Raw genomic sequence first — 44444 nt, 5'->3', positions numbered from 1 at the left:
CTACGCCAATACTGTCGTGCAACGGGGCACGCCCTGGATCGAAAAAGCCGCCTAGCCTTTAATGGTTGCTACGGCACTGTCACTCCATCACCAACGCCACGCGCCCGATCGCCTTGCGGTCGATCAGCAACCGCATCGCCTTCGCAACCTCCTCCAGCGGCAGGCGGTGCGAGACGTTGGGCCGCAGCTTGCCCTCCTCGGCCCATTGGAGCAGCGCCTTCAGCCTGACCTCACCGAGCGCGGGATTTTTGCGTACCGCTTCGCCCGCTCGCACGCCGAGCACGCTGGCGCCTTTGATCAGCAAGAGATTGGTTTTCGCCGAGCCGATGCCGCCGGTGAAGCCGATCACCAGCAGCCGTGCGCCCCAAGCGATGCAACGCATCGAATTCTCGAACACTTCGCCGCCGACGGGATCGAACACGACGTCGGCACCTCGACCGTCGGTGATACGTTTGACGGCATCACGAAACGGCTCGCGGTCGTAGCGCACGAGATGATCGGCGCCCCGCGCCTTGGCGATCGCAAGCTTTTCGTCGCTGGAGGCCGTCGCAATCACGGTCGCGCCCAGCATCTTGCCGATCTCGACGGCAGCAAGGCCCACGCCCCCGCCGGCGCCGTGCACCAGCAGCACCTCGCCCGGCGCAACCCGGCCGCGGTCGATCAGCGCGTGATAGGCGGTGCCGTGCCCGGCGAGATAGGTCGCGGCTTCCGCATAGTCGAACGTCGATGGCATCGGCGTGAGCTGCGACGGCATCACCACTGCTTCATCGGCGAAGGCGCCGTGCCGCATCTTGACGATGACCTTGTCGCCGACGGCGACGCCGCTCGCCTCTGCGCCGACCTCGGTCACGTCGCCGGCCGCCTCCATTCCCGGCGTAAACGGCAGCTCCGGCTTGAGCTGGTACTCGCCGGCCGCCATCAGCACGTCTGGAAAATTCAACCCAGCCGCACGGATCGCGACGCGCACTTCGCCCGGCTTCAGGGCGCGCGACGGAAACTCTTCAAGCTGCAATTTTTCGGGCGCGCCGAGCGCGCGGCAAACGACAGCCCGCACCATCAGGCCGCGCTCGCCTTGCCGCGCAGCAGTGCCTCGCGGATCAACGGCAGGCGGTCGTTGCCGAAATACATGTCGGTCTTGCCGACGAAGATCGTCGGCGAGCCAAAGCCGCCGCGGGCGACGACTTCTTCGGTGTTGGCCTTGAGCTGATCCTTGATTCCCTGCCCGGAAATGCCCGCGAAGAATTTCTGCTCATCGACGCCGACCTTCCTGCAGATCTCGGCGAGCACTGCGTCCTGCGAGATGTCCTTGTCCTCGCCCCAATAGGCCTCGAACACGGCCGTCGCAAACGGCACCATGTCTTTGCCGAGCCAGATGCAGCCGCGCATCGCTTTGACGCTGTTCACCGGGAATACCGTCGGCGGCATCTTGATCGCCAGGCCGGCCGAGCGCGACCAGTCCGCAAGGTCCTTTTTCATGTAGCGCGCCTTCAGCGGCACCGGTGTCTCACGTTGCGCATAGACACTTGGGTTGACCGTATTGAAGATGCCGCCCACCAGGATCGGCCGCCAGATGATCTCCGCGCCAACCTCCCTGGCCAGCGGCTGGATGTTGTGGAAGGCGAGATAGGTCCAGGGGCTGGAACAGTCGAAGAAGAATTCGATCATGGCGTTTCCGGTCCGACGCCGCCGGTTTCAAGGCGACTTTTGTTGTTCTGTACCTCGACGTTAAGACATGGCAGGAAGGGGCGCAATCACAACTCGCCGAGAGGGCCGCCATGCTGTTTCCAACCACGATCGCCGGCTCCTTGCCGAAGCCGGAATGGCTCGCCGAACCCAACATGCTCTGGGCGCCCTGGAAGTCGCAAGGCGACGAGCTCGTCCGCGCCAAGCGCGATGCGACGATGCTTGCCGTCAAGGTCCAGGAGGATGCCGGGATCGACATCGTCACCGAGGGCGAGCAGGCCCGGCAACATTTCGTCCACGGTTTCCTGGAGAAGATCGAGGGCATCGATTTCGCCCACAAGGTCGAGATGGGCATCCGCAAGGATCGCTACAAGGCGATGGTGCCGCAGGTCGTCGCCCCGCTCCGGCTGAAGAGCCGCGTCCACGCCGACGAGGCGCGCGTCGCCCGCGCGCACACGAGGAAGAAGCTCAAGTTCACCCTGCCCGGCCCGATGACCATCATCGACACCATTGCCGATCGCTACTATGGCGACCGCGTCAAGATGGCCTTTGCGTTCGCCGAGCTCCTGAACGAGGAAGCCAAGGCGCTGCAGGCCGATGGCGTCGATCTCGTGCAGTTCGACGAGCCCGCGTTCAACGTCTACATGGACGAGGTCAACGACTGGGGCATCAAGGCGCTGGAGCGCGCCGCGCAGGGCCTGACCTGCGCCACCGCCGTTCACATCTGCTACGGCTACGGCATCAAGGCCAACACCGACTGGAAGGAAACGCTCGGCGCGCAATGGCGGCAGTACGAGCAGATCTTTCCCGCGATCGACGCCAGCCCGATCCAGCAGGTCGCGATCGAGTGCCGCAACTCGAAAGTGCCGCTCGACCTGCTTGCCCTGCTCAAGACCAAGATCGTGCAGGCCGGCGTGATCGACGTCGCCAGCGACACGGTGGAGACGGCCGATGACGTCGTGCAGGTGATCGACGCGGTGTCGAAATTCGTGCCCAAGAGCAACATCATCGCCACCACCAATTGCGGCATGGCGCCGATGCGGCGCGAGATCGCCGAAGCCAAGCTGATGGCGCTTGGGGCCGGTGCTGCGCTGGCACGCGAGAAGCTGGGTTAAGGCGGTGGTCCGATCCGCTTTCGTTGTTGCGACGCTTGCGGCGATCGCACTGCCGGCGCGCGGTGAGGATCGCTCGGTGCTCCTCACCTGCAAGGCGATGGTGGAGCGAGCATCGAGGGAGGCGAACGCCGCCAACGAAGTCGAACTGATCCGGTGCCGTCAAGTGATCCGCGAATGGGCGCTGCGCGATGCGCGCACGACAGTGGATGAAGACGGCAATCCGCTGCGCTAGCGGCGCGCGGTCGGATGCAGCACAGGCTGATATCCGGAGTTGATCGCGCGGAGTGTGGAAGGCGGCGTCAACAGCATCGGATGATCGAGGGCGCTCGGATACGCGGCGTAGCCCGCGAATGACCACAGCAGCGCTTTGCCCTGCGCGACGAGGAAGCAGTCATCCCCCTGCTGCACCATCGCGCCGTCCGGTAATTCCGCGAGCGGCCTCGGCAGCGCATGCAGCCGTTTCTTGCCGCGCTCGAGTCGTTCCCGATGCAGTACGGCATCCATCGCCTTGGCGCTGATGCCGCTTGCATCATTCCCTGCTTCCCATGCATTGCGAAAGCGCTTCGCATCGTCACGGCGGCAGAAGAAGCAGGGACGGTGGCCTGCGGCAAAGGCGGTGGCCTCGTCCAGGAAGAACAGTTCGGTCCAACTCCGCCGCGCCATCACCGGCCGCCGCCAGCCGCGGAATTCACATAGGCAGGTGATCCAGGCCGGCGACGACCAGCGCTTTTTCAGCAGCGTCTTGGTCGCGGGATCATGGATGATGCCGCGGTTACCGGTGAATAGGCCGCGATGTGGCGTGGCAATGATCTCGCCGGTCGGCGTGACGCGGTTTTGCAGGGGCATGGTCGCTTCTGCCCGTCATTGCGAGGAGCGAAGCGACGAAGCAATCCAGACTATTTCCGCGGACACATTTCTGGATTGCTTCGCTGCGCTCGCAATGACGGTGATACTCACGCCGCCCCGTCGCGAAGCGGCGGGTGGTAGGACAGCGCGGTGTCCCAGGGGAAGAATATCCAGGTGTCCTGCGAGACTTCGGTGATGAAGGTATCGACCAGCGGACGCCCCTTCGGCTTGGCGTAGACGGTGGCGAAATGCGCATCGGGCAGCATCGCGCGCACCAGCTTGCCGGTCTTGCCGGTATCGACGAGGTCGTCGACGATCAGGAGCCCCTTGCCGGTGCCGCCGCCGAGCTTCATCACGTCTTCGGAGATGCCCTTCAGCACTTTGAGGTCGCCCTGTTTGTCGTGGTCGTAGCTGGCGATGCAGACCGTATCGATCACGCGCACGCCGAGCTCGCGGGCCACGATCGCAGCTGGCACAAGCCCGCCCCGGGTGATCGCGATCACCGCATGAAACGGACCAACCTCGTTGAGCCGCCAGGTCAGCGCCCGGCAATCCCGGTGGAACTGGTCCCACGAGACCGGAAAGGGGCGGCCCGCCCGTTCTTGCGGACTTAGTTCCGGTGCTTCACCAGCCATTGTCGTCTCCTTCGTCTGCCGGCAGCTTGGTTGTTAGCGGGTGATATTCAATCCCGCCAGCATTGCCTTCACCGCGGCCATCGCCGCCGCCAACTTGTCCGCATCGCGCGAGCGCACCACCAGATTGGTGTTGGGCTTCTGCTCTTCATCCGTGAAGGGATAGCTGCCGATGATGGTGTCGGGATGTTCGGCGGCAATCGCCCGCAGCGGGCCGCCGATGTCGCCTTCCCGCGCATTGGCGCGGACCGATTCGGAGAGCATGCGCACGCCCGATTTCAGCTTGGGCGAGACAATGTCCATCATCGCCTGCATGATCGAGGGCACGCCCGCCATCACGATGACATTGCCGATCTTGAAGCCGGGGGCGAGGATGGTCGCGCTCTGGATCAACTCGGCACCATCAGGAATCCGGGCCATGCGCAGGCGGGCCTCGTTGAGGTCCTGCTCGCTCCAGCGCTCGCGGAAACGGGCGACCACCTCCGGGTGATGGTCGATGCCGACGCCGAACGCCTTGGCGACGCTGTCGGCGGTGATGTCGTCATGGGTCGGCCCGATGCCACCTGTGGTGAAGACATAGGTGTAGCGATGCCGCAATGCATCCAACGCCGCAATGATGTCGGGCTCGTCGTCGGAGACGACCCGGACCTCCTTCAGGTCGATGCCGATATTGGTCAGGTATTCGGCGATGAAGCCGATGTTCTTGTCCTTAGTCCGGCCGGACAGGATTTCGTCCCCAATGACCAGAATACCCGCCGTGACGATCTCGCTCATACCTCAAGTCCCTCACCTATCGGCGCGACTTTGCCGAGGTAACGCGTTGAAGTCACGCGGTTTTGCTGCCGAAATAAGCAGTCCTCAGCCATTTTTTCAGGCAAGCCGCCGGCCATCCCCGGCAAATGTCCTCTCCCGATGCTTATCGCGCTGGCCCGGCCCTTGCTACCGCATGAAAGTCATGCACTCTAGCCGCATGGCCAGGACGTTGCGGTCTTCACCAAGGCCTGGCGGCCTGTCGAATGGCGCAACGCCTTGCGGAGACAAGTCGGGATCTATGGCAGTCGCGTTTGATGAAATGAACATTCCCGGTGGGGACCTTCGCCCCGCCTATCAGGAGCTGGCGCGCTGGCTCAAGGAGACGCCTCCCGAGGCGCTCGAATATCGGCGCCAGGAGGCCGAGCTCCTCTTCCGCCGCATCGGCATTACCTTCGCGGTCTACGGGGACTCCGAATCCACGGAGCGCCTGATCCCCTTCGACGTGATCCCGCGGATCATGTCCGGCAAGGAATGGTCGCTGCTGGAGAAGGGCCTGAAGCAGCGCGTGCGCGCGCTCAACATGTTCCTGCGCGACATCTATCACGGCCGCGATATCCTGCGCGCCGAGATCGTGCCCGCCGATCTGATCTTCCAGAACCCGGTGTTCCGTCCCGAGATGAATGGCCAGCAGGTGCCGCACGACGTCTACGTGCACATCGCCGGCATCGATATCATCAGGGTCGATGCCGAGGACTTCATCGTGCTGGAGGACAATGCGCGCACGCCTTCGGGCGTGTCCTACATGCTGGAAAACCGCGAGATCATGATGCGGCTGTTTCCGGATCTGTTCGCCCGTCACAGGGTGGCGCCGGTCGAACGCTATCCGGACGAGCTGCTGTCCGCCTTGCGCTCGGTGGCGCCGCAAAGCGCCTCCGGCGAGCCGACCGTCGCGCTCCTCACGCCAGGCGTCTACAACTCGGCCTATTACGAGCACTCCTTCCTCGCCGACAAGCTCGGCATCGAACTCGTCGAGGGCCGCGACCTCATCGTCAAGAACAACGAAGTGTTCATGCGCACGACGGAAGGGGTGAAGCGTGTTGACGTGATCTACCGCCGCGTCGACGACGACTACCTCGACCCCCTCACATTCCGCCCCGACTCGGCGCTCGGCGTGCCCGGGCTGATGTCGGCCTACGCGGCCGGCAACATCACGCTCGCCAACGCCGTCGGCACCGGCATCGCCGACGACAAGGCGATCTACTCCTACATGCCGGAGATCGTGAAATTCTATCTCGGCGAGGAGCCGATTCTGAAGAACGTGCAGACCTGGCGCTGCCGCGAGCCGAAGGATCTCGCCTATGTGCTGGACAATTTGAACGAACTCGTCGTGAAGGAGGTGCACGGCTCCGGCGGCTACGGCATGCTGATCGGACCTGCCGCGACCAAGGCGACGATTGAAGCCTTCCGCGAAAAGCTCAAGCGCGAGCCCGAAGGCTTCATCGCGCAGCCGACGCTGGCGCTCTCGACCTGCCCGACCTGCACGGCATCCGGCCTTGCGCCGCGCCACGTGGACCTGCGACCGTTCGTGCTCACCGGCAGCAAGAGCACCACGATCGTGCCCGGCGGGTTGACACGCGTTGCCCTGAAGGAAGGCTCCCTGGTGGTGAATTCGAGCCAGGGCGGCGGCACCAAAGATACCTGGATCCTGGACGAGTAGAGAGATGCTGTCGCGTACCGCCGAAAACCTCTATTGGCTCGCCCGTTACGTCGAACGGGCCGAGTATCTCGCGCGCACCATCGATGCGACGCTGCGCGTCACCGCGCTTCCCGCCGCCTATATCGGCAAGACCAACGAATGGGACTCGGCGCTTTTGACCGCCGGCGTCGCCGCGAGCTTCTATCAGCAGTATGAAGAAGCCAACGAGCACAACGTCGTCGACTATCTCTCGTTCTCCGCGGACAATCCGTCCTCGATCAGGAACTGCATCGAGGCGGCGCGGCTGAATTCGCGCTCGGTTCGCACAGCGCTGACGAGCGAGATGTGGGACACCATCAACTCGGCCTGGATCGAACTGCAGGAGGTCTGGAGCAGAGGGACCTCCACGCGCGAGGATCTCGCAAAGTTCCTGCGCTTCGTGCAGGAGACCTCGCTGCGTTTCGACGGCTCGGCCTACCGGACCATGTTGCGCAACGACGCGTACTGGTTTTCGCGGATGGGCCTGCATCTCGAACGCGCCGACAACACCGCGCGTATTCTCGACGTGAAATACCATGTGCTGCTGCCCGAGGAGGAGCATGTCGGCGGCCCTCTCGATTTCTACCAGTGGACCTCGATCCTGCGCTCGGTTTCGGCGCTGACGGCCTACCACTGGGTCTATCGCGAGACGCTGAAACCCTGGCTGATCGCGGACCTCCTGATCCTCAACGACACGCTGCCGCGTTCACTGGCGAGCTGCTACGGCAACCTCGTGCGCAATCTCGATCAGATCGGGGTCGCCTATGGCCGCCAGGGCCCGGCCCAGCGCCATGCCCGCGGCATCCGCAACCGGCTGGAACACAGCAATATGAACGACATTTTCCAGCATGGCGTGCATGAATTCATTCAGGAATTCATCTCGGACAATTCCAGGCTGGGCGAAATCATCACGAAGCAGTATTTGATCTGACCTTCTGTCATTCCGGGATGGTCCGTAGGACCAGACCCGGAATCTCGAGATTCCGGGTTCGATGCTGACGCATCGCCCCGGAATGACCATTTAGAAATCACGGTCCACCATGCGCCTGCGAATCCTGCACACCACGACCTATCGCTACGAGCCGCAGGCTACGAGCGTGATCCAGATCCTGCGCATGACGCCGGGCAGCCATGACGGGCAATATGTGGCGGAGTGGCAGATCGACGTGTCGACCGACACCAAGCTCGACACCCACGAGGACGCGTTCGGCAACGTCACCCATGTGCTGTCCTGCGGACCCGTCGGCGACATCAAGATCACCGCCGAGGGCCTGATCGAGACCCACGACACCGGCGGCGTTCTTCGCGGCGCCGACGAGCGCTTTCCGGCCGGCATGTTCTTGCGCGCCACCGACCTCACCGCGGTCAATCCGGCGATGAATGCGGTCGCGCGCCAGCTGCGCAGCGAGGCCGAGAGCGACACGCTCGGCTTCCTGCACACGCTGATGACGCAAATCAGCGATCACATGACGTTCGACGAGGACCCCACCAACAGCGGCACGTCGGCGGCGGAAGCGTTCACGCTCAAGCGCGGCGTCTGCCAGGACTACGCGCACATCTTCATCGCCTGCGCGCGCAGCGGGGGCGTGCCGGCGCGCTTCGTCTCCGGCCACTTCCTGCGCTCCGACGGCACGGTGCATCAGGACGCGGGCCATGCCTGGGCGGAGGCCTATGTCGACGGTCTCGGCTGGGTCGGCTTCGACCCCGCCAACAGCATCTGCGCCACCGACGCCCATGTCCGCGTCGCGATCGGGCTGGATTATCTCGGCGCAGCGCCCGTGCGCGGCACCCGCTATGGCGGCGGCGCGGAGACGCTGTCGGTGGCGGTCAAGGTCGAGCAGGCCGGCCGCGGCGGCCAGTCGCAATCGCAGTCCCAGCGGCAGAGCTGAGCCGCGCCGCGCGCGCCCCTCACCCACAGTCGGTTTCCACCCTGCCGCCCCGCGGCAATCGGGGGTTGGAGCGGCCCTTGAAATTGGCTAGTAATTCCGCGCAAACGCGTTCGGGGACTGGAAATGACCTATTGTTGCGGAATTCTGGTTCGGGACGGTCTGGTGATGATCGCCGACACCCGCACCAATGCGGGCCTCGACAACGTCTCGACCTTCCGCAAGCTCCACATCTTCTCCAAGCCCGGCGACCGCATCATGGCGATCGCCAGCGCCGGCAACCTCGCCGTCAGCCAGTCGGTGCTCTCGACGCTGACCGAGGGCCTCGAAGACCCCAACACGGGTGAGATCGAGACCCTGATGAACGCGCCGACCATGTTCCAGGCCGCCCAGCGCATTGGCCGGGCGATCCGGGCCGTGCACGCGACCGAGGGGCCGGCGCTGAGATCCGAGGACGTGTCGTTCGACGTCTCCTTCCTGTTCGGCGGCCAGATTAGCGGCGCGCGCATGCGCCTGTTCATGGTCTACACCGCCGGCAATTTCATCGAATGCACCACCGACACACCCTATCTGCAGATCGGCGAGCACAAATACGGCAAGCCGGTGCTCGACCGCGCCATGCATTACGACGTCGAGCTCTACGAGGCACTGAAGACCGGGCTGATCTCGATGGATTCGACCATGCGCTCGAATCTCGGCGTCGGCCTGCCGATCGACGTACTGGTCGTGCGCGCCGACGCCTGCGAGGCCGATCTCAACCACCGCATCGAGGCGGGGGAGCCCTATTTCCACGATTTGCGCTCGCGCTGGTCGGCGGCCTTGCGCGCCGCACATCAGAACATTCCGCGGCCGCCCTACAAGAACGAAAAAGAATCCAAAACCTGACAGATCAAGAGAAAAGGCAGGAAACGATGAGTGAAGCGAAAAAGATCGCGGTGGTGACGGGCGCCGGCACTGGAGTCGGGCGCGCGGCGTCACTGGCGCTGATGAACACCGGCTTCACCGTGGTGCTGGTCGGGCGCCGGCCCGACATGCTCGAGGAGACGGCCAAGCTCGGTCCTGCGGGAAAAAGCCTCTGCGTCACCGCCGACATGACCAAGCCGGACTCGATCGCCGCGCTGTTCGACAAGGTGAAGGCCACCTATGGCCGGCTCGACGTGCTCTTCAACAATGCCGGCATGGGCGCACCGCCGGTGAATTTCGAGGATCTCAGCCTCGAGCAGTGGCAGGCGGTAGTGAACACCAACCTCACAGGCCCGTTCCTGTGCACCCAGCACGCCTTCCGCATCATGAAGGACCAGAGCCCGCGCGGCGGCCGCATCATCAACAACGGCTCGATCTCGGCGCATGCGCCGCGGCCGTTCTCGGCGGCCTATACCTCGACCAAGCACGCCATCACCGGCCTCACCAAGGCGTCCAACCTCGACGGCCGCATGTACGACATCGCAGTCGGCCAGGTTGACATCGGCAATGCCGCGACTCCCATGACCGATCGCATGGTCAACGGTCCCGGCGTGCTGCAGCCCGACGGCACGTCGAAGCAGGAGCCGCGCATGGACGCGAAAGCGGTCGGCGATGCCGTCGCCTACATGGCCGGCCTGCCGCTCGATGCCAACGTGCTGACCATGACCGTCATGGCAACCAAGATGCCGTTCGTCGGGCGGGGTTGAACGCCGCTCTCGTGCCCCAGACGCAGCGCGGCATGCAATGACGCGCTGCTGAACCGGGGCCCACGCATCCGCGACCTCGTTCTTGGCGTTCTGGGTCCCGGCTCTGCGGCGCGTCACTTCGTGCCGCACCGCGTCCGGGACACGAGGCCTTCCCCTACTCCAAACTCTCCACCTGCCGCAGGCTCGGAAACAGCTTCATCCACAACAGCGCCACCGCGACCGTGCAGACGCCGCCCAGCACGGCAGCTGGCATGGCGCCGAACAGTGCGGCGGCAACCCCGCTCTCGAACTGGCCGAGCTGGTTCGAGGCGTTGATGAAGAGGAAGTTCACCGCACCGACCCGGCCGCGCATCTCGTCGGGGGTCGCGAGCTGCACAAGCGAGAAGCGGATCACGACGCTGATCGTATCGGCCGCGCCGAGAACGGCGAGCGCGAGCACCGACAGCCACATCCAGGACGACAGTGCGAACACGATCGTTGCGACGCCGAACACGATCACGGCCTGAAACATGCGCAGGCCCACATGCCGCGAAATGGCGTGTCGGGCCAGCACCATGGTCATCAGCAGCGCGCCGACCGCGGGCGCGGCGCGCAGGATCCCGAGCCCCATCGGACCGGTCTGGAGGATATCTCGGGCATAGATCGGCAACAGCGCGGTGACGCCGCCGAACAGCACCGCGAACAGATCGAGCGAGATGGTGCCGAGGATCGCCGGATTGCTGCGGATGAAGCGGACGCCGGCGAAGATATCGTCGGCTCCCGCCATATCCTTGGCGATCGCCTGCGGGCGCGGCCGGATGAAGCCGGTCAGGATCATCCCGAAGATCCAGAACAGCACCATCACCGCGTAGGCGAGATGCGGCGCAACCGCGTAGGCAAAACCGCCGAGCGCCGGCCCTGTAATGGTCGCGACCTGCGCCGCACCGCTGGAGACGGCGGTGGCGCGCTGGAGCGAGCCCTGCGGCGCGATCGCCGGCAGCAGCGCGGCAGTGGTCGGACTTTCGAAGGCTCCGGCAATGCCGAGCACGCAGGTTGCCACGAAAATCTGAAGTTCGCTGACCAAGCCGAGATAGGTGATGACGCCGAGATAGAGCGCGGTCGCGGCTTCCACGAGCTGGCAGAGCTGGACCACGCGCTTGCGCTCGTAGCGGTCGGCGGCATGGCCGGCGACGAACACCAGCAGCGCGGTGGGCAGGAATTGCACGAGGCCGATCATGCCGAGATCGAAGGCCGAGCCCGTGAGATCGTAAATCTGCCAGCCGATCGCGACCGCCGCGATCTGGCTGGAGAAACGCGACAAGCTGCGCGAGAGCAGAAAGAACAGGAAGGCGCGATGGGAGAGGAGCGCGCGGGCGCTGACCGGCGGGTTTCCCGATATTGGCTGGCTTGGCATCGCCTCTTCGGTCACGTTCGGACTATCCGGCTCCTGATGGCGACGTGCTCCGGGTGGCTGACGCGGACCTGCTTGTCAACAGCGGGACGCTCCGACAGTTTCCCGGCATTGCGTTTGCAACGCAGGGGTGACCATAATCATCGGGGGTTTGGGGACATCATGCTGCGGCTGCAATCGGCACTCGGCATTTTCGCATTGCTGTTGATCGCCTTGGTCCTGAGCGAGAATCGCCGCGCGGCCTCGCTGCGCCAGGCGGCGATCGGCCTCGTCGCCACCTTCGTCACCGCGATCGTTCTCCTGAAGGTGCCCGTCGTCGCGCGCGCCTTCGGTACCATCAACGACGCCGTGGGCGCGATCTCGGCGGCCTCGCGCGCCGGCTCCTCCTTCGTGTTCGGCTATGTCGGCGGCGGTCCCCTGCCCTTTGACCTGAAAGCACCGGGGGCCGATTTCGTCCTGGCATTCCAGGCGCTGCCAATCGTGCTGGTCATGAGCGTGCTGACGACGCTCTTGTTCTATTGGCGCGTGCTGCCGCCGGTGGTGCGCGGCATGGCCTGGCTGCTCGAGCGGACGCTCGGCGTCGGCGGCGCGGTCGGGCTCTCGACCGCCGCCAACATCTTTCTCGGCATGGTCGAGGCGCCGCTGTTCGTGCGACCTTATCTCGCGCAGATGACCCGCAGCGAGTTATTCCTTGTAATGACCGGCGGCATGGCCGGCATCGCCGGCACGGTGCTGGTGCTGTATGCGACGCTCCTTGCTCCCCTCATTCCCGATGCAGCCGCGCATTTCGTCATCGCCTCGGTGCTGGGTGCGCCGGCCGCGATCCTGGTCAGCCTGATCATGGTGCCCGAGACATCCGACAAGCGCACCGGCGGCGCACTGGAAGATCCCGACATGGAAGTCTCCGGCACGATGGATGCGATCGTGAAAGGGACCGGCGCGGGGATCGAGCTGCTGATCAACATCGTCGCCATGCTGCTGGTGCTGGTGGCGCTGGTCTACCTCGTCAATGCGATCCTCGGCCTGCTGCCGGATATCGGCGGCGCCGCGATCTCGTTGCAGCGCCTGCTCGGCCTCGTGATGGCGCCGGTGTGCTGGCTGATGGGATTGCCGTGGGACCAGGCGATCACCGCCGGCAGCCTGATGGGCACGAAAACCGTGCTGAACGAGCTGATCGCCTATGTCGACTTCTCGAAGCTGCCGCCCGGCACGCTCGATCCGCGCTCGCGCCTGATCATGCTGTATGCGATGTGCGGCTTCGCCAATTTCGCCAGCCTCGGCATCATGATCGGCGGTCTCGGCGTGATGGCGCCGGAACGGCGCGAGGAAATCAACGCGCTCGGGCTGAAGTCGATCGTGTCGGGGACGCTGACGACGTGTCTGATGGGGGCGGTGGTGGGCGTGCTGACGTAGTAACGATCTCGTAGTCCGGATGGAGCGCAGCGCAATCCGGGAAAGCCTATCGGTCGCAAGCAGCGGCCCCGGATTTCGCTTCGCTCCATCCGGGCTACAAGAGATATCCGATTCACATCGGCATGCTCTAAACCAAAGCCGCAGCCACGGTGCGAAATGCCATCACCGCGCGATCAATATCCGCATCATCGATATGGCGATGGGTCACACAACGCAAGCGATGCTTGCCCCAAGGCCTCGCCCTCAGGCCCGCCCTTTCGAGAGCCCCCGACCAGACGGCGCTGTCGCGTCCGGAGAGAGAGACATCAACCTGCACGATATTCGTCTGCGGGATTGTCGCGCTGATCTTTGGATGCATCCCGTTCAACGCATCACTCAGGGTTCGCGCACGCCGGTGATCCTCCGCCAGACGTGCCCCCATGACTTCAACCGCCTCCAGGCCGGCCGCGGCCAGGACGCCGATCTGGCGCTGCGTGCCTCCCAGCATGCGGCGAAACCTGCGACTGCTGTCGATCACCGCGCGCGGCCCGGCGAGCACGGCACCGGCGGGTGCGCTCAGGCCCTTCGACAGACACAGAGACACCGTGTCGCAATGTCTCGCAATTTCGGCCGGCGCCGTTTCAAGGGCGACGGCGGCGTTGAACAGCCGCGCGCCGTCGAGATGCACCGGCACACCGCGGGCCGAGGCCATGGCGTGCACGGCCTGCATATGATCCAGCGGCAATACGGCGCCGCTCGCGTTGTTGTGCGAGGTTTCCATTGCGACAAGAGCGGTCCCGAGCTTGAGCCCTTCGCCGTGCAGGGCGTCCTCCAGCAAATTCAAGTCCATTGCGCCGGCGGTGCCGGCAATTGCGAGATAGAACTGCCCGGTAAATGTCGCCGCCCCTCGTTCCGAGGTGTACATATGGGCGTTCGATTCCAGCACGATCTGTTCGCTGCGCTGCGACTGCGCCAGCGTCGCCAGCAGATTGGCCATGGTGCAGCTCGGCACAAACAGCCCGGCGTCCTTGCCCAACGCCGCAGCTGTGACGGCCTCCAGCTCTTGCACCGTGGGGTCACCGTCCAGCCCGTCATCGCCGAGCGGCGCCGAGGCCATGCGGGCATACATCGCCTCGGTCGGCTTAGTGACGGTATCGCTGCGCAGGTCGATGGGTGGCAACCCGGCGCCCGCCGGACTCGTGTCGTGTTGATGTGCCATTGCGAGACCTCTAGAGCGCTTGTCGCGTCATTCGTAGACTGCCGGGTCGCCGGAATCGGTCGGGTTCGCCAGCGCCCGCTTGAGGGCGGCGCTCATCGGAAATTTCAGGTTGAGGCCATGCGGCGGGATCGGTGAATTGAAATATTTGTCGTAGAGCGCCGCAACCTGTCCGCTCTTCATCAGGTCGATCACGGCATCGTCGACCATCTTCTTGAAAGCAGGATCATCCTTGGGTTGGACGATACCATAGGGCGCCGTCTCGAGACTCTTGCTACCGATCAGGAATTCATCGGGCGTTCTGGACGAGGCCACCGTGGCAAAGGCAAGACCGTCATCGTTGGCGGTGCCGGCCACCCGGCCCGTCGACACCAACAAGAAGGTCTCGGCGGTGTCCTTGGCCGGCACCACCGTGATGCCGAGATTGTCCTTGGCATTGATCAGCGTAATCACCTTGAAAGTCTGGCCGCCGGCTTGGGCGGCAATGGCCTTGCCGCGAAACGAAGCGGGGTCGTTGACATCGACGCCGCCATCCTTGCGCGCGACGAGGACGACCTGCGCAACGAAGGTGGTGGGAGCAAAGGCAACGAGTTTATGCCGCTCGACATTGTTGGTCGTGTTGCCGCATTCGAGATCGATCGTGCCATTGGCGAGCAGCTGAATACGTGTCGCCGAGGTTATGGGGTTATAGCGAATCTCGAGCTTGGGGAGCTTGAGGGCCGTCTTGATCGCCTGCACCACCTGTTCACAGATTTCCACGGTGTAACCGATCGGCTTCTGGTTACCGTCGAGATAGGCGAAGGGCACCGAGGTCTCGGGGTACCCCAATGTGATCGAGCCGCTCTCACGGATCTTGTCGAGCCTGCTCGCACCCTGGGCCATGGACTCGCTGGAAAGAAGAACACCAGCGACGGTCGCCGCGGCCAGTGCCTTGATCATTGTCGCTTTCATATGTCCCCTCTTGTCGCGAATGTCCGTGACGCCGTCCACGGCGGGTGAGCAACCACAGGACAGCTCCGTGCGAACGGCTTCATGCTCTGGACTATCGTCGAAAAGCCCGATCTGATGAAATTCCAGTTTCATACTCTCCTATACGGATCTGATATGGCCACCAGACGCATGGGCCTGAAGCATGTGGAGGCTTTTCGGGCGGTCTTCGTGACGGGATCGATGACGCAGGCGGCTCAGCGCATGCATACCTCGCAACCCCAGATCAGCCGCCTGATCGGACAGCTGGAAGCGATCACACAATTCCCGCTGTTCGACCGCAGTGGCGGCCGCCTCCGCCCGACGGTGGACGGATCGCGCTTTTTCCAGGAGGTCGAGAAGACTTTCATCGGCCTGGCGGGACTGGAGGCCAGCGCAGCCAGCATCCGCTCGTTCGGTATGGGTCGGTTAAGCGTTGCGGCGATGCCGCGCCTGGCCGGCGGCCTGCTGACGCGCATCGCGGCACGCTTCAAGGTGGACTATCCGCATGTGATGATCTCGATCCGATCCGGCACCGCGAGCGCCGTGCACGACTGGGTCAGTTCCGGGCTTTGCGACACCGGGCTCGCAATGCTCTACGGCGAGGTTGCGGGGGTGCATGTCGAGCCGGTGCTCAAGACCCGTTGCGTCGCGATCATGCCGAAGGCGCATCGTCTTGCGCAGAAGAAGACGTTGCGTCCTGCCGATTTCGCCGACGAGGCGTTCATTTCCTTCGCCACGGGGAGCCCACTCTACGATCGCATCGATACGATCTTCGCGCAGGCGGGCGTCGCGCGCCGCATTGTTGCGGAGACCGATCTGGGCGCATCGGTCTGTGCCCTGGTCGCGGCGGGCCTCGGCATCAGCATTATCAACCCGATTGCCGCGCATGACGAAAGCTCTGGCGCGGCTCTGGTCACGCGCCCCTTCAACCCGGCTGTCCCCGTTACGATCGCATTGCTCTATCCGCCTTATGCCGCGCGCGCCCGGTTGATTGATGCCTTCAGCGAATACGCTCGCAAGCTCATGAGCGCGGAATTGGGCTATCTCGAGCGGTAGTGGGTCGATCCGGCGTGAAGCTTGTGTGAGGCTGGTGCCGTCGCAGCTCCGATAGAGCGCAGCGCAATCCGGACAATCCTTCCATGTTAATCTCTTCAGGAGATTCGGGTGGAATTGATTCATGAGCAACAGCGCAGGCCAGCGGGCATTTCAAAATGCCCGGCTTCAGAAACGGCAAAAAGCCGAGGTGACGCCGTTGCTCGCGCGCGCCCTCCAGCTGCACAAAGCGGGACTTCTCCGCGAGGCCAAGGCGGCCTATCGCGAACTCCTGGAGCTCGCGCCCAACCAATTCATCGCGCTTCATTTGCTGGGCGTCTTGGAGACTGAAGCCAAAAACTATCAGCAAGCGCAAGCTCTGCTGAGCCGAGCGGTTGCCGTGGATCCGCGATCTGCCGAAGCTCATATGAGCCTGGGCGTCGCGCTCAACGGGCTAAAACGTCACAATGAGGCCCGCGAGAGCTATCGAAAGGCCCTCGCCTTGCGACCCAACTACGCCTTAGCCCTGTCCAATCTCGGTAACGCGAGCGCTGCCCTTGAACTTTACCAGGAAGCGCTCGAGAGCTACGACGAGGCGCTCGCAATCGACGGAAAACTTTCCGAAGCCCATAACGGTCGCGGTTGGGCGCTCTGCCGTCTGCGCGCCTATGACGAGGCTATCGCAAGCTTAAACCGCGCGCTATCGATCAAGCCTGACTATGCCTCGGCGCTGTCGACCCGCGCCGTCGCATTGCGGGAACTTCAGCGATTTGACGAAGCCATGGCGGATTGCAATCGAGCCATCGCCCTGGCACCCGACGATGCGAATGGGTGGCTCCGGCGGGCCAGTATCTTGCTCCTGACCCGGCAAGTTGCCGAAGCGTTGTCCGATTGCGAGAAGGCTCTCGCGACCGATCCCGGCTTCTCTCAGGCCCACAGCCTGCTCGGCCAATGTCTCGCGGCACTTGGCCGGGTCGACGAAGCTCTCGCCAGTTTCGACAGAGCTCTCGACATCGAGCCTGATCAGAGCACGATCTCCAGCAAGATATTCACCCTCGATTTTGTGGCCGACGCCAGCGTTGCGCAGCATCAGCAAGCGCGACATGTATGGTGGGAGCAGATCGGTGCGAAGATCGCCTCAGCAGCGGCGGGACCGCATGATAACAGCCGCGATCCGGATCGCCGTCTGGTGCTGGGTTATGTCTCGTCGGATTTTCACGCACATTCGGCGGCGTTCGTTTTCAAGCCGGTCTTGCAGCACCATGATCGGGCACAGTTCGAGATCGTGTGCTACGCGTGTTCAGCGAAAGCGGATGCGACGACCCGCGAATTTCAGGGGATCGCCGATCGCTGGCGCGACGCCTCGCAATGGTCCGACGATCGTCTCGCCGCTCAGATCCGCGCCGATGGCGTCGATATCCTGATCGATCTGTCCGGCCATACCAGCGGAAACCGCCTCGGTGTGTTTGCGCGCAAGCCCGCACCTGTTCAGGCGCATGGCTGGGGCCACGGTACCGGCACCGGGCTGCCGACGATCGATTATCTATTCTCAGACCCGGTCGCGATTCCTGTCGCGGTTCGGCATCTGTTTGCGGAGACCATCGTTGACCTGCCGTGCTTTGTGACGTTAGCGCCGCTGCCGGCGGGGATTGCGCGGGCGCCGACGCCGGCGATTGCGAACGGCTTCGTCACGTTCGGTGTCTTCAACCGCATCAGCAAGATTTCGAACGAGGCAGTGGAAGTCTGGTCCAGGATTCTCGAGCGGGTGCCGGGTTCGCGACTGCTGATCAAGGATACCGCGCTGGACGCTCAGCTGGTCCGCGACAACCTGCTGGCGCGGTTTGCCGCTTGCCGATTGCCGGCCGAACGCGTCGATCTGCTCGGAGCCACGCCGCGCGACGAACATCTGGCAACGTTCAATCGGGTCGATATTGGTCTCGACCCATTCCCGCAGAATGGCGGCGTCAGCACTTGGGAAGCCTTGCAGATGGGCGTGCCGGTGGTGGCGAAGCTCGGTCATAGCCTGCCGAGCCGTGCTGCCGCCTCCATCCTTGCCGCGCTGGGCCTGCCGGACTGGGCCGCGGATAGCGATGAGGCGTATGTCGAAATCGCAGCGAGCCGTGGGTCGCAGATCAGCGAGCTCGATAAGTTGCGCGGCGAACTGCCCGGACAAATCAAGGCTGCCGCCGCCGGCAACCCCGTCTCATACGCGCAAGCGGTGGACGATGCCTATCGCGCGATGTGGAAACGCTATTGCAACGACGGCGGCTGATCTGCGCGTCGCCTACGCCTTCAACTCCACCGTCCTGAACTCCGCCGGCAGGATCACCTCCAGCAGTTCGACGTCGTCCGAATAGTCGAGGATCATGTGCTTGATCTTCGGCGGCTGGGTCCAGGCGCTGCCTTCTTTCATCAGCGTCTCGCCCTCTCCGTCCATATAGGTCTTCACCCAGCCCTTGAGCACGTAGACCATCTGGAATTCGACGTCGTGGAAGTGCAGCTTCGACACCTCGTCCGGATTGCAGGGGCCTTGCAGGCGGATCACGTGCGCTTGCGCGAGGCCGTGGCTCGCGGCGGCGATGCCGAGATCGCGATACTTCGCGTAGGTGCGCAGACCGTCGGCCTTGAAGTCTTCCTCGCGGTGATGGCTGATCGCGATGCGCTGCTTGGGCCGCGCGGTTTTCTTGACGGATGACTTGGCCGTTGTCGTGGGGGCTTTTGCCTTCACCGCCTTGCGCGCCGTGGATCGTGCTGCGGGTTTGGCCCCGCTTTGCTTCTTCACCGCCGCCTGCGATGCGCTACGCGATTTTGCTTTCTTGGCCATGAGCGGCCTCCCCTGTTGTTATGGGGAGAGGCTAGCACAGAATGCGAAATCGTAGGGTGGGTTAGCGTCAGCGTAACCCACCACTTCGTTCCGCAACCGTTGAAGCATGGTGGGTTACGCTGACGCTAACCCACCCTACAGCTCCGACTTCAATGCAGCCGGAACACGCCGTCCACCGCGCGCAGCTCGGCCGGCTTGATCAGCTTGGAATGCGCTACCGTGACCGAGAATAGCGGCCCGTCGAGCTTCTTCTGCCAGAACGCCAGGAAATCCGTCAGCGCGGGAAATTTCGGAAACATGTCGTAGTTCTGCCAGACATAGGTCTGGAGCAGCGAGCGATGATCCGGCATCCGGTAGAGAATTTCGGCCGTCGTCAGCCCGTAACCCAGCACCTGTTTCCGGAAGTCGTCGGAAACAACCCCAACTCGCGAGACCATGCCAACCTCCTTTGCAGGAGCGCATATTCAAGGGATGGCTTTCCGGTACGCGCCCTACGAGCCACCCGGCGGAGATGCGCTCACATGAGTGAAATGTGACGCAAACTGACAATCCATCTCAAGCCCAAAAGTTTAACAAGCTGTTGAAATTCAATGCGTTAGCAGCAGATGTGGCTCCGTGCTAATACGGGCGCCGAGCACGATTAACGATGGAAAGAGATTTTGGCAGGCGGCGCTTCCGAGTGCTATTTTTCTGCTACAAGCCCTTGCTCCCGCCAAAATCCTGCCTTATCTCAGCTGTGCCTGTGCTAGCACTCGCGGGCGCAGACTGCTAACAACCCAAAATTCCCAACTCGTGCAAAAGCTTAGGAGAACTGCATGAAATTCCGTCCGCTTCACGACCGCGTCGTGGTCAAGCGCATCGACGCAGAAGAGAAGACCGCTGGCGGCATCATCATTCCCGACACGGCCAAGGAAAAGCCCTCGCAGGGCGAGATCGTCGCCGTGGGCCCGGGTGGCCGCGACGAAGCAGGCAAGCTGATCCCGATCGACCTGAAGGTCGGCGACCGCGTGCTGTTCGGCAAGTGGTCCGGCACTGAGGTCAAGATCGACAACATCGATCTGCTGATCATGAAGGAAAGCGACATCATGGGCGTCCTCGACGTCCCCGCTTCCAAGAAGAAGGCGGCCTAAGAGCCCCTCTCTTATCCAGCTAAACACCTAAGGAAAAAATCCAGATGGCAGCAAAAGAAGTTAAATTCTCCGTTGATGCGCGCGACAAGATGCTCCGCGGCGTCGACATTCTCGCCAATGCGGTGAAGGTCACGCTCGGTCCGAAGGGCCGCAACGTCGTGCTCGACAAGTCGTTCGGCGCTCCCCGCATCACCAAGGACGGCGTCACCGTCGCCAAGGAGATCGAGCTCGAGGACAAGTTCGAGAACATGGGCGCGCAGATGGTGCGCGAAGTCGCTTCGAAGTCCGCTGACGCGGCCGGCGACGGCACCACCACCGCCACTGTGCTGGCCCAGGCGATCGTGCGCGAAGGCGCCAAGTCGGTTGCCGCCGGCATGAACCCGATGGACCTGAAGCGCGGTATCGACCTCGCGGTCGAAGCCGTCGTTGCGGACCTCGTCAAGAACTCCAAGAAGGTTACCTCGAACGACGAGATCGCCCAGGTCGGCACCATCTCGGCCAACGGTGACGCGGAGATCGGCAAGTTCCTCGCCGACGCCATGAAGAAGGTCGGCAACGAGGGTGTCATCACCGTCGAGGAAGCCAAGTCGCTCGAGACCGAGCTCGACGTCGTCGAGGGCATGCAGTTCGACCGCGGCTACATCTCGCCCTACTTCGTCACCAACGCCGACAAGATGCGCGTTGAGATGGACGACGCCTACATCCTCATCAACGAGAAGAAGCTCTCCTCGCTGAACGAGCTGCTGCCGCTGCTCGAGGCCGTGGTGCAGACCGGCAAGCCGCTGGTCATCGTCGCCGAGGACGTCGAAGGCGAAGCGCTTGCGACCCTGGTCGTGAACCGTCTCCGTGGCGGCCTCAAGGTTGCGGCCGTCAAGGCTCCGGGCTTCGGCGATCGCCGCAAGGCCATGCTGCAGGACATCGCGATCCTGACCGGCGGCCAGGCGATCTCGGAAGATCTCGGCATCAAGCTCGAGAACGTCACGCTCAACATGCTCGGTCGCGCCAAGAAGGTGATGATCGACAAGGAGAACACCACGATCGTCAACGGCGCCGGCAAGAAGGCCGACATCGAAGCGCGCGTGGCTCAGATCAAGGCGCAGATCGAGGAAACCACCTCGGACTACGACCGTGAGAAGCTCCAGGAGCGTCTTGCCAAGCTCGCTGGCGGCGTCGCAGTGATCCGCGTCGGCGGCGCGACCGAGGTCGAGGTGAAGGAGCGCAAGGATCGCGTTGATGACGCGATGCATGCGACCCGCGCCGCGGTCGAGGAAGGCATCGTCCCGGGCGGCGGCGTCGCCCTGCTCCGTGCCTCCGAGCAGCTCAAGGGCCTGCGCACCAAGAACGACGACCAGAAGACCGGCGTCGAGATCGTGCGCAAGGCGCTCTCCGCGCCCGCTCGCCAGATCGCGATCAATGCCGGTGAAGACGGCTCCGTGATCGTCGGCAAGGTCCTCGAGAACAAGTCGTACGCCTACGGCTTCGACTCCCAGACCGGCGAATATGTCGACCTCGTCAAGAAGGGCATCATCGACCCGACCAAGGTGGTCCGTACCGCGATCCAGAACGCAGCCTCGGTTGCGGCTCTCTTGATCACCACGGAAGCCATGGTCGCCGAGCTGCCCAAGAAGGGCGGCGCCGGTCCGGCGATGCCCCCGGGCGGCGGCATGGGCGGCATGGATTTCTGATCCAGCCATTCCGGCAAACGACAAAATGCGAACCCCGGCAGCGATGCCGGGGTTTTGTTTTTGGAGGATCGCTTCACGCGCCCCGCGATCATAGTCCCTAGCCTGGAGGGAGCGGAGCGCAATCCGGGGCACCGTATCCGGCGCGAGCAGTCTCCTGGATTACGCTGCGCTCCATCCAGGCTACGAACTCAATTCATGCAGGCGCCGCGCACTGCCCCGGGAATGGCGGAGCGGCCTCACCACACCTTCCCCAGTCGCTCCATGTGCGGCTCGCCCTCTTGGTCGAGCGACCAGAATATCCGCGTCACCTTGCCGACCAGATTGTCCATCGGCACGAATCCGATCGACGACATCACGCGGCTGTCGCTCGAGTTGTCGCGATTGTCGCCGAGCACGAAAAAATGGCCTGGCGGCACGGTGTAGACGTCGGTGTTGTCGTAGTAGCCGTTGTCGACGCAGTCCTGCGTGACGTAGGAGGCGCCGTTCGGCAGCGTCTCGCGCCAGCGCTTGGCCTTCGCAGCGGCGTCCACGCCGCAGCTGGAGCCGGCGAATACCTGCTTCAGAGCGACGCGCTTCACCGGGCGGTCGTTGAGGACGAGCTGGCCCTGCCGCATCTGGATGCGATCACCGGGCAGCCCGACCACGCGCTTGACATAGTCGACCGAGGTGTCCTTTGGCGTCCGGAACACGACGACGTCGCCATACTCGGGCTCGGTGGCCCGAAAACGCCCGGAGATCCATGACGGCGCGAAGGGAAACGAATAACGGCCATAGCCATAGGCATATTTCGCAGCAAAGACGTAGTCGCCGACGACCAGCGTCGGCGTCATCGAGCCGGACGGGATGTTGAATGGCTGGAACAGGAAGATGCGAAACAGGAACGGCGGCGACCACAGCACCGGGATCAGGAGGATCAGGATGACGATCGCCTTCCATTCCCGCACTTTGGCCTGCGGGTGGATGGTTTCCTGAAGAGTGGTCATGCGCCTGCCCTGATCAAGCCCGTGCTCGTTGCGAGACTACGCAACCTTTGCGCGCGCGCAATCCCATAACTTGGTCGCGCCGCCCGCGGATCGCGTTCACGCCCGCAATCAGCCGCGCGCGAGATCGCTGAAGCAGCGGCGGATCCATTCGATGGTGAGCCGCGTCGCCGGATCGCGCTTGAGATGGTTCTGCACCAGCAGCCAGACGTCGCGGCGCCCCGGCAGCAGTGTGGCGCGCAAACGGCGGTCACCGAGCAAGTCCGCGCAGACATGCTCGGGCAACACGCCGGCGGCCTGATGCGCGCGGATCAGGTTACGGATGACCCGAACATTGTCGGTGACGCAGCGCGCGCGGGCTTTCTTCGCGCGCAGGAATTGCATCTCGGGAATGGCACCGAGTTCGTCCGGATAGGCGCACAGCATCGGCTCGCCCTCCGTCGTAACAGGCTCGAAATAATAGAGCTTGACGTCACCGAGCCTGGAGATCGCGAAGTCGCCCTTGTCGGGCTTGCGCAGCCGGATGGCGAGATCGGCTTCCCAGCGCGAGAACTTGACGTTCTCGCTCGAGGTGAGGAATTGCAACGTCAGGCCGGGATTGGTGCGCAGGAAGTCGCTCGCGCGCGGCGATAGAACCTCCTCGGCGACCGTGTTGGTGGAGGCGATACGCAGGCGTCCCACCGGGCCTGCCAGACTCTCGCCGACGCGACCGATCTCGGCGGCATGTGCGGCCATCGCCTCGACATGCGCCAGAACCGCCTCGCAACTCCGCGTCGGCCGGCGCTGGCCGTCCACCGCATCGAACAGCGGTACCCCGAGATCGCGCTGGATGCGTGCGAGTCTGCGGCCGACGGTGGTCTCGTCGATGCGCAGCCGTGCGCTGGCGCCGGCATAGGTGCCCTCGTCCCTGACGGCGGCGATGATGCGCAGATCGTCCCAGTTCATGGCGATGAGCCTAGCAGGCACGGTCGGCTCCTGCAAATTTGCAGCCATATGCTGCAATAGTCCTGCACATTAGCAGGCCGCCACCGCGCTAGTGTCGCACCATCCGATATTCCTTAGGAAGGCCCGACCCGCATGACCGCCCCCAAAACTCTGCTTGAATTGTCCGGCGCCGATCTCACTCCGCCCGGGCTCGGCGATTTCTGCCTCGTGCTGATCGACATCCAGAACGAATATTGCGCCGGCCCGCTTGCCTTGCCGGATGCGGAGCCCGCGATCGCCGCCGCCGCGCGCCTGCTCGCCCGCGCGAGGGCGAGCGGCGCTGCGATCTTCCATATCGCGCACAAGGGACGTGCCGGCAGCCTGTTCGACCGCGAGGCCGCGCGCGGTGCGATCGTCAGGCACCTGGCGCCGCTCGCCAGCGAAGCTGTAATCGAAAAGGCGCTGCCGAACGCTTTTGCCGGCACCGACCTGCAGGTCCGGCTGGCCGCAACCGGACGCACGAACATCGTGCTGGCCGGTTTCATGACCCATATGTGCATCAGCTCGACCGCCCGCGCCGCGCTCGACCTCGGCCTGCGCACGACGATCGCAGCCGATGCCTGTGCGACACGCGATCTTCCCGACGGCCGCGGCGGAGCGCTCTCCGCGAAGACCATTCACGAGGTCGCCCTGGCCGAATTGTCGGACCGGTTTGCGATCATCGCGCAAACCGAGACGTTGACCTGAAGGAGTGTGGGCGATGCTGCAACTCTACTTCTCCCCCATGGCCTGCTCGCTTGCGAGCCGCATCGCGCTGATGGAAGCGGGCCTCGAGGCCCGCTATCATCCGGTCCATCTCCAGACCAAGCAGGTCGTGGACGACGGCAGCGACTTCCTCGGCGTTTCCCCAAAGGGCGCGGTGCCGGTCCTGGTGCTGGAGAATGGCGAGCGGCTGACCGAAAGCGCGGCGGTGCTGCAATACATCGCCGATCTGAAGCCGCAGGTGGGCCTTGCACCCGCGTTCGGCGATCCCGACCGCTATCGGCTCCAGGAATGGCTGAGCTTCATCGGGGCCGAGATCCACAAGGCGTTCCTGTTTCCGACCTTCTGGTACAAGGACGACGCCTCGCTTGCCAAGCCGCGTACAAGGATAGCGCAGAGCTTATCGATCCCTGCCACGCATCTGGCGGACCGCGAATTCCTCGTCGGCAACAGCTTCACCGTGGCAGATGCCCACCTCACCTGGGCTTTGCTGCTGCTCCGTCCCGCAGGCGTCGACATCGCGCAATGGCCATCGTTATCGGCCTATCTCGCGCGCATGCAGGCCCGGCCCACCGTGCGGGATGCGATTGCGACCGAAATGGCGGTGCGCAAGACGATGGCGGCGAGCCCGGCGTGACAGGATGTCACGGCCGCGAAACCTGAGCGTTGTCTCCGGCAGGGCATTGATGTCGGCGCGGCATGCGCTAATCTGGAGGGATATTTTTCGACATTTCCTTGGAAGGCATTCATGCGTGCTCTTTCCAGTTTTTGCCTCGCCAAACTTTGCGTCGCCCTCTTCGCCTGGTGGCTATGCCCCGAGCCTGCATCGGCGGAAACGCGGGTCGCGCTGGTGATCGGCAACGGCGCCTATGCCAGTACGGCGCAGCTTCCCAATCCGGCTCACGATGCCGAAGACGTCGCCGCTTCGCTCAAGCGCAGCGGCTTCGAGGTGCTCCAGGGCATCGACCTGCGCCAGGCCGACATGCAGGACCTCACCATCCGCTTCGCGCGCGCCGCGAGCAAAGCCGACGTCGCCATGTTCTATTACAGCGGCCATGCGATGCAGTACAACGGCGTGAACTATCTGATGCCTGTCGACGCCGTGCTGAGCGACGAAGCCGACCTGAAGCGCTTCGTGCGGGTCGACGATATCGTGAACGACCTGCAGCAGGCCAAGAACCTGCGCATCCTCATCCTGGATTCCTGCCGCGACAATCCGCTGGCCGAAAGCTTGAAACGCTCCGCCGGCCTGACGCGCGGCGCCTCGATCGGTCGAGGCCTGTCGAAAGTCGAAGCACCGCGCGGCACGATCGTGTCGTTCTCAACCCAGTCCGGGCAGACCGCGGCCGATGGCAGCGGCCGCAACAGCCCCTACACGACGGCGTTCCTGAAGCACATCGAGGAGCCGCAGGAGATCGGCGAAGTCTTTCGCGACATCAGCAGCGACGTCTACGATTCCAGTGGCAGGACCCAGCTCCCGGAGCTGTCGCTGTCGATCATCGGCAAGTTCTATCTGAACGGGCCGGTGTCGGTCACGGTGGCCCCGGCCGCGCCGCAAGCCGCACCTCGGCCTGATCCTTGCGCCGCCGCAGAAGCGCACTGGAAGGCCGCGGACGGCATCGGCACGCTCGGTGCTTTCGAGGATCACCTCGCGAGATTTCCGAATTGCATCTTCGCCACGCTCGCCAAAGCTCGGATCGAGGGCCTGAAGCAGAAGGTGGCGCTCGCGCCGGCAACCGGCAACGCCCGTACCGCGAAGGACTTCGACGGCAATTGGGACGTGACGTTGAACTGCCCGCCTACCGGCAAGGCGCAGGGCTTCACCCGGGCTCTGTCTGCCACGGTTGCGAACGGCGTGTTTCACGCTGACGCTCAGAGCCAGGGCGCCGTCAATCGCCTGGAGATCGATGGCCAGATCCCCGCGGACGGCAAGACCACTTTGAGCGCGCGCGGAACGACGGGGGCGAGCACCTATACCCTCAACAATCTCGCGCCCGGCTCGCCCTACGCCTTTACGGTCGATGCGCAGTTCGATCGCACCCGAGGCACCGGCAAGCGCAACGAGGCGCGCGCCTGCGGCCTGGTCTTCGTCAAGCGCTGATCGTGCAAAAAGCGGTGAGGCGCATTGCGCCTCACTCCACCCGCGCCAGCACCGCGAGTTTGCGGATGCCCTTGTTGCGGTAGGCGTCTAGGAACGCGTAATAATCCTTGAAGGACACGCAGCCGTTGGAATCGCCATTCGGCCCGAGCATGAAGGTGTGCGCGAGCAGGCCGTCGCGGCCGTAGATCGCGCTCTCACCGCCAATCGGGGTCAGGCGCAGCGCCGGAACGCCGTGGAACAGCGCTTCGCGCGGCTTCAGGTCGTAGATGTGCGGCGGCGTCACGCCACGCATGCGGATGCGCGAGGAACGGGGATCGTCGAGATTGGAGCCGAGGCCGGAATGTGCCTCGAGCTTGGTGCCGTCAGGCAGATACACCGTCTTCGCGCTGATGTCGTAAACCGCGGTGGAGCGGTCGTAGGGCGCCGAACCGCCGAGCATGGGATTCTGCTCCTTCGGCGCGATGGAAGCGGTCACGCTGGCGTCGGCCGAGGCATAGGCGAGCAGTCCGCCGGAGGGCTCACGCTTGCCCCAGAGCTTTTCCACCATCGACTGACGCGGCCCGGTGATCGACATCACTGCAGCCTTGGCGCGATCGGCGATCGATTTTGGCTTCGCCTCAGGCGCCGGCACGATCTCGGCCGGATCTGCCGAGGCAAGCTGCACCGGCGCGTCGGCGCCGCGCTTGGACTTCGCAGCGTCAGCGATCTTGGCGGGACTTGGCTTCAGGACCTCCGCGACCCTCGCGATCACGCTCGGCTTCGGCGCGTCCTTGGCTTCCGCGATCTTGGCTGCGGGCGCGGCGCTCGCCGCATTCGATGTCACGCCTTGGGTCGCAGCCGCGGCAAAGCGATCGTTGAACATCTCGCGTGAGATCGGCGCTGCCACCTGCAACCGGTCGGGCAAGAGCGCAAAGGCTTCCTTGACGGCCTCACCGGCCTCGCGCAGCGCGACCCTGGGCGCGCGCTTGATCACGGGCTCGTCGTAGCCGCTGCTGCCGACCGTCGGATAGACGCTGGCGGCAAAGATGTTGCTGTAGATGGTCCAGCCGGCGCCAAGCACGACGCAGCCGATCGCGGCGGCGCCAAGCACGTTTTGCGTGGTCATTTTCCGGGAAGGCTTCCGATAAGAAGTGCTCGAGAATCCTTTGGACTTTCGTGCCGCGATGCCTTGCGCAGCGATACTCGTACTCATTCGCCTTGCGTCCAGAACGGTGTCACTCAGTCCCCCTTCGAAGCGCCGCTGGTCACGATCCGGGAACAGCATCTCGCAGAGGGTCGGAGCGTCATTAAGGCCACTTTTAGTTAAATGCGGATTAAGTTCGGGCGGATGTGGGGCAACCCGTTCGGGTCGTCCCATTTTGGGAAAAAGCCCGCAGGACTACGGACTTAGGCGCGTCTGTTAACTATAATTCTTGGCCGGATCGCTGCGGTCGGCGAACGTCTTTGGCCGCCTCTCTAGACGCACCAACCAAGTCGTTTTCGTGGTCTTCAATACCCGGACGTTAGCGGGGAATCATTGCGCGAGGCTGGTGTGCAATAGCCCGCTTCCACCTCTCGTGGCACGCCGCTTACGCATCGCACAGGGCCCTCGCACGGCACGGCGCCCTGACCGAAAGTTGATCGAGCCGGTCTGGCAAAGCCGGTGCCGAGAAAATAGCTGCGATGTCGGCACTTTTCAGCAGCCTCTGCGTGTGATACGGTACCGTATCAACATCGCTTTGAACTGTGCCTGGCACGCAAACGGAGGCTGGCATGAGAGAGTTCGCGCGCGCGGGGTTTTTCGCTCTGGCGGGGTCGCTTCTGTTGACCGGACATGCGATTGCCCAGCCCGCTGCCAATGTTGGCTGCACGGCATCGCCATCCGCTGCCGGTACGCAGACCTGGCGCTGCGATAACGGCATCACCATCGTTGCGGAAAACGGCGCCAGATTTGAACTTAAGGACGCCAACCGCGACGGACATATAGACTCGGTGGAGTTGAGCAGCAAAGCGCTGCTGGTCGAGGTGCCCAGGAAGCCCGGCGGCAATCCCTTCAAGGTGCTGACGCCGCAAGCGATCGCCGCGGTGCGCGGCACGAAATGGGCGGTCGATGTCGCAGAGGCCAAGACCTCCGTCTTCGTGGCTGACGGTCGTGTCGGCGTGAGCCGCAGGAGCGGCGGGCGCGGCGTGGTACTAGGCCGCGGCGAAGGCGTCGACGTGGAAGCGACAGGCCCGTTGACGGTGAAGACATGGGGTCAGCCGCGCGTCGACGCGTTGATGACAAGACTAGGTCAATAGACTAGGCCGATAAGTTCGGGTCACCGTGGCTCGGCCAACAGCATTTGGACGATAGAGAGAATTGCAACACGACCACATGAGTAGCCGACGCGTTCAGATCCTCGTGGCACTCGTCCTCACCGCGCTGTGGGGCGCGAGCATCTATGCCGGCCATGCCAACGGTCATCTGCGCTTTCTCGATCGCCTCGAGGCGACGCTGACGGATTGGCGGACGCAGGTCCGCGGCGTGCGGGTTCCGCCCGATCTCGTCACCATCGTCGCGATCGACGACACCGTCGTGAAGCGCGGCGGCAGCTATCCGCTGCCGCGCGCCGATCTCGCCCGCGTCGTGGACACCATCGTGCAGTTCAAGCCGAAGGTCGTCGCGATCGACCTGCTGCTGGTCGACCGCAGCGCTGCGATCGGCGACGCTACGCTGGCAAATACGCTGGCTACGGGTCCCATCGTCCTTGCCGCCGCAGCGATTTTCCCGTCCGCCAGCGAGACCGTGGAGACCAGCGGCCAAGGCCCCCTCGCCGCCCTGCCGCAGGCCGAGCGCTTCCTGCTGCCTCTGCCGGCGTTCGCCGATCATGCCGAGGTCGGCGTCGTCAACGTTGCGACCGGACAATCGGGCTCGCCGCTCTCGGTGCCGATGCTGTTCCGGACGAGCGACAAGGTCGAGCTGTCCTTTCCGTTGCGGGTCGCGGCGCGCGCGCTCGACAGGTCTCTGACGATCGCGCCGGACCATCTGATGCTCGGCGACCGCGCGGTGCCGACCGATACCGATTTCGCGCTGCCGATCACCTATTACGGCCCGCGCCGGACCATCCGCACCGTCAGCGCACAGAGCATCTTCGACGGCACGTTAAGTCGCGCGGCGATCGAGAACCGGATCGTCGTGATCGGGGCCTCGGTCGCCGGCGGCGGTGATTTCTACCCAACGCCGTTCGATTCCCTGATGCCCGGCGTCGAAGTGGTCTCCACCGCGATCACCCATCTCGTCGCCGGCGACAGCATCGTGCGCGACCGCAAGGTCCACATCGCCGACGCGCTCATCGCGATCCTGTTGCCGATGCTGCTGGTAGGCCTGCTCGCCTGGCGGCGCAGCGCGCTTGGCATCGTCACCGCGGCCGCGGTGATGATCGCCTGGGCCGGCTTCAATCTGTTCGCGTTCACGCACGGCGCCTGGCTGAACGCCGCGACCACGCTCGCCGCAGCAGTGCCGCCGGTTGCGGTCTTTGCCGGCGTGCAATTGTGGGCGGGAGGCCGCCGCACGCAATATTTCGCAGCCAAGAGCCGGTCGCTCGCGCAATTCCAGGCGCCGGCCGTGCAGGAGTGGTTGGCGCGCGATCCGAATTTCCTGTCGACACCCGTCCGGCAGGACGCAGCAATGGTCTTCATCGATCTCTCCAGCTTCACGGCGTTGAGCGAGCGGATTGATCCAAGCGAGCTCCAGGACATTCTAAAGGCGTTTCACGCGCTGATCGAGAAGACCGCGATCGATTGCGGCGGCATGATCAGCGGCTTTCTCGGCGACGGCGCCATGATCCTGTTCGGCCTGCCCGGCGCAATGCCCGACGACGCCGCACGCGCGCTGAAATGCGCGATCGACCTGCACCGCGGCGTTGAACGCTGGATCGCATCGTTGCCGCCCGCGATCAGGAATCAGCTCGGCTTCAAGATCGGCGCGCATTTCGGCCCGATCGTCGCCTCCCGCCTCGGCGAAAGTCATCAGCACATCACGGCGACAGGCGACACCGTCAACGTGGCGAGCCGGTTGATGGAGGTCGCCGCCCAGAACGGCGCGCGGCTCGCGCTCAGCGATACGCTGCTGGATGCGGCCGACTTTCAGGGCGGTCCCGACGGCGTTCTGTCGGGCCCCCTGCTCACGCAGGTCCGCGGCCGCTCCGGCGTCGTGACCGTCTGGTTCTGGCGCGACCAGGACAGGCCGAACCAGGCCGCGACCAAGGCCGAGATGATCGACTGAACCTTCGTCGTCGTTCCGAGGAAGAGCTACCGCGCTTCCGGCGGTGGCGAGCGGTCCAGGACGTCGCCCTTGGCGCCTTCGAGCAGATCCATGCTGTAAGTCTCGATCACGAGCGGGCCGCGCTTGCGCTGCAATTGCGCGACCTGCGTCACCTTCCCAAAGAGGTCGTGGACGGCGGGATGGCCGTCAGAGCGCAGCTCGTCGACATAGATCAGCTTGCCCGCAAGCAGCTTTGGATCCGGCTCGGGCATGTTGGCCCAGCGGATGCGCTGGTTCTGCTGCGCCACGCAGCTGCCGCGCGGCAGATAGAAGGCGAGCCAGCCTGTCGTGCCGTAGTCCGGCGCAAGCACGCAGGTCGCGCCATTGCGGACGCGCACCGCTTCGATTTCGGCAGCGAGCTCGCGCCAGCCGACGCCGACGCTGCGCACGGTCGCATCGCGGCGATAGCCGGACAGCCAGCCAGTATTGGCCTGCACGATCAGCGCGGCAAACATCACGATGCCGGTGGGTGCGGCCCAGCGCAGGCAGAAATCCGCGAGGCGCCGCTGGCGCGGCTTCCACTGCACGAGATTGGCGGCGGCGGCCGCGGCGACGACGAAAGGCGGATAGACCGGCGCGAACCAGTTGGCCTCGACGCGGGCATGCAGCGAATGCCAGACGAAATAGGCGACGATGGTCCAGAACATCGTCTCGATCAGCACGCGCGAGGCCAGCGCGCCGGCCCGGCGCCAGGTCAGCGCGTGCAGCCCCATCGCGCCGAGGATGAACACCAGCGGGGTTGCGAACGCGATCTGGGTCGGGATCAGTTCGGCAATGAAGACCGGACGAAAATCCTCGATCCTGGCGCGCCCGAGCTGCTTGGCGAACGAGACCCATTGATGATCGGCATTCCAGAGGATCACCGGCGAGAACAGCGCGAGCGCAACGAAACCGCCGAGATACGGCCAGGGCGAGAGAAACCAGTGCCGCAGTTTCGGCACGGCCGCGATCCAGATCAGGATCGCCAGCCCGAAGAACATAGCGGTGTATTTCGACAGGAGCGCCGCGCCGACGGCTGCGCCGACCGCGAGCCACCAGACGCCGCGGCCGCTCTCCAGCACCTTGGCGAGAAAGAACAGCACGAAGCTGGAGGCAACCAGAAGCGGCGCATCGGGCGTGACGATCAGCGTGCCGACCGAGGCCAGCAGCGTCACGTTGAGCAGGATGGCGCTGGTCGCCGCTACCCGCGCACCGCCGAACAGGATCGCAGCGGAGCGATAGATCGCGTAACTCATCGGCAGCGCGAGCAGGATCGAGACCAGGCGGACGCCGAGTTCGGTGTCGCCGGCGATGAGGGTGCCGGCGCGGATGACGTAGGCAACCATCGGCGGGTGGTCGTAATATCCCCCGGCGAGGTTCTGCGACCACATCCAGTAATAGGCTTCGTCGAAGGTGATCGGCGTGACGGCGGCCGCGACGAGCCGCAAGCCGACCAGCGCAATGATTACCAACGCCGTATTGCGGACGATCCGCGCGTCAGTCCCGCCCATCGTGAGCTATTTCTTGCGCCAGACGAACAGTCCGGACATCGCGTAGTTCCACACCACGCCCATCAGCGCCCCGGCCGCACCGGCAAGCCACCAGATCGGCTCCTGGTCGTAGACCGAAAAGGCGACGCCGACATTGGCGAGCAGGCCGACGCTGCACACGATGTAGAACGCGATCAGCCCGCGCAGCAGTGCAAAGCCCTTCAGCCGCTGGTCGCGATAGGTGAGGAAGTTGTTGAGAACGAAATTGCTGGTCATCGCGACGATGGCGCCGGAGGCCTGCGCTTCCGCGAACGGCTCCTTGAACAGCTCGAGCGATATGAACAGGGTGGTGAGATGCACCACGAGGCCGATCCCGCCGACCATCGCGAACAGCAGGAAACGTAACGAGACAGCATCGTTGGTGAACTTCGCCAGCACCAGGCCGAGAAAATCCAGCGCGACCATCGAATCGAGCTTGCTTTCGCCGTGCTGGCGCTCGCCGAACGTGTAGGGAATTTCGATGGCGCGCAAGGTGCCGTTGGCGCTGGCGACGAGGTCGAGCAGGATCTTGAAGCCGTGCACGGAAAGTTTCGGCGCCAGCTGCTCGAAGCGGTCGCGGCGAACCATGAAGAAGCCGCTCATGGGATCGGCGATCTCGACCCGCAGCGCTTTCCTGGCGAGTTCCGTTGCCAGCGCGCTGGCGCCGGCGCGCTGCTTGTTGAAGCCTTCGCTCTTGTAGCCCTCGATGTAGCGGCTGCCGACCACGAGTTCGGCCTGCCCGCTCGCGAGCAGCGACAGCATCTTCGGCAGTTGCGTCTCGTCGTGCTGAAGATCGGCGTCGATCACGGCCGCATAGGGCGCGCTGGAAGCCAGGATGCCCTCGATGCAGGCCCCCGACAGGCCGCGGCGGCCAATACGGCGGACACAGCGCACGCGGCTGTCGCGCTGTGCCAGCGCGCGCACGACATCCCAGGTGCCATCAGGCGAATTATCGTCGACGAACACGACCTCCCAGGCGATGCCGGCCAGCACGGCCTCCAGCCGCCGGTACAGCACCGTGACATTGTCGCGCTCGTTGAAGGTCGGGACGACGACCGACAATTCCGGCGCCGGCGAAGCCGCCTGTGGGGTATCGGAGCCCGGTCTGATCGCTTGATTCATGACGGCAGCGTATATCCGCCGCGTCCTGTGCTGCCAAGAACTTGTGCTGCCAAGAACTTGCGCTGGCAAGCCGGGGTTTCTCTGGGGGGCGGCCCAAAAGGGGCCCTAAAATGCCAACGACCCCGGAACGGCGGGCGGCGCGTACATCCGGCGCAGCCTGTGCTATTCCAAGGTCGTTCCAGCGCCGGAGTTTTCGCTCAACGTCGCCGTTAGAAGCTAAATAGGAACGACAAAGCCGCTTTGCAAGGAGCGAAAGAGGCCCTTTTTCATGCCCTTACTGGTTGGGGACTTCCTTGATCACCGGCCCTCGCGGCACGGGCGCGGCAGGGGCCGCCGGCGCCGTAATGGCGGCCGGATCGGCCTTCGCAGGCTTGGGCGGCTTGCCGTACTGGCCGATCGGCCCGAAGACGACGGCGACCGCAAGCACGATCGCCGCGACGATCGCGCCCAAAATGCCCCCCACCGACTCAGACGACATGGAAACCCATTCCTGTTCCAGATGCGCCCAGTGATACCATGGATGAGCGCGCTGCCGGAAGGGCTTGCCGGACGCACGGGTCGATGGGCTATTTCTGCGGCGGCTTGTGCTTGACGAAGGCCGTCACGATGTCCTTCTGCGCCGCCTCCACCGCTCTGTTCGCGGTCGCGAGATGAGCGCCGGCATCGATACCCGGATATTGCGTGGTGAGATAATCGAGCAGTGCCACCCGGTAGTATTGTCGCTCTGACGGACAGGCTCCGGCGACGGAGCGGCCAAAGTCCTGTTCCGACAGGCCCTGATTGCCGTCGCGCGAATATTCCCGCGCCAGGCAATGCCAATAATCGTCGCGGCCCTGCATGGCGAGCTTCTGCGCACCCTTGGCATCGTCATCGTCGGCCATGACTGAAGATATCATGGCAGCAGATGTCATCATGACGAGCGCCGCTCCCACCACCAGCATCCGCATCTTGTTCTCCTTTTTTCGCAGATCCCGTCGCGAGCTTAGACGGGACGTCGCAACTGGCCAATCACAACTGGTTTGATTAGGATGGAGGCCCTCCTCCCGCATCCGAGATCCTCCCGTGGCCAAAGCAAAAACCGCGTCTAAAAAATCCGGCAACATCTACATCGGCATCGGCGGCTGGACCTTCGAACCATGGCGTGGGGTGTTCTATCCGGAGAAGCTCACGCAAGCCAAGGAGCTGTCCTACGCCGCCTCGAAGCTGACCTCGATCGAGATCAACGGCACCTATTACGGCTCGCAGAAACCGGAGAGCTTTCGCAAATGGGCGAGCGAGGTGCCTGATGGCTTCGTGTTCTCGGTCAAGGGGCCGCGATTCGCCACCAACCGGCGCGTGCTGGCCGAGGCCGGCGATTCCATCAAGCGTTTCTATGATTCCGGCGTGCTGGAACTCGGCCATCATCTTGGGCCGGTGCTGTGGCAGTTCGCGCCGACCAAAAAATTCGACGGCGCCGATTTCGGCAAGTTCCTCGAGCTGTTGCCACGCAAGCTCGAGGGACGCGCGCTGCGCCATGTCGTCGAGGTCCGTCACGACAGTTTCTGCACGCCGGATTTCGTCGCGCTGATCCGCGAATTCGAGACGCCTGTCGTGTTCGCCGAGCACGGCAAATATCCGGCGATTGCCGACGTCGCCGGCGATTTCGTCTATGCCCGGCTTCAGAAAGGCAATGACGAGATCAAGACCTGCTATCCGCCGAAGCAACTCGATGCCTGGGCCAGGCGTTTTCAGGACTGGGCCGAGGGAAGCGAACCCGACGACCTGCCGAAGGTCGACAAGTCCAAGCCGAAGAAGGAGCCGCGCGACGTGTTCGCCTATGTCATCCACGAAGGCAAGGTGCGCGCGCCGGCCGGCGCCATGGAACTGATCGCGCGGGTGAGCTGAGGTGTTTCGCTAAAGGTCTGTCATGGCAAAGCTGAAAAAACTTTTCACCATCGGCTATGAGCAGACGCCGCCGAAGGCCGTACTGGACGAGCTGGAGCAATCCGGAGTCAAGCTGGTCGTCGATGTGCGCGCGGTGACGTCGTCGCGCCGGCCCGGCTTTTCCAAGAAGCAGTTGTCCGCGGGCCTCGACGAACGCGGCATCGCCTATGTCCACCTCGCCGCGCTCGGAACGCCGAAGGAAGGCCGCCTCGCCGCCCGCAGCGGGCAATACGATGTGCTGGAGAAGATTTTCTCAAAGCACCTGAAGACGCCGGAGGCCCGGGAGCAGATGGACGAGCTCTCCGCGTTGGTGAAGAAAGCAGGTCCGGTCTGTCTGCTTTGCTATGAACGCGATCACACCCACTGCCATCGCCAGATGATCGCTGAGATCATCGAGGAGCGTAACGGCGTGACGGTGAAGAATTTGGCGGGACGGCAGATCTAACCTCCGCCCGTCATTCCGGGGCGCGCCTCTTGGCGCGAGCCCGGAATCCATCGGGCCGCAGAGTTGGTGGATGAATGGATTCCGGGCTCGCGCCACGCGCGCCCCGGAATGACCATTACCCCTCCCCCGCGAGCCTGAACGTTCCTTCCATCATCTGCACGCAGCACCCGCCGACATGGGCTGAGACGATCTTGCCGTCCTGCTTGCGCACGCGCGTCAGCAGGAGGCTCGGCCGACCCATGTCAAAGCCCTGGCCGACCGTGAGCTTCAATTCGCCATCTCGCGTGGCATCGAGCTCGGCAAACAGCGCGGCGGCTGCAACCGTGGCGCTGCCGGTGGCGGGATCCTCGGTGAGGCCGCTGGCGCCGCGCATGAACATGCGCGCCTGCCGTTCGCACGGCGCCTCCGCCGCGGGCACGTCGCGTGTATAGAACCACACCGAGCGGGCGTCGTCGCGCGGCAAGACCCTGCCGAACGCGGCCGCGTCGGGCCTGGCCCGTTTCAGCGCATCGCGCGAATGCACCTCCGCCACCAGGAACGGCGTTCCGACGCCGACGACCTGCGGCGCGTGGTGATCGATCCTGATGTCATCAGCGGTCAAGGAGATGCAGGCCGCAACGTCAGCGGCGGAAACCTGCGCCAATCGCGACAGCGGCTGCGGCGCGGTGAGTTCGGTGCTGATGACCCTTCCCTGCTCCCGAAAAATATCGACCGGCACCACCCCCGCCTTCTCCTCGAACAAAAGGCGCGGCTTCGGCTCTTTCGCGAGGCTCGCCAGCACGAAGGAGGTGCCGATATTGGGATGGCCGGCGAACGGCATTTCCCTCACCGGTGTGAAGATGCGCACCTCGGCGTCGTTGCCCCTGTCGCGCGGCGGCAGCACGAAGGTGGTCTCCGAATAGTTGAACTCGGTCGCGATCGCCTGCATCTGCTGTGTGGAGAGCCCGCCGGCATCGAGCACCACGGCGAGCTGGTTGCCGCCGAAGGCGCGGTCGGTGAACACGTCGATGGTGATGTAGCGGCGCTGCATCTTTCGCTTCCTCTTCACGCAAGCGCAGCCGCGGTCGGCTGCATCGCCGGCACTCTACAAGCCGGCGACATCGCCCGTCATGCCCAAAATAGAGTGCAATCGGAGCAATCGCGGAAGACGGATCAAAAGCGGCAGAGCGAACGTGGCGATGCTAGCACTTGCGCGCGTTCACTCTGATCGACGATCAGCCCATCGATAAATCGCAGGTTCTTCGCGTAGCTTTGCGCCTTCTCGAACTGCGTGTGCGGCCAGTCGCTGCCCCAGAGCAGTCGATCAAGGCCGTACGCGTTGCGCAGCAGCGGGTAGGCCGTCTTCGCAAAATCTTCGCCGGCCGCGCCGTTGCGATACGGCGCCGAATCTACTCGGCTACCTCCAGCGCGAGATCCCGCGGAGTCCGCCATCAGCGTTCGCAACGCCGGGCTGGCGGACTTCACCGGCCCGGCTTCGTCTCTGCAGCGAGTTAGTACGCGGACGCCGTATTGGGGAGGCAAGGCGGCTGCGTGTAAGGCGCAGAGGCATACGCGCCTGCTGCGGGAGCCCTGACGCAGTCGGTCGCCACGTGAGTTGCGGCGCGGCGCGGCACGCTGTCCCGCGCCGATGCGGCCTGGCTTTGGGTGACAGCAGCGGCGATCAGGGCGGCTGCAACAAGGATCGATCGAGTCATTGGCTTTCTCCGGGTGACAAAGGGAAGCTGAGATTTTCGGCTTCCACCGTGCAAGACCCAAAAGCTACCAAGGATATTTCATCACGCGCCTTCAACGAAACGCGAGCCGCTTCAACGAAACGCGACTCACAAGTGAAGGCGCAGGAGGCGGCCCTCACCCCAGTTGAAACACCGCCACCTTCTGCTCGTAGCCGCGCACCTCGACCTCGCCGAGCGAGACCGCATCGTCGCCGTCGGCGCCCAGCGCGTCGCGGACAGACGCGGAGATCAGGAGCTGCGAGCCGAACTCCTTGTTGAGCGCCTCTAGCCGTGAGGCGAAGTTCACGGTGTCGCCGATCACAGTGTACTCCTTGCGCCGGGGCGAGCCGATATTGCCGGCGACGACCTCGCCGAAATGGATGCCGATGCCGATCTTGAGTGGCCAGCTCGTCTGCGCGTTGATGCGCTCCATCGCGGTCAGCATCTCGCGGCCCGCGGCGACTGCGCGATGCGCGGCGTCGGAGGCCTCGAGCGGCGCACCGAACAGGGCGAGAAAGCCGTCGCCCAGAAACTTGTTCACGATGCCACCCTCGCGGTCGAGAATGTCGACCAGCACGGCGAAGGCGCCGTCGAGCCGGTCGACCACCTCCTGGGGAGTACGCGACTGCGCGCCGGCGGTGAAGCCGCGGAAGTCGACGAACATCACGGCGACTCGGCGGAGGTCGCCGGCGGCACCCGTCCCCTCCGTCATCAGCCGCTCCACAACCTGCGGCGAGACGTGCTGGCCGAACAGGTTGGTCACCCGGTCGCGCGCAGTGGCTGCCGCAATGCTCGCCGCAAATTGCCGCCGCAATCGCGCGCCGACGGCGCCCGCCAGCACGCCGCAAATCAGGATGATGGTGCTGCGGACCGCGTGAAAGTAGATCAGGGGTTCACCGGACTCGCTGACCGAGTTGTAATACAGCGCGACAGCCAGGAGTTCGGCTGCGGCCACAAATCCCGTGAAGGTGGACAGCCAGAAATCAAGCCGCAGCGTCGAAAGAATGATGAAGATGAAATAGGCCAGTGGCAGCACGAACCCGAGCGCCTGGCTCGCGCCCATGCTGTGAATCTGCAGGATCAGGATGATCGTTGGCAGCGACGTTTCGATTGTTGCGCCGATATAGCGCCTTATCACCGGAAGGTCGCGATCGAGCTTGAGGTATCGCCTGATCTGGCTGTGGACCCAGACTTCGAAGAGGACGAAGCCTGCCAAGAGACCGTATTCGCGGACCAGGCCCTCCGTCCCGCGCCAGACCCGGTTCACGATGGCGGGGTCGATCAGATAGGTTGCGGTGAGAAACAGGATCATGACGCAGCCCGTGATGATCAACGCCCTCACCCGCAACAGCTCGGTCCGCAGCACCTCCCGCGTCAGCTCGCGCTCGAAGTCTTCGGACATCACGGCATGCTGCCGGGCCTTCCTGCTCGCAAAGCTGACCATTCCGCCCCCTTGATTCCAGGGGCATCTTGCCTCAATCCAGCGTGCGGCGGAAGCGCGTCACGGCGATGGTCATGGCGAGCAGCATCAGCACCGCCAGCGCCAACGCGTCGAAACGCAAATTTTGCATGCTCGCGCCCTTCAGCATGATGGCGCGGACGATGCGCAAATAATGCGTCAGCGGCAGGCACTCACCGACATATTGCGCCCAGGCCGGCATCCCGGCAAACGGGAACATGAAGCCGGACAGCAAGATGCTCGGCAGGAAGAACATCATCGACATCTGCATCGCCTGGAGCTGGTTCTGCACCAGCGTCGAGATCGTATACCCGATCGCCAGATTGGTCGTGATGAACAGCGTCGAAAGCAGCGCCAGCAGGAACAGATTGCCGAGCACGGGCACGCCGAACAGGCCGACGCCGATGCCGATGATGAGGAACGCCTGCACGAACCCGACCAGCACGTAGGGAATGATCTTGCCGAACATCACCTCGACCGGCCTGATCGGCATCGACAGCAGAGCCTCCATGGTACCGCGCTCGACTTCCCGCGTGACCGAAAGCGCGGTGAAGATCAGCATGGTCATGGTGAGGATGGTACCGACCAAGCCCGGCACGATGTTGAGGCTCGACGCGGCGGCGGGGTTGTAGCGGGCGTGCGCGCGGATCTCGAACGGCATCTCCGGGGGATCTCCGATGTAGAGATCGTGCTTGAGCGCGGTCTGCACGACCATGCCGAGCGAGCCGATCGCCGCGCTCGCCGCCACTGGATCGGTGGCGTCGGCCGCGACCAGCAGCGCCGGCTTATCGCCGCGCCGCACCGCCCGCTCGAAGCCGCGCGGGATCTCGACCCCGAACAGAACCTTGCCGGATTTCAGGAGATTATCGAAATCCTCGACGTCGTGGACTTCATAGAGGAAGCGGAAATAGGCGGTGTTCTCCAGCGCCTTCAGGATCGAGCGTGCGAGATCGGAATCCTCCTGAAGCAGCACCGCGCTCGGCAGATTGTGCGGCGTGGTGTTGATGGCGTAGCCGAACAAGAGCAGCTGCATCACCGGCAGCATCACGATCATCGCAAATGACACACGGTCCCGCTTGAGCTGGATGAACTCCTTGATCAGCATCGCATAGGAGCGCCTCCAGAAGCCGAAGCGCTCCCGGATCGCGTGCTGGGGTTCGTGACGATCGACCGCGCTCATTGGAAATTGTCCTTGGAACGACTCATCAATTCGATGAACACGTCTTCCAGTGACGGCGATGATTTGTGCCAGTGCAGTCCGCTTTTTTCGCGCCACGGCGCGATGCTGGCTTCGAGCGCGGCGACGTCGCGGCCGGAGACGTGCAGCGACGTGCCGAACGGCGCCACCATGTCGATTCCCGGCTTGCCGGTGAGCGCAGCCGTGAGCTCGTTCAGGTCCTCGCCCGTCACGGTGTAGGTCGTCAGCGCGGATTTCGCGATCACCTCGTCCACGGTGCCGTGCACGAGCAGATGGCCATAGGCGATATAAGCGATCTCGTGACAGCGCTCGGCCTCGTCCATGTAGTGGGTCGAGACCAGCACGGTGAGACCGTCGGCCGCGAGTGCATGAATCTCGTTCCAGAAATCGCGCCGCGCTTTTGGATCGACGCCGGCGGTCGGCTCGTCAAGCAGCAGCAGCTTCGGACTGGGCAATGTGCAGGCACCTAGCGCCAGCCGCTGCTTCCAGCCGCCGGAGAGTTCGCCGGCGAGCTGTTCCTCGCGCCCCGAGAGCCCGATCCGCTTGATCATGTCGCGCGCGGCGCCGCGTGCATCGCGAAGGCCGTACAGCCGCGCGACGAATTCGAGGTTTTCGCGGACAGAGAGATCCTGATAGAGGCTGAACCGCTGGGTCATGTAGCCGACCTGGCGCTTGATCTTTTCGGCATCGCGCCTGATGTCGTAGCCGAGGCAGGTGCCCTCGCCGCTGTCGGGCGTGAGCAGGCCGCAGAGGATGCGGATGGTCGTCGTTTTGCCCGAGCCGTTCGGGCCGAGGAAGCCGTAGATCGAACCGCGCTTCACCTGCATCGACAAATCGTGCACGACCTCGCGGCCGCCGAACGACTTGGTCAGGCCCTTGACGTCGATCGCGATGCCATTGCCGCCGTTCATCGCTTGTCCGCCACCGGAGTCTTTGGATTGAGATGGACGTCGATGGGTTGTCCGACACGCAGCGCATCGGGGCGCGATGGCCGCGCCTGGATCAGATAGACGAGCTTGTTGCGCTCCTCGAGGCTGTAGATGACGGGCGGTGTGTATTCGGCCGAAGTTGCGATGAAATAGATCTTCGCGGTGAGATCGGCGGCGCAATTGTCGCATGCGATCCGCACGGTATCGCCGATCGCAAGCTTCGGCAGCTCGGTCTCCGGCACGAAGAAGCGCAGCTTCATGTTGCCGGGCGGCATGATCGAGAGCACCGGCCGCTGCGCCGCCACCATCTCGCCTTCGCGAAAATAGATCTGCTGGATGGTGCCGGCCACGGGCGCAAAGCCCTTGCGCCGCGCCATCCGCGTCTCCGAGGTCGCCACCCGCGCCTCAGCAACGCGCAGGGCGGAGACGGCCGAGTCGAGATTGGCTTGCGTGCCCGAGCCGGTTTTGCTCAGCGAGGCCGCGCGGTCATAGGTCTGCTGCGCATTGGCAAGTGTCGCCTTGTTCTGGTTGAGATCGGCAAGCTGGAGATCGTCGTCGACGGAATAGAGGTGATCGCCGACCTTGACCTCGTCGCCCTCGCGGACGTTGAGCTTGATCACGCGGCCCGCCTCGTCCGGACTGACGAAGATCATGTCGGCCTCGACCCAGCCCTGGAAGCCGGGCTCACGCTTGTCCTTGCACCCGGCAAGCCCGGTCGCGAGGACCAGAACCGCGATCGAACAGAGGCGCGGCAAAAACTGGATCGCGCTTGGCGGCAGCCACGGTCGTCGATCCCTCACCCTGAGGAGCCGCGAAGCGGCGTCTCGAAGGGCGAAGGGCCAAAGCCGGGCCTTCATCCTTCGGGACGCGCATGCCGCGCTCCTCAGGATGAGGTGAGGGATGTTTTGGGACGACCTCATGTCGTGCTCCGTTCGCCAAAAATCAAATCGAGATGGACGCGCAGCATGTCCTGCGCGTCGAGCGGCGCGTGCCGTGCAAACAGGCTCTGCCAGATCACCGCGATCATCGCGGGGGCGACCAGGATCTGCGGGTAATGCGCCAGGTTCTTCTGGCGGATCTCGCCGCGGACGATGCCGAGCTCGATCAGGGAGCGCATGGCGGCGATGCCGCGAGAAACCACCTCGCGGTAGTAGAAATCAGCCACGGAGGGAAACCGCGGCCCCTCGGCCACGATCAGACGCACGAGGTCGCCGCGTCTGGTGCCGATCACCTCCTTCAGGAAGTTGCTGGCAAACGTCTCGACGAGATCGCGCACCGAGCCCGCGGGCGGCGGCAATGCCGTCAACCGCGTCACGACAGGCACGATCACCGTCCGCACCAGCTCCTCGAACATCGATTCCTTGTCCTTGAAGTGCAGGTAGATGGTGCCCTTGGCGACACCCGCGCGCTTGGCGATGTCGTCGAGCCGCGTGGCGGCAAAGCCGCGCGCGATGAATTCCTCCATCGCGGCGTCCACGATCGCCGCACGCCGTTCCGCCGCACGCGTGGCGCGGCTCGACGCGGGCACCGCATCGTTGCCAGCGTGCGCAGAGTCCTTTGCGTTGGCGCGAACTGCGGGCGGCGTGGCGGCTTTGGTGGGCTTTCTGGCCATCTACACGATATGACTGACCGGTCAGTCATAGTCAAGACAACACGGCAGACCCAATCTGACCAACAAATTAGTCTTGACTAATTCATTAGCATGCACTAATCTAACACTCATGATTGAAGCCGCCCCAAATCCCATGACCACCGTGATGCGCGCCCTTGCCGATCCGACCCGCCGCGCCGTGTTCGAGCGCGTGTTCGAGAGCAAGGAGATCAGCGTCGCCGAGCTCACGCGGGGAAGCGGCGTGACGCAAGGCGCGATCTCGCAACATTTGAAGTCCCTCAAGCAGGCCGGCCTCGTCGCCGAGCGTGCCGAGGGCCGCAACGTCTATTACCGTGCCGCGCCGCAAGGCCTCGAACCGCTGGTCTCCTGGATGGACCATTACGGCGTGTTCTGGCGCGAGCGCTTCCAGAACCTGCGTGACCTCTTGAAGGAGATCGATCCGTGAGTGCTGCCGAATTGAAAGCCGAAATAAAGGACATCGTCATCGACGAGGTGCTCCCACACGCGCCGGAGACGATCTGGAAGGCGCTGACCAGCGCCCAACTGATCGCGCGCTGGCTGATGCCGCCGAGCGGTTTCGAGGCTGTCGAAGGCAACACCTTCACCTATCAGACCACGCCGGGCGGCGCCTGGGATGGCGTCATCCATTGCCGCGTCCTTGAAGTCATGCCGAACCGGCGCCTCGTCTACGCCTGGAAGGGCGGGAATGAGCGCAACACCGGCTACGGTGCGCCGCTCGACACTGTCGTGACGTGGTCCCTCACCCCGGTCGAGGCCGGCACGCGGATCCGCCTGGTCCATGCGGGCTTCGTCATACCCAGGAACGAATCCGCCTACACGGGCATGAGCGGCGGCTGGAAGAAGGTCGTCCGCCAGCTCGACGAGATCAGCGGCGAAGACAGGTAAGGAGTTATCGCAATGACCAAACCGTTTACCGGCGGCTGCGCCTGCGGCGCAATCCGCTATTCGATCGCCAGTGAGCCCCTGTTCAGCAATCACTGCCAATGCCGGGACTGCCAGCGCGAAAGCGGCAGCGGCCACGGCTCGTACATGACGTTCGCGCGCGCCGGCGTCACCGTGACGGGCGAAGCGAAGCATTGGGACATGGTTGGCGACAGCGGCCATTTGAAGACGCGCGGTTTCTGCGCCCAGTGCGGCTTGCCTGTTTACCTGACCTTCGCGGCCATGCCCGACATCTTCACCATCCGCGCCGCAAGCCTCGACGAACCCGCCCGCTACGAGCCGCAAGTGGTGACTTATGCCGCGCGCGGACATGCCTGGGATCGCCTCGATCCCGACCTGCCGAAGTTCGCAGGCATGCCGCTGGGGGGATAGCTGCCGCGCAAACGGTGCGCTCCCTCCCCCCGCTTGCGGGGGAGGGTTGGGGAGAGGGTGCCACCGCAACGGGACAATCCCCAAGCGGAGAGAGCCCTCACCCGCGCCTTTGGCGCGACCTCTCCCGCTTGCGAGGGCTTTGCTTAATTGGCCGAGCGGGAGTGAGGCTCGATATGGGGTATTTTTTTGTGCGG

General features: G+C 64.1%; 46 protein-coding genes. 22 read left to right on the top strand and 24 right to left on the bottom strand.

The window, feature by feature from the left end:
* Positions 1 to 79: 79 nt before the first annotated feature.
* Both AC0L30_RS36250 and AC0L30_RS36245 read right to left on the bottom strand, forming a co-directional pair.
* Positions 80 to 1057, bottom strand: coding sequence for an NADPH:quinone oxidoreductase family protein (locus AC0L30_RS36250; protein WP_354158988.1), 978 nt, complete (start codon positions 1055 to 1057; stop codon positions 80 to 82).
* Positions 1057 to 1665 (bottom strand): 2-hydroxychromene-2-carboxylate isomerase, encoded by a 609-nt coding sequence (locus AC0L30_RS36245; RefSeq protein WP_354158990.1) that lies wholly within the window; start codon positions 1663 to 1665, stop codon positions 1057 to 1059. The genes AC0L30_RS36250 and AC0L30_RS36245 overlap by 1 nt, the downstream gene beginning before the upstream one ends.
* A 110-nt stretch (positions 1666 to 1775) precedes the next feature.
* Between AC0L30_RS36245 and AC0L30_RS36240 the strand changes: the two genes are divergently transcribed.
* Positions 1776 to 2798 carry a methionine synthase gene (locus AC0L30_RS36240; protein WP_007602507.1) on the top strand — a complete coding sequence of 341 codons (1023 nt, stop codon included), beginning with the start codon at positions 1776 to 1778 and terminating at the stop codon, positions 2796 to 2798.
* Positions 2767 to 3030: a hypothetical protein gene (locus AC0L30_RS36235; protein WP_245286113.1), complete on the top strand. Its 264-nt coding sequence runs from the start codon at positions 2767 to 2769 to the stop codon at positions 3028 to 3030. The genes AC0L30_RS36240 and AC0L30_RS36235 overlap by 32 nt, the downstream gene beginning before the upstream one ends.
* On the opposite strand, the gene AC0L30_RS36230 is transcribed toward AC0L30_RS36235, so the two are convergent.
* The 3 genes from AC0L30_RS36230 to AC0L30_RS36220 form a co-directional block, all read right to left on the bottom strand.
* Positions 3027 to 3644, bottom strand: coding sequence for a hypothetical protein (locus AC0L30_RS36230; protein WP_007602506.1), 618 nt, complete (start codon positions 3642 to 3644; stop codon positions 3027 to 3029). The two genes, AC0L30_RS36235 and AC0L30_RS36230, sit on opposite strands and share 4 nt — an antisense overlap.
* A gap of 107 nt (positions 3645 to 3751) precedes the next feature.
* Positions 3752 to 4279, bottom strand: a complete 528-nt coding sequence (gene gpt, locus AC0L30_RS36225; RefSeq protein ID WP_354158998.1) for a xanthine phosphoribosyltransferase — start codon at positions 4277 to 4279, stop codon at positions 3752 to 3754.
* Between the two features lie 33 nt (positions 4280 to 4312).
* The gene (locus AC0L30_RS36220) at positions 4313 to 5050 is read right to left on the bottom strand and encodes a competence/damage-inducible protein A (protein ID WP_007602502.1); all 738 of its coding nucleotides are present in this window, start codon (positions 5048 to 5050) and stop codon (positions 4313 to 4315) included.
* 277 nt (positions 5051 to 5327) lie between these two features.
* Here AC0L30_RS36220 and AC0L30_RS36215 point away from each other — a divergent pair, with 277 nt between their 5' ends.
* The 5 genes from AC0L30_RS36215 (at position 5328) to AC0L30_RS36195 (ending at position 10320) form a co-directional block, all read left to right on the top strand.
* On the top strand, positions 5328 to 6746 hold the full coding sequence (locus tag AC0L30_RS36215; protein WP_007602500.1) for a circularly permuted type 2 ATP-grasp protein: 1419 nt from the start codon (positions 5328 to 5330) through the stop codon (positions 6744 to 6746).
* 4 nt (positions 6747 to 6750) lie between these two features.
* A complete protein-coding gene (locus AC0L30_RS36210) occupies positions 6751 to 7695 on the top strand; it encodes an alpha-E domain-containing protein (protein ID WP_007602499.1) in 945 nt (314 codons plus the stop codon).
* A gap of 109 nt (positions 7696 to 7804) precedes the next feature.
* A complete protein-coding gene (locus AC0L30_RS36205) occupies positions 7805 to 8653 on the top strand; it encodes a transglutaminase family protein (protein WP_007602496.1) in 849 nt (282 codons plus the stop codon).
* A 123-nt stretch (positions 8654 to 8776) separates the two neighbouring features.
* Positions 8777 to 9535: a proteasome-type protease gene (locus AC0L30_RS36200; RefSeq protein ID WP_007602494.1), complete on the top strand. Its 759-nt coding sequence runs from the start codon at positions 8777 to 8779 to the stop codon at positions 9533 to 9535.
* Between the two features lie 26 nt (positions 9536 to 9561).
* Positions 9562 to 10320, top strand: a complete 759-nt coding sequence (locus tag AC0L30_RS36195; protein WP_007602492.1) for an SDR family oxidoreductase — start codon at positions 9562 to 9564, stop codon at positions 10318 to 10320.
* Between the two features lie 154 nt (positions 10321 to 10474).
* Here the strand turns inward: AC0L30_RS36195 and AC0L30_RS36190 are convergent, their stop codons facing one another.
* Positions 10475 to 11713, bottom strand: coding sequence for an MFS transporter (locus AC0L30_RS36190; protein ID WP_473406310.1), 1239 nt, complete (start codon positions 11711 to 11713; stop codon positions 10475 to 10477).
* Positions 11714 to 11872: 159 nt separating this feature from the next.
* On the opposite strand from AC0L30_RS36190, the gene AC0L30_RS36185 reads away from it, so the two are divergent.
* Complete coding sequence (locus AC0L30_RS36185) at positions 11873 to 13123, top strand: NupC/NupG family nucleoside CNT transporter (RefSeq protein WP_473406309.1); 1251 nt, start codon at positions 11873 to 11875, stop codon at positions 13121 to 13123.
* Between the two features lie 127 nt (positions 13124 to 13250).
* Here the strand turns inward: AC0L30_RS36185 and AC0L30_RS36180 are convergent, their stop codons facing one another.
* Both AC0L30_RS36180 and AC0L30_RS36175 read right to left on the bottom strand, forming a co-directional pair.
* Complete coding sequence (locus tag AC0L30_RS36180; protein ID WP_473406308.1) at positions 13251 to 14321, bottom strand: threonine aldolase family protein; 1071 nt, start codon at positions 14319 to 14321, stop codon at positions 13251 to 13253.
* A gap of 27 nt (positions 14322 to 14348) precedes the next feature.
* A complete protein-coding gene (locus tag AC0L30_RS36175) occupies positions 14349 to 15269 on the bottom strand; it encodes an amino acid ABC transporter substrate-binding protein (RefSeq protein WP_354128106.1) in 921 nt (306 codons plus the stop codon).
* 153 nt (positions 15270 to 15422) lie between these two features.
* On the opposite strand from AC0L30_RS36175, the gene AC0L30_RS36170 reads away from it, so the two are divergent.
* The gene (locus AC0L30_RS36170) at positions 15423 to 16343 is read left to right on the top strand and encodes a LysR substrate-binding domain-containing protein (protein ID WP_473406307.1); all 921 of its coding nucleotides are present in this window, start codon (positions 15423 to 15425) and stop codon (positions 16341 to 16343) included.
* A 121-nt stretch (positions 16344 to 16464) separates the two neighbouring features.
* On the top strand, positions 16465 to 18591 hold the full coding sequence (locus AC0L30_RS36165; RefSeq protein WP_473406306.1) for an O-linked N-acetylglucosamine transferase, SPINDLY family protein: 2127 nt from the start codon (positions 16465 to 16467) through the stop codon (positions 18589 to 18591).
* A 12-nt stretch (positions 18592 to 18603) separates the two neighbouring features.
* Here AC0L30_RS36165 and AC0L30_RS36160 read toward each other — a convergent pair whose 3' ends face one another.
* Complete coding sequence (locus AC0L30_RS36160) at positions 18604 to 19143, bottom strand: cupin domain-containing protein (RefSeq protein WP_007602478.1); 540 nt, start codon at positions 19141 to 19143, stop codon at positions 18604 to 18606.
* 149 nt (positions 19144 to 19292) lie between these two features.
* Positions 19293 to 19580 (bottom strand): usg protein, encoded by a 288-nt coding sequence (locus AC0L30_RS36155; RefSeq protein WP_007602477.1) that lies wholly within the window; start codon positions 19578 to 19580, stop codon positions 19293 to 19295.
* 378 nt (positions 19581 to 19958) lie between these two features.
* Here AC0L30_RS36155 and AC0L30_RS36150 point away from each other — a divergent pair, with 378 nt between their 5' ends.
* Both AC0L30_RS36150 and groL read left to right on the top strand, forming a co-directional pair.
* Positions 19959 to 20273, top strand: a complete 315-nt coding sequence (locus AC0L30_RS36150) for a co-chaperone GroES (RefSeq protein ID WP_007602476.1) — start codon at positions 19959 to 19961, stop codon at positions 20271 to 20273.
* 44 nt (positions 20274 to 20317) lie between these two features.
* Complete coding sequence (groL, locus tag AC0L30_RS36145) at positions 20318 to 21958, top strand: chaperonin GroEL (RefSeq protein ID WP_007602475.1); 1641 nt, start codon at positions 20318 to 20320, stop codon at positions 21956 to 21958.
* Between the two features lie 236 nt (positions 21959 to 22194).
* On the opposite strand, the gene lepB is transcribed toward groL, so the two are convergent.
* Together lepB and AC0L30_RS36135 are read right to left on the bottom strand one after the other, a co-directional pair.
* Positions 22195 to 22941 (bottom strand): signal peptidase I, encoded by a 747-nt coding sequence (gene lepB / locus AC0L30_RS36140; RefSeq protein ID WP_473406305.1) that lies wholly within the window; start codon positions 22939 to 22941, stop codon positions 22195 to 22197.
* 108 nt (positions 22942 to 23049) lie between these two features.
* Positions 23050 to 23883 (bottom strand): LysR family transcriptional regulator, encoded by an 834-nt coding sequence (locus tag AC0L30_RS36135; RefSeq protein ID WP_035995675.1) that lies wholly within the window; start codon positions 23881 to 23883, stop codon positions 23050 to 23052.
* A 132-nt stretch (positions 23884 to 24015) separates the two neighbouring features.
* On the opposite strand from AC0L30_RS36135, the gene AC0L30_RS36130 reads away from it, so the two are divergent.
* From AC0L30_RS36130 to AC0L30_RS36120, 3 genes are all read left to right on the top strand, one after another.
* On the top strand, positions 24016 to 24609 hold the full coding sequence (locus AC0L30_RS36130; protein WP_473406304.1) for a cysteine hydrolase family protein: 594 nt from the start codon (positions 24016 to 24018) through the stop codon (positions 24607 to 24609).
* Between the two features lie 13 nt (positions 24610 to 24622).
* On the top strand, positions 24623 to 25261 hold the full coding sequence (locus AC0L30_RS36125; RefSeq protein WP_007602471.1) for a glutathione binding-like protein: 639 nt from the start codon (positions 24623 to 24625) through the stop codon (positions 25259 to 25261).
* 111 nt (positions 25262 to 25372) lie between these two features.
* On the top strand, positions 25373 to 26725 hold the full coding sequence (locus tag AC0L30_RS36120) for a caspase family protein (RefSeq protein ID WP_473406303.1): 1353 nt from the start codon (positions 25373 to 25375) through the stop codon (positions 26723 to 26725).
* A gap of 31 nt (positions 26726 to 26756) precedes the next feature.
* Here AC0L30_RS36120 and AC0L30_RS36115 read toward each other — a convergent pair whose 3' ends face one another.
* On the bottom strand, positions 26757 to 27830 hold the full coding sequence (locus tag AC0L30_RS36115; RefSeq protein WP_219684951.1) for a DUF2778 domain-containing protein: 1074 nt from the start codon (positions 27828 to 27830) through the stop codon (positions 26757 to 26759).
* Positions 27831 to 28477: 647 nt separating this feature from the next.
* Between AC0L30_RS36115 and AC0L30_RS36110 the strand changes: the two genes are divergently transcribed.
* Both AC0L30_RS36110 and AC0L30_RS36105 read left to right on the top strand, forming a co-directional pair.
* Positions 28478 to 29002, top strand: coding sequence for a FecR domain-containing protein (locus tag AC0L30_RS36110; protein WP_354159023.1), 525 nt, complete (start codon positions 28478 to 28480; stop codon positions 29000 to 29002).
* A 76-nt stretch (positions 29003 to 29078) separates the two neighbouring features.
* Positions 29079 to 30968 carry a CHASE2 domain-containing protein gene (locus AC0L30_RS36105; RefSeq protein WP_473406302.1) on the top strand — a complete coding sequence of 630 codons (1890 nt, stop codon included), beginning with the start codon at positions 29079 to 29081 and terminating at the stop codon, positions 30966 to 30968.
* Between the two features lie 26 nt (positions 30969 to 30994).
* Here AC0L30_RS36105 and AC0L30_RS36100 read toward each other — a convergent pair whose 3' ends face one another.
* From AC0L30_RS36100 to AC0L30_RS36085, 4 genes are all read right to left on the bottom strand, one after another.
* Positions 30995 to 32497: a glycosyltransferase family 39 protein gene (locus AC0L30_RS36100; RefSeq protein WP_007602466.1), complete on the bottom strand. Its 1503-nt coding sequence runs from the start codon at positions 32495 to 32497 to the stop codon at positions 30995 to 30997.
* A gap of 6 nt (positions 32498 to 32503) precedes the next feature.
* The gene (locus AC0L30_RS36095) at positions 32504 to 33637 is read right to left on the bottom strand and encodes a glycosyltransferase family 2 protein (protein ID WP_007602465.1); all 1134 of its coding nucleotides are present in this window, start codon (positions 33635 to 33637) and stop codon (positions 32504 to 32506) included.
* Between the two features lie 274 nt (positions 33638 to 33911).
* A complete protein-coding gene (locus AC0L30_RS36090) occupies positions 33912 to 34115 on the bottom strand; it encodes a hypothetical protein (protein ID WP_007602463.1) in 204 nt (67 codons plus the stop codon).
* Positions 34116 to 34203: 88 nt separating this feature from the next.
* Positions 34204 to 34584: a hypothetical protein gene (locus AC0L30_RS36085; protein ID WP_007602461.1), complete on the bottom strand. Its 381-nt coding sequence runs from the start codon at positions 34582 to 34584 to the stop codon at positions 34204 to 34206.
* Positions 34585 to 34699: 115 nt separating this feature from the next.
* On the opposite strand from AC0L30_RS36085, the gene AC0L30_RS36080 reads away from it, so the two are divergent.
* Both AC0L30_RS36080 and AC0L30_RS36075 read left to right on the top strand, forming a co-directional pair.
* Entirely contained in the window at positions 34700 to 35521 is an 822-nt protein-coding gene (locus tag AC0L30_RS36080; RefSeq protein WP_219684948.1) for a DUF72 domain-containing protein, read from the top strand.
* Between the two features lie 22 nt (positions 35522 to 35543).
* Positions 35544 to 36005 (top strand): DUF488 domain-containing protein, encoded by a 462-nt coding sequence (locus tag AC0L30_RS36075; RefSeq protein WP_007602457.1) that lies wholly within the window; start codon positions 35544 to 35546, stop codon positions 36003 to 36005.
* A 115-nt stretch (positions 36006 to 36120) separates the two neighbouring features.
* Here the strand turns inward: AC0L30_RS36075 and AC0L30_RS36070 are convergent, their stop codons facing one another.
* The 7 genes from AC0L30_RS36070 to AC0L30_RS36040 all read right to left on the bottom strand — a co-directional run bounded on the left by AC0L30_RS36070 (position 36121) and on the right by AC0L30_RS36040 (position 42915).
* On the bottom strand, positions 36121 to 37035 hold the full coding sequence (locus tag AC0L30_RS36070) for a PhzF family phenazine biosynthesis protein (protein ID WP_007602456.1): 915 nt from the start codon (positions 37033 to 37035) through the stop codon (positions 36121 to 36123).
* Positions 37036 to 37157: 122 nt separating this feature from the next.
* Entirely contained in the window at positions 37158 to 37469 is a 312-nt protein-coding gene (locus AC0L30_RS36065) for an amidohydrolase family protein (RefSeq protein ID WP_245286040.1), read from the bottom strand.
* 384 nt (positions 37470 to 37853) lie between these two features.
* The gene (locus AC0L30_RS36060; protein ID WP_007602452.1) at positions 37854 to 39161 is read right to left on the bottom strand and encodes an adenylate/guanylate cyclase domain-containing protein; all 1308 of its coding nucleotides are present in this window, start codon (positions 39159 to 39161) and stop codon (positions 37854 to 37856) included.
* 31 nt (positions 39162 to 39192) lie between these two features.
* Positions 39193 to 40356, bottom strand: coding sequence for an ABC transporter permease (locus AC0L30_RS36055; RefSeq protein WP_007602451.1), 1164 nt, complete (start codon positions 40354 to 40356; stop codon positions 39193 to 39195).
* Positions 40353 to 41285 (bottom strand): ABC transporter ATP-binding protein, encoded by a 933-nt coding sequence (locus AC0L30_RS36050; protein WP_007602449.1) that lies wholly within the window; start codon positions 41283 to 41285, stop codon positions 40353 to 40355. Before AC0L30_RS36050 ends, AC0L30_RS36055 begins: the two co-directional genes overlap by 4 nt.
* The gene (locus AC0L30_RS36045) at positions 41282 to 42223 is read right to left on the bottom strand and encodes an HlyD family secretion protein (RefSeq protein WP_007602447.1); all 942 of its coding nucleotides are present in this window, start codon (positions 42221 to 42223) and stop codon (positions 41282 to 41284) included. Before AC0L30_RS36045 ends, AC0L30_RS36050 begins: the two co-directional genes overlap by 4 nt.
* Positions 42220 to 42915 (bottom strand): TetR/AcrR family transcriptional regulator, encoded by a 696-nt coding sequence (locus tag AC0L30_RS36040; protein WP_473406301.1) that lies wholly within the window; start codon positions 42913 to 42915, stop codon positions 42220 to 42222. Before AC0L30_RS36040 ends, AC0L30_RS36045 begins: the two co-directional genes overlap by 4 nt.
* Positions 42916 to 43024: 109 nt before the next feature.
* Between AC0L30_RS36040 and AC0L30_RS36035 the strand changes: the two genes are divergently transcribed.
* The 3 genes from AC0L30_RS36035 to AC0L30_RS36025 are packed head-to-tail and all read left to right on the top strand — an operon-like array spanning position 43025 to position 44250.
* On the top strand, positions 43025 to 43360 hold the full coding sequence (locus AC0L30_RS36035) for an ArsR/SmtB family transcription factor (RefSeq protein WP_007602444.1): 336 nt from the start codon (positions 43025 to 43027) through the stop codon (positions 43358 to 43360).
* Complete coding sequence (locus AC0L30_RS36030) at positions 43357 to 43821, top strand: SRPBCC family protein (protein WP_007602441.1); 465 nt, start codon at positions 43357 to 43359, stop codon at positions 43819 to 43821. The genes AC0L30_RS36035 and AC0L30_RS36030 overlap by 4 nt, the downstream gene beginning before the upstream one ends.
* Positions 43822 to 43833: 12 nt before the next feature.
* On the top strand, positions 43834 to 44250 hold the full coding sequence (locus AC0L30_RS36025; protein ID WP_354128099.1) for a GFA family protein: 417 nt from the start codon (positions 43834 to 43836) through the stop codon (positions 44248 to 44250).
* Positions 44251 to 44444: the final 194 nt, after the last annotated feature.

Source organism: Bradyrhizobium sp. MI1.11 (assembly GCF_055811255.1).
This window is presented reverse-complemented; position numbering and strand designations above follow the sequence as displayed.

Excerpts from the sequence above, each read along its gene's own strand:
- AC0L30_RS36250 (WP_354158988.1), bottom strand. The coding sequence starts at position 1,057 with ATGGTGCGGGCTGTCGTTTGCCGCGCGCTCGGCGCGCCCGAAAAATTG.
- AC0L30_RS36245 (WP_354158990.1), bottom strand. The coding sequence starts at position 1,665 with ATGATCGAATTCTTCTTCGACTGTTCCAGCCCCTGGACCTATCTCGCC.
- AC0L30_RS36240 (WP_007602507.1), top strand. The coding sequence starts at position 1,776 with ATGCTGTTTCCAACCACGATCGCCGGCTCCTTGCCGAAGCCGGAATGG.
- AC0L30_RS36230 (WP_007602506.1), bottom strand. The coding sequence starts at position 3,644 with ATGCCCCTGCAAAACCGCGTCACGCCGACCGGCGAGATCATTGCCACG.
- gpt (WP_354158998.1), bottom strand. The coding sequence starts at position 4,279 with ATGGCTGGTGAAGCACCGGAACTAAGTCCGCAAGAACGGGCGGGCCGC.
- AC0L30_RS36220 (WP_007602502.1), bottom strand. The coding sequence starts at position 5,050 with ATGAGCGAGATCGTCACGGCGGGTATTCTGGTCATTGGGGACGAAATC.
- AC0L30_RS36215 (WP_007602500.1), top strand. The coding sequence starts at position 5,328 with ATGGCAGTCGCGTTTGATGAAATGAACATTCCCGGTGGGGACCTTCGC.
- AC0L30_RS36210 (WP_007602499.1), top strand. The coding sequence starts at position 6,751 with ATGCTGTCGCGTACCGCCGAAAACCTCTATTGGCTCGCCCGTTACGTC.
- AC0L30_RS36205 (WP_007602496.1), top strand. The coding sequence starts at position 7,805 with ATGCGCCTGCGAATCCTGCACACCACGACCTATCGCTACGAGCCGCAG.
- AC0L30_RS36200 (WP_007602494.1), top strand. The coding sequence starts at position 8,777 with ATGACCTATTGTTGCGGAATTCTGGTTCGGGACGGTCTGGTGATGATC.
- AC0L30_RS36195 (WP_007602492.1), top strand. The coding sequence starts at position 9,562 with ATGAGTGAAGCGAAAAAGATCGCGGTGGTGACGGGCGCCGGCACTGGA.
- AC0L30_RS36190 (WP_473406310.1), bottom strand. The coding sequence starts at position 11,713 with ATGCCAAGCCAGCCAATATCGGGAAACCCGCCGGTCAGCGCCCGCGCG.
- AC0L30_RS36185 (WP_473406309.1), top strand. The coding sequence starts at position 11,873 with ATGCTGCGGCTGCAATCGGCACTCGGCATTTTCGCATTGCTGTTGATC.
- AC0L30_RS36180 (WP_473406308.1), bottom strand. The coding sequence starts at position 14,321 with ATGGCACATCAACACGACACGAGTCCGGCGGGCGCCGGGTTGCCACCC.
- AC0L30_RS36175 (WP_354128106.1), bottom strand. The coding sequence starts at position 15,269 with ATGAAAGCGACAATGATCAAGGCACTGGCCGCGGCGACCGTCGCTGGT.
- AC0L30_RS36170 (WP_473406307.1), top strand. The coding sequence starts at position 15,423 with ATGGCCACCAGACGCATGGGCCTGAAGCATGTGGAGGCTTTTCGGGCG.
- AC0L30_RS36165 (WP_473406306.1), top strand. The coding sequence starts at position 16,465 with ATGAGCAACAGCGCAGGCCAGCGGGCATTTCAAAATGCCCGGCTTCAG.
- AC0L30_RS36160 (WP_007602478.1), bottom strand. The coding sequence starts at position 19,143 with ATGGCCAAGAAAGCAAAATCGCGTAGCGCATCGCAGGCGGCGGTGAAG.
- AC0L30_RS36155 (WP_007602477.1), bottom strand. The coding sequence starts at position 19,580 with ATGGTCTCGCGAGTTGGGGTTGTTTCCGACGACTTCCGGAAACAGGTG.
- AC0L30_RS36150 (WP_007602476.1), top strand. The coding sequence starts at position 19,959 with ATGAAATTCCGTCCGCTTCACGACCGCGTCGTGGTCAAGCGCATCGAC.
- groL (WP_007602475.1), top strand. The coding sequence starts at position 20,318 with ATGGCAGCAAAAGAAGTTAAATTCTCCGTTGATGCGCGCGACAAGATG.
- lepB (WP_473406305.1), bottom strand. The coding sequence starts at position 22,941 with ATGACCACTCTTCAGGAAACCATCCACCCGCAGGCCAAAGTGCGGGAA.
- AC0L30_RS36135 (WP_035995675.1), bottom strand. The coding sequence starts at position 23,883 with ATGAACTGGGACGATCTGCGCATCATCGCCGCCGTCAGGGACGAGGGC.
- AC0L30_RS36130 (WP_473406304.1), top strand. The coding sequence starts at position 24,016 with ATGACCGCCCCCAAAACTCTGCTTGAATTGTCCGGCGCCGATCTCACT.
- AC0L30_RS36125 (WP_007602471.1), top strand. The coding sequence starts at position 24,623 with ATGCTGCAACTCTACTTCTCCCCCATGGCCTGCTCGCTTGCGAGCCGC.
- AC0L30_RS36120 (WP_473406303.1), top strand. The coding sequence starts at position 25,373 with ATGCGTGCTCTTTCCAGTTTTTGCCTCGCCAAACTTTGCGTCGCCCTC.
- AC0L30_RS36115 (WP_219684951.1), bottom strand. The coding sequence starts at position 27,830 with ATGACCACGCAAAACGTGCTTGGCGCCGCCGCGATCGGCTGCGTCGTG.
- AC0L30_RS36110 (WP_354159023.1), top strand. The coding sequence starts at position 28,478 with ATGAGAGAGTTCGCGCGCGCGGGGTTTTTCGCTCTGGCGGGGTCGCTT.
- AC0L30_RS36105 (WP_473406302.1), top strand. The coding sequence starts at position 29,079 with ATGAGTAGCCGACGCGTTCAGATCCTCGTGGCACTCGTCCTCACCGCG.
- AC0L30_RS36100 (WP_007602466.1), bottom strand. The coding sequence starts at position 32,497 with ATGGGCGGGACTGACGCGCGGATCGTCCGCAATACGGCGTTGGTAATC.
- AC0L30_RS36095 (WP_007602465.1), bottom strand. The coding sequence starts at position 33,637 with ATGAATCAAGCGATCAGACCGGGCTCCGATACCCCACAGGCGGCTTCG.
- AC0L30_RS36090 (WP_007602463.1), bottom strand. The coding sequence starts at position 34,115 with ATGTCGTCTGAGTCGGTGGGGGGCATTTTGGGCGCGATCGTCGCGGCG.
- AC0L30_RS36085 (WP_007602461.1), bottom strand. The coding sequence starts at position 34,584 with ATGCGGATGCTGGTGGTGGGAGCGGCGCTCGTCATGATGACATCTGCT.
- AC0L30_RS36075 (WP_007602457.1), top strand. The coding sequence starts at position 35,544 with ATGGCAAAGCTGAAAAAACTTTTCACCATCGGCTATGAGCAGACGCCG.
- AC0L30_RS36070 (WP_007602456.1), bottom strand. The coding sequence starts at position 37,035 with ATGCAGCGCCGCTACATCACCATCGACGTGTTCACCGACCGCGCCTTC.
- AC0L30_RS36060 (WP_007602452.1), bottom strand. The coding sequence starts at position 39,161 with ATGGTCAGCTTTGCGAGCAGGAAGGCCCGGCAGCATGCCGTGATGTCC.
- AC0L30_RS36055 (WP_007602451.1), bottom strand. The coding sequence starts at position 40,356 with ATGAGCGCGGTCGATCGTCACGAACCCCAGCACGCGATCCGGGAGCGC.
- AC0L30_RS36050 (WP_007602449.1), bottom strand. The coding sequence starts at position 41,285 with ATGAACGGCGGCAATGGCATCGCGATCGACGTCAAGGGCCTGACCAAG.
- AC0L30_RS36045 (WP_007602447.1), bottom strand. The coding sequence starts at position 42,223 with ATGAGGTCGTCCCAAAACATCCCTCACCTCATCCTGAGGAGCGCGGCA.
- AC0L30_RS36040 (WP_473406301.1), bottom strand. The coding sequence starts at position 42,915 with ATGGCCAGAAAGCCCACCAAAGCCGCCACGCCGCCCGCAGTTCGCGCC.
- AC0L30_RS36035 (WP_007602444.1), top strand. The coding sequence starts at position 43,025 with ATGATTGAAGCCGCCCCAAATCCCATGACCACCGTGATGCGCGCCCTT.
- AC0L30_RS36025 (WP_354128099.1), top strand. The coding sequence starts at position 43,834 with ATGACCAAACCGTTTACCGGCGGCTGCGCCTGCGGCGCAATCCGCTAT.